The following is a 56122-nucleotide window of genomic DNA, read 5'->3' on the forward strand; positions in this document are numbered from 1 at the left end:
CCCGTTCCTGTGCTGGCGGCGGGCGGGCGCGGACGGCAGGCAGGCAGGGACGGCGGGCGCGGTCGGGGCCGTTGTGCGGTCCGAGCGGATCCGGTCAGGGCAGGGGCACGGTGCCGACCGGGCTGCGGTGGTCGAACGCGATCAGCGGGTCACCGGTGAGCGGGTGGTCGACCACCGCGGCCCGCACGCCGAACACCTCGGCCAGCAGCTCCGGGGTGAGGACGTCACGCGGTCTGCCCGAGGCCACCACCTCACCCCGGTGCAGGACGTGCAGGCGGTCGCAGAGCGAGGCCGCGGCGTTGAGGTCGTGCAGCGAGATCAGGGTGGTCCGGCGCTGGGCGCGCAGCAGGGCGAGCAGTTCGACCTGGTGCTGGACGTCGAGGTGGTTGGTGGGCTCGTCCAGCACCAGGACGTCCGGCTGCTGGGCGAACGCCCTCGCCAGCAGCACCCGTTGGCGCTCGCCACCGGAGAGGGAGGCGAAGCTGCGGCGCTCGTGCCCGGCCAGGCCGACCTGGGCGAGTGCGTCGGCCACCGCCGCCCGGTCCCGGGTGCTCTCCCCGGCGAAGGCCCGCTGGTAGGGCGAGCGCCCCATCGCCACCACCTCGCGGACGGTGAACTCGAAGTCGCTGCCGCGCTCCTGGGGGAGTGCCGCGAGGTGCCGGGCGGCCTCCGCCGGCGCGAGTTCCCGAACGTCCCGGTCTGCCAGCAGGACACGGCCGGACGTCGGCTTCAGATGGCGGTAGACGGTGCGCAGCAGGGTGGACTTCCCGCTGCCGTTGGGACCGATCAACCCGGCGATCTCACCTTCCCCGGCGACCAGGTGGACGCCGGAGAGGATGCTGCGGCCGGAGAGGGTGACGGACACGTCGTCCACGGTGATTCGCATCATCGGTTCAGCGCTCCAGGCGTCGGTCGAGCAGGTAGAGCAGGGCGGGGGCGCCGATCAGCGCGGTGACGACGCCGATCGGGACCTCCTGCGTGTCGAGCGCGGTCCGGGCGACGGTGTCCACCACCACCAGCAGGACCGCTCCGGCCAGGGCGGAGACCGGCAGCAGGCGCCGGTGGTCGCCGCCGACCAGCAGCCGGCAGGCGTGCGGGACGAGCAGGCCGACGAAGCCGATCGCTCCGGAGACCGCGACCAGGACGCCGGTGAGCAGGCTGGTGACGACGAAGAGTTCACGGCGCAGCCGGACCACGTCCACGCCGAGTCCGGCAGCGGTCTCGTCACCCATCAGCAGGGCGTTGAGCGCTCGGGCGCGGGCCTGGAGGACCAGCAGGCCGAGTGCCACCGCTCCGGCCGGGATGGCGAGCTGGCTCCACTGGGCGCCGCTGAGGCTGCCCATCAGCCAGAACAGCACGCCTCTGGTCTGCTGCTCGTCCCCGGCCTGGAGGACCAGGTAGCTGGTGAAGCCGGACAGGAACTGGCCGATCCCCACGCCGGCCAGCACCAGCCGCAACGGGGAGAACCCGCCGCCGCGCCTGGCCATCGTCCACACCAGGGCGAAGGCGGCGAGCGCCCCGGCGAAGGCCGCGCCGGAGGCTCCGAATCCGATCGCGGACCCGGCGCCCGTGCCGAGGACGACGGCGGCGACCGCGCCGAGCGAGGCTCCGGAGGAGATCCCCAGCAGGTAGGGGTCGGCGAGCGGGTTGCGGACCAGGGCCTGGACGGCGGCGCCGACCAGGCCGAGCCCGGCGCCGACCACGGCGGCCAGCAGGGCGCGCGGGGCGCGGAGCTGCCAGACGATGAGGTCGCGCGATCCCGGCTCGGCCGCGCCTCCGGTCAGTCGGCGGCCCACCACGGACCAGACCTCGCCGACCGGGATGTCCACCGAGCCCAGTGAGACGGCTGCGGTCAGCGCGGCGAGCAGGGCCGCACCGAGCAGCGCGGCGACCACCCCGGCCCGTACGGACCGCAGGGCACGCCCGGTCCCTCCCCCGGTCCCTCCCGCCGCTCCGGCTTCGGACTCGGAGCCGGAGCCGAGCTCGGGATCGTCGGGACCGGGATCGTCGGCGTTGCCGCCGGGACCGGGGGCGTCGGGACCGGGGCCGGGATCGTCGCCCGCTCGGGTGGCGGCTGACGCCGCCATCACTTCACCAGGTCGGGGTGGACCGTGCGGGCGATCTGTTGCACGGTGTCGGCGTTGCGGACGCCGGCGATGGTGGTGACCTCGGAACCGATCCGGACGAAGTGGCCCTCCTGGACGGCCTTCAGACCCTTGGTCGCCGGGAAGTCCCGCAGGAACTGGGCGGCCTCGTCGAAGGCCTTGGCGTTCTCTGCCTCGCTCCCCCGGTTGCGGACGCCGAGCTGGATCCAGTCGGGGTTCTTGGCCACCACGTCCTCCCAGGCGACCGGCTTGAAATCGCCGTCGCAGTCGGCGAAGACGTTGCGCGCGCCCGCCAGGGTGATCACGGCGTTGGCCACCTGCTTGCCGCACACCGCCATCGGCTGTTTGGTCCCGGCGTCGAAGTCGAAGAAGAAGTACGTGGGCCGCCGGTCGGCCGGGACCGCCTTGACGGCGGCCTGGACGGCACCGGTCTTCTGCTCCATACCGGCGGCAAGCTCATCGGCCTTGGCGGACGTGCCGGTGACCGCGCCCAGGCGCTTGATGTCGGCCTCGACCTCGGAGAGGTCCTCCTGCGGACCCTTGCGGGTGGCGGCGCAGGCGGTGGAGTGCAGGTAGATGTGCTTGATCCCGGCCGCCGCGAACTCCTGCTCGGTGGGCGCGGAGCCCATCGCCCCGCCCATGCCACCGCCACCCATGCCGTTCATGGCGGCGAAGGTGTCGATGTAGAGGTCGGCGCCCGATCCGAGCAGCTTCTCCTTGGCGATCACCATCTGGCCGAGCACGGGCACCTTCGCCGCCGGGGCGGCGAGGTCGTCCGGCATGGTGCCCTTGCCGGGCGGGAAGCCGGTGCCTATCACCCGGTCCCCGGCGCCGAGCCGGAGCAGCATCTCCAGGCTGGAGGCGTTGCTGGTGACGATCCGTTTCGGAGCGGACGTGAAGGTGGTCTCGGCACCGCCGCAGTCCGCGACCTTCACGGGGTAGGCGCCGGCCCCGCCGGCCCCTCCTGCGGCCGCCGCGGTCGTACCGGTCGCGTCGCCGGACGGCCCGTCCGACGAGCCGCCGCTGCCACAGCCGGTGGCGAGCAGGGCCACGGCGGCGGCCAGGCCGCACAACACGCGAGAACGCATGGAACTCTCCTGGAAATCCGGGTGCACACGGGCCGCCGCTGCGGCCCGGACCAGGTAGTCGTACCGATCCGACGTGGAGTTCCCGTGCCCGGCGAGGATTTTCGCCGCGTGGATGCCCTGCCCCTCTCGATGTCCCTTGAGGTTCCTCGATCTCTCTTGAGGTCCCTTGAGGTCTTTCGATGCCCTCGTCCTTGTGGCGCTGGTTCAAGCCTGGCGCTCAGTCAAGCCTGCCGCTTGTCCGGACCTGGCCCTCACTTGCCCCTGCGCTCACTTGAGCAGGCCGTCCAGGAACGGGTTTCCGAACACCCGGTACGGGTCGTAGCGGTCCAGGGTGGCGACGGCCTCCTCCCAGCCGGGGCCGCCGCCCGCGCGGAGGCTGTCGGGGATGACCCGGCCCAGGACGTCCGGCTCCGCCCAGGCGGCATCGGCGGTGTAGGCCCAGCCCTTGGACCACTCCACCCGCAGACCGGCCCTGGTGCCGTCGAATGTCCGCAGCAGGAAGCCCTCCAGGTCCCGGCAGAAGCGGTGCAGCCCCGGTGTGTTCGGGAAGCTGAGGATGTCCAGCCAGACCGCGGTGTCCCACTCGGACCGGTCCTGGCGGGGCCGCAGTGCCGAGAGCAGCGGCGGACGGGCCCCGGGCACACCCGAGTGCGCCGGGTCGTCGAGGCCGGTCGTCCGGATCTCGACCGCGCCGTTGACCGGGTACTCGCCGCGGGCCTGGTACTCCGCCACCAACTGTTTGTAGTACCGGCTGAACTCGCTGACCACCCACTGCAGGTCGGCCCGCCGCGTGAGCACCGCGTAGCCGTTGGCGGTCACCCGCAGGGTGGTCGGTCGGACGTAGTGGAGCAGGTGGCGGGAGGCTCCCCAGAGGTCCGAGCGCAGGCCGTCGGCCAGCAGATGGGTGAGGACGTCGCCGGTGAGCAGGTCGCGCAGCAGCCCGCCGGAGAGCAGTACGTCGGTGAGGTCCCCGGTGAGGCCGATCGAGGCGACCAGGTACTGGAGTTGCCCGAAGACCGGGGCCAGCGCCCAGGAACCGCCGATCAGTTGGCCCGCCAGCTCGGCGACCGGCTGCGGGATGTTGTCCGAGAACGGGTAGTTGTAGGGCTCGCTGACCGCGCGGGCGGCGAACGGCCGGTTCGGGGTGACGCGCCAGGTCTTCAGCCACGGGTTGGCGGTGTAGGCGAACCAGATCGCCTCGGCCCGCCCGTCGCGGGCGACGAAGTCGGCGAAGGTCCGGCCGCCGGCGGCGGCGGAGCTGCCGGGTGCGGCGAAGAGTTCGGTGGCAGGGACGTCCAGCCGGCTGGTGCAGCGCAGCTGCTGGTCGGCGCCGACGCGCAGTTGCACCTCGGTGACGAAGGCCCGGCCGAGGTTGACCAGGAAGGCCGCACTGTCGGCCTCCGAACGGTCGAAGGTGCGCAGCACGTACCGGTCGGTGGCGGTGTCGTGGACGACGGCGGTGAGTGAGGTGACCTGGTTGCTCAGCGAACCGTATCCGTGCCCGGGTCGGGGTGTCTCGCCGGTGGCCGGGACGGCGGTGCCGTGACCGCCGATGGCGAGCACCCCGCCGACGGTCAGATCCCCCGGTGCGGGGCAGGCCGCCACGCCGAGGCCGCGCTGCCCGAGGAAGGCGAGCAGCTCTTCCATCCCGGCGCCCGCCTGCACCCGGATCGTCGAGGAGTCCACCAGGGACATCCCGGTGAGGTACTGGCTGGTGTCGACCAGCAGCACCCGGGCCGAGGCCGGTGTGCCGTCGGCGACGGTGAGCGGTGCCCAGCCGTGCCGGTGGCCCTGGGCCCGCAGCCGCCAGCCCGCCGACCGCGCCCAGTCGGCGAGTTCGGCCACCTGCTGCGGAGTGCCCGGTGCACACGTCCAGAGCTGGTCGGTGCGGATCTCGCCGGCCCAGTTCTCGAAGACCCGCTGGTAGGGGGTGACTCCGGACGGGAGGCCGGGCGGTGCGCTCCCCACTGCCCGGGCACTGTCCGCCCCCACGGTGCCGCGCAGCAGCCAGCCGACCCCGCCGAGCGCGGCGGAGGCTGCGAGCATCCCTCGTCTCGTCAGCCCTCCGCCGCCACCCGGCACGGCCTTCGACCCGCCCCGCCGGTTGTCCTCGAACACCCCGTCAGTCATGTTCTCCCCCAGTGTCCACGACGCCTTCAGGTACGGCCAGACGCTAGGACAGTGGGCCCACGTACGGCTATCGAACAGATCAACGATCACTCGTTCGAGGGAAAATGTCCCTCATCCGTGGGTAACGCCTACGGGAATTGATCCGAAGAACATACGACCCCTGGACGGCTGACGGTCAGAAGACCACCAGCGACCGCCCGCCACGCCCCTGCGCCATCCGCTCGAAGGCGTCCGGGATCTCCGCCAGGGCGATCCGGTCGGTGATCAGCGCCTCCAGGTCGAGCCGCCCGGCCCGGACGTGTTCCGCGAGCACCGGGATGTCCTTCGCCGGGTCGCTGTTGCCGTAGACGCAGGCCGTGAGGGTGCGTGCGAAGTAGAAGATCTCCAGGGCGGAGAAGGAGACCATCTCCTCCTTGCCCCCGATGCCGATCACCGTGGTCCGGCCGCCGCGCCGGGTCGCCGACCAGGCCGCCCGGATGGTGTCGGCGCGCCCGACGCACTCGAAGGCGTGGTCCGCGCCGTGGCCGCCGGTCAGCTTCCGCACCGCCTTCCCGGTCGTCCGGTCGTCGGCGAGCAGGAAGTCGGTCGCCCCGTGGCGCAGGGCGAGCTCCTCCTTCCCGGGGCTGACGTCGACGGCGATGACCGGACCGGCCCCCGCGATCCTGGCCGCCTGGAGCGTGGCCAGACCGACGCCGCCCAGCCCGTAGACGACCACCGACTCGCCCGCCCTGACCCGGGCGGCGTTGTGCACCGCACCGTAGCCGGTGAGCACGGCGCAGCCGAGCACGGCGGCCGAGTCCAGCGGTACGCCGGCGGGCAGCGGGACCAGCGCGCGTTCGGCGACCACGGTCTCCTCCGCGAACGCCGCCACGCCGAGTCCCGGATGGACGCCGGTGCCGTCGGCGAGCGAACCGTAGGTGGCTGCGGAGGCTTCGGCGGCACGCTCGCACAGCCACGGTTCGCCGAGCCCGCACAGGTGGCACGCCCCGCAGGCGGGCGCCCAGTTGAGCACCACCGCGTCGCCGGGCCGGACGGAGTTCACGCCCTCGCCGACCGCGGTCACGGTGCCCGCGCCCTCGTGGCCGAGGACCGTCGGTGTCGCGGTCCGCAGGGTGCCGTTGGAGAGCGAGAGATCGGAGTGGCAGACCCCGGCGGCGGCCAGCCTGACCCGGACCTGGCCCGGTCCGGGCTCGGGCAGCTCGATCTCGGTGAGCTCCAGCGGGGCTCCGACGGCGGTGAGCAGGACGGCGCGGACCATGGTGCTCCTTCAGGCAGTTGGTCGAACGGGTGGACGGGTGGCACAGCAGGTGGACAGGTGGACGCGGCAGACCGACAGCCGGCCGCACGGACACCCGGTCGGGACCGCGCGAGTACTGCGGCTGCCGCAGCCGACGGCTCAGTACTGCAGCGACTTGGTCTGCAGGAACTCCGCCAGCCCGTGCCGTCCGAGCTCCCGCCCCACCCCGGAGCTCTTGTACCCGCCGAAGGGGGCCAGCGGGTTGAAGCGGCCGCCGTTGATGTCGACCTGCCCGGTGTCCATCCGGCGGGCGAAGGCGGCGGCGGTCTCGTCGTCGGCCGCCCAGACGCCGCCGCCCAGGCCGTACTCGGTGCCGTTGGCGATCTCCAGGGCGTGCTCCTCGTCGCGGTAGGCGAGGATCGAGAGCACCGGCCCGAAGACCTCCTCCTGGGCGACCGTCATCCCGGGGGTGACGTCCGCGAGCACCGTCGGGCGCACGTAGTAGCCCCGGGTGAGCCCCTCGGGCGCCTCCGCGCCGCCCACCACCAGGCGCGCGCCCTCGGTGAGTGCGCCGGTGATGTACCCCCGGACACGCTCACGCTGCTTGGCGCTGACCACCGGACCGAGCCGGGTGGCGGAGTCGGCGGGGTCGCCGGGGACGAACTTCTCGGCGGCCTTGGCGGCGATGGCCACGGCCTCCTCGTACTGGTCCTCGTGCACCAGCAGCCTGGTCCAGGCGCTGCACGTCTGGCCCGAGTTGGCGAAGACGTTGGCCAGGTTGACGTTCACCGCACGGGTCAGATCGGCTCCGGGCAGCACCACGTTGGCGGACTTGCCGCCGAGCTCCAGCGCGACCCGCTTGATGCCGCGTCCCGCCACCTCGGCGATCCGGCGGCCGACGGCCGTCGAACCGGTGAAGGAGACCAGGTCCACCTCGGGGTGCTCGGCCAGGGCGGCTCCGGCGACCGGTCCACGGCCGGTCACCAGGTTGAACACGCCCGCCGGGAAGCCCGCCTCGTCGACCAGCCGCGCGAACAGCCGGGCCACCAGCGGGGTGTCCTCGGCGGGCTTCAGGACCACCGGGCACCCGGCGGCGAGCGCCGGGACCACCTTGGCCACGATCTGGTGCAGCGGGTAGTTCCACGGCGTGATCGCCGCAACGACCCCGACCGGCTCGGCGAACACCCGGGAGCCGCCGACCTGCTCCTCGAACTCGTACCCGGCCAGGATCTCCAGGTACGAACCGGCGACCGCGAGCGGCAACGCTGCCTGCACGGCGGTCGCGAACCCGATCGGCGCCCCCAGCTCGGCGACCACGGTCTCGGCGATCTCCTGCTGCCGGGCCACCAGGCCGTCCCGCAGCCGGGTGAGCGGCGCCAGGCGCTCCTCCCGGCCGGTCGCGCCCCAGGCCCGGGCCGCGGCCCTGGCGGCACGGACGGCGGCGTCGACGTCCTCGGCCCCACCGGCCGGGACGGTCGCGATGACCTGCTCGGTCGCCGGGTTCAGCACGGCGATGGTCTCCGCGGTGAGCGCGGGCCGCCACTCGCCGCCGATGTACTGATCCGAGTACTCCTGCACCGGTCCGCCCTCTCGTCCACCACCGGCCGGCCCGCACCCACGGACCGGCACACCCGATCGGCCACGTTCGGCCGCCGCCGGCCAGGCGGCCGACCGCCTTGACTAGCACCGCTAGTCAAGGCGGTCGAAGGTGCGCCGCGCAAGTGGGCCCGGGCGTGCCGAGCCGAAGTGTGCTGCCTCCGTTGCGGGGAATGGCAGCAGCAACCGTCCTGTCCGTACTGCTCCTTGCTGCTCCTTGCTGCTCCTTGCTGCTCCTTGCTGCTCCTTGCCGCTTCGTCCGGCGGCGCCTGCGGCAACGGGCATGATCGCCCCGCTGCCTGGGAGTTCCCTGGCCTCGCCGCGCCACGCCCGGATCGAACGGCTCCTGCCGGCCGTCGGATGTCCGACAGCCGGCAGGAGCCGTTCGAAGCAGGAGGGCCTGCGTGCGGGTTACTCGACGACGAGCTCGACCGGGATGTTGCCGCGGGTGGCCTTGGAGTAGGGGCAGACCTCGTGGGCCTGCTTGATCAGCAGCTCGCCGGTCTCGTTCTGGAGAGCCTCCGGCAGCTCGACCCGCAGGGTGACGGCGAGGCCGAAGCTGGTCTCGTCCTTGCCGATGGCGACCTCGGCGGTGACCGAGACATCGCTGGTGTCGACCTTCGCCTGGCGGCCCACCAGGCCGAGCGCGCTGGCGAAGCAGGCGGCGTAGCCCGCTGCGAACAGCTGCTCCGGGTTGGTGCCCTCGCCGCTGCCGCCGAGCGCGGTCGGCATCGCGAGCGGCAGGTCCAGCCGGCCGTCCGAGCTCACGGCCCGACCCTCGCGACCGTTGGCGGTGGCAACAGCGGTGTACAGCGCGTCCATGGGACTCGCCCCTCTCCCTCATCCGAGCTCGTCAGAGCCCGTCCGGACTCATCCGATCGGCGGCCCGACTGCCGGGCTGCCCGATGACTCAAGTAGAGCACACAACTAAATTGCGCACAACTAAAACGGGTGCGGTGCGGATATCCTGGGGGCATGAGCGCCGAGCCCACCACCGATCCGATCGCCCTGCCGGATCCGACCACCGACCCGCCGCAGGTGCCCACCGACCCGCCCACCGGTCCGTCGCAGGCACCGGTCGACCTGTCGCAGGTGTCCGCGGACCAGCTGCTCCGCCTGGACAGCCAGATCTGCTTCTCGCTGCACGCCGCCTCGCGCGCCTTCGGCGGCGTCTACCGGGTCGTCCTCAAGGACCTCGGGCTCACGTACCCGCAGTACCTGGTCATGTTGGTGCTCTGGGAGCACGGGGAGCTGCCCGTCAAGCAGATCGGCGAGCACCTGCGGCTGGACTCCGGCACGCTCTCCCCGCTCCTCAAGCGTCTCGAAGCCGGCGGACTGGTCCGCCGCGAGCGCAGCAGCGAGGACGAGCGGTCCGTCACCGTCCATCTCACGGACGCCGGCGCCGACCTGCGCGAGCAGGCCCTGCGCGTCCCGCACCGGATCGTCGCCGCCACCGGACTCCCGCTCGCGGAGATCACCGCCCTTCAAACGCTGCTGCGCCGCGTCACGGCCGCCCTCGACGCCGCCGACCTCGATGCCGTCGGCGTGGGCGCCGCCGAGCCGGCCAGTCAGGACGCCGCCACCCCGTAGCGGTCAGATGCCCATCCGGGCGGCGATGCCGTCGAGGACGCAGTCCAGCCCGACCCCGAACTGCCACTCCCGGTCGTCCTTGCGGGTGGCCTCGCCGGCGTAGCGGCGGTAGGCGGGGTAGCGCCCGGTCTCCAGCAGCCAGGTCATCCGGGACGCCAGTCCGGCCCTCGTCTCGTCACCACTGGACCAGCCCCGGTCCTGCATCAGCCGGAGCAGGCCGATCTCGGCGGTGACGGCCCCGTGCACATACGCGGTGACGGTGCGGAAGACGGCCATCATCGTGTCGGCGTCCAGACCCGGCCCGTCCAGCACGGTCAACGCCCGTTCTGCCACGGCCAGTTGATTCGGAGTCAGCGAAAGCACGCCGCCCCGGCCCATCCAGGGGTGGTCCAGCACCATGACCCGGGTCCGCTCGGCGAGGGCCCGCATGGCGCCCCGCCAGCCGACGGCCGGATCGGGGAGGTCCAGCTCGCCGTAGACGAAGTCGACCATCAGCTCGAGGAGTTCGTCCTTCCCCGACACATGGCGGTAGGTGGCCATGGGAGCGACACCCAGTTCGATGGCCAGGCGTCGCATGGTGACGGCGTCGATGCCCTCGGCGTCGGCGATCGCGACCGCGACCTCGGCGATCCGGTGGACACTCAGGGCCGCCCGGGGGGCGGGCGCCGGGCGCTCGATCCGCTCCCAGAGCGAGACCTGCGACTTCTCCGGCCTCCCCGACTTCCCTCTCTGCTCCTCCTCGGCGGGCATGCGTGCTGACTCCTTCCGACGGTTTCGTGTGTACACCGTATCAAGAGAGTAGACGCCGTACACGTCGTTGTGTACGTTGTATCTCGCAAGATACGCCGTACGCAGCGCCGTACGTACCGAGGGGGATCCCATGGACGCAAGCAACGACAGCCGCCTGAAGGTCGCGGTCATCATCGGCAGCACGCGCGACGGGCGCTTCGGCCCGACCGTGACCAGCTGGCTGCTCGGCCACACCGCCCGGCGCGAGGACATGGACGTCGATCTCGTCGACCTGACCGAGACCCCGCTCCCCACGGTCTTCCCGGCCTTCGGCCAGCCGCCGGCCGAGGGCACCGAGGAACTGCTCGCCGCGGTGTCGCCGAGGCTCGCGGCGGCCGACGCCTTCGTCATCGTCACGCCCGAGTACAACCACAGCTTCCCGGCTCCGCTGAAGAACGCCATCGACTGGCACAACCAGCAGTGGCACGCGAAGCCGATCGGCTTCGTCTCCTACGGCGGACTGTCCGGCGGCCTGCGCGCGGTCGAGCAGCTCCGGGTGGTCATGGCCGAGCTGCACGCCGTCACCATCCGCAACACCGTCAGCTTCCACAACTACGGCGACAAGTTCGACGCGGACGGCAAGGCGGTCGACCCCGCCGCCGACGCCGCGGCCGAGTCCATGCTGAACCAGCTGGCGTGGTGGGCCCATGCCCTGCGCGACGCCCGGAGCATCCGCCCGTACGCCGTCTAGCGCCGGACCCCGCTCCGGGATCGGATCCCGCCGGGGAGCACAGCCGCCCTCCGAAGCCGCCGTACGGTCAGGCCGTTCCGGAGGAGCCTTGTGCCGCAACAGCGCTGCGGCACAAGGCAGGTGCGAACACGGCGGTCTCGCGGGTGGCACCACCGCCCGACTCGGCGCGGACCCCGGGCCGTACGGCCGGACGCTCTCACCGACATCGACGGCCCTCGGGAGCCGTCGAGGGCGAGCCGCCGCGGAAGGTGGACCGACGGACGGTCAGTCCACGTACGCCATGGCCAGGCGGCAGCGCGCGCCCGAGGCCGGGAGCCGCTCCTCCTCGTCGGCCTCCGGGGCAGCCACCGTGAAGCCCAGCGGCAGCAGGTCGAGCCGTCCCCGTGCGGGTACCACCGACGGGCGGTTGACCGCGCGCCCGTTCGGCGATCCGTTGACGACGACGGCGAGTCGATTGCCCTCGATCATGACGCTTCGCTTCCTTCCGGATGTGCCGGCTCTGGTGGGCCTGCCGCCCACCTCTCCAGTGCAGCCCCACTCTGGCCCGTTTGCATCCGACCTTGACACTCGGACTACGCGAATCCGGTCGACCTTGACGACACCTTGACGAGTCGGCCCTGTTCGGCCGAAGCAGGCCCCCGGGCCGGGTGGTGGGGAGTCGGTTGCACAGCGGGCCGTCGGGCTGGCCTAGAGTGAGGGCGATGGACACGCTCACGCCCCGGAACCTGGCGGCCGGCAGCCGCCGGTGGGCCGGAGTTCGGGCGTTGGCCGTGCTGGCGCTGCTGCTCGGGCTGCTCGGGATGCACGCACTGGCTGATCCCGGTGGCGGCGTCATGGCGCATCCGGAAGCACACGCCCGACAGTCCGCGCCGCAACAGTCGGCGTCTCGGCAACCGGCGTCTCAGCAACCGACGCCACCACAGCTCGGGGCGCACCAGGCCGATCGGACGCCGGCGGGCGAGTCCGCGCCGCTGCTCGGGGCCGGTGACGGCCCGTGCGACTGCGACGGCCACCACCAGGCGCACGCCGGGGATATCTGCCAGGCCTCCGGCCTCGGTTCGGCCCCCGTCGTGCCGCCGCTCCGGCCGGTGCTCGACACCTCCTTCAGCGGGCCCGTCCCGTCCATCGCCGACGCACCGGCCCGGCTCACCGCCGGGCGCGGGCCGCCGTCCCTCGCCGCCCTCCAACTCCTGCGCATATAGGCCGGGCCGCTGCACCCTCGCGTGCACGCACGCCCATGTCCTCGTTCCTCCGGAACTTCAGCCACGCAGGAGTACTTCAGCATGTCCGCGTCTTCGCGCACGAACCGCCTGAACCGCACGAACCGCCTGAACCGCACGAGCCGTCTGAACGGCACGAGCCAGCTGAACCGTGCGAGCCGCACCAGCCGCACGGGCCGTACGCACATCCGCCGGGTCGCCCTGATCGGCGCGGCCGGCCTCGCGGCGCTCGCCCTCACCGCCTGCTCCAGCAGCGGCCCCGGCTCGGACCAGGCCGGTTCGTCCGCTGCCCCGGCCGCGTCGGTGGCTGCCTCCGCGTCCGCCTCGAACGCTCCGACGGGTGCGCCGGGTTCGGCGGCCGCCGGTGAGCACAACGCCGCCGACGTCTCCTTCGCACAGGGGATGATCCCGCATCACCGCCAGGCGGTCGCGATGGCCGAACTGGCCGCCGAACGCGCTTCGTCCACCCAGGTCAAGGAGTTGGCCGCGAAGATCAAGGGCGCCCAGGACCCGGAGATCGCCCAGATGAGCGACTGGCTGACCGGCTGGGGTCAGCAGGTGCCCGGTACCGACATGTCCTCGGCGATGCCGGGCATGGACCACTCGACGGGTGGCGCCGGCAGCTCGGCCGGTACGACCGGCTCCGGCCACTCGATGCCCGGGATGACGGGTGACGACGAGATGGCGAAGCTGAAGTCGGCGTCCGGCGCGGACTTCGACAAGGAGTTCCTCACCATGATGGTCGCCCACCACGAGGGCGCCGTGACGATGGCCGCGGACGAGCTCGCCAAGGGCGCCTTCCAGCCCGCCAAGGCGCTGGCCGGCTCGGTCAGCACCTCGCAGACGGCCGAGATCGCCGAGATGAAGAAGCTCCTCGCCGCAGGCTGAGCAGCCACGCCGGCGGTACGGCGGCAGTACTGGCAGGAGCGGCAGTAGCAACACGGTGGGGCACCGGCGTGCCCACAGGTGCCCCACCCACGCCACCCGCGACACCGATGCCACCCGCGCCCCGTGCCACCCGCGAAGCACTGTCCCACGCAAGGCTCACACAAGGGAGTTCCGTCTGCCATGTCCGCCGTAGCTGCGGTGCTGCACGCCCTGTCGATCACCGGGTCGATGACCTGGGAGATCACCTGGGCGCTGATCCTCGGGTTCCTGCTCTCCGCCGTCGTCCAGGCGGTGGTGCGCAAGTCGACCATCTCCGGACTGATGGGCGACGACCGGCCGCGTACGCTCGCGGTCTCCTCGCTGCTCGGCGCGGCCTCCTCGTCCTGCTCGTACGCGGCCGTGGCGCTGGCCCGTTCGCTCTTCCGCAAGGGCGCCGACTTCACCGCGGCGATGGCCTTCGAGATCGCCTCCACCAATCTGGTCATCGAACTCGGCGTGATTCTGGCGCTGTTGATGGGCTGGCAGTTCACGGCGGCGGAGTTCGTCGGCGGGCCCGTCATGATCGTCCTGCTGGCGGTGATGTTCCGGCTGTTCCTCGGCAGCAGACTGCTGGAGCAGGCCAGGGCGCAGGCCGACCGCGGGCTGGCGGGATCGATGGAGGGCCATGCCGCGATGGACATGTCGGCCCCCGGGGAGGGATCGTTCCGGCAACGGCTGCTCTCCCGGGGCGGCGTGACCGCGACCGCCCACGTCTTCGTCATGGAATGGGCGGCGATCTGGAAGGACCTCGTCGGCGGGCTGCTGATCGCCGGTGCCATCGCCGCCTGGGTGCCGGACTCGTTCTGGCAGGCGCTGTTCCTGGACGACCACCCGCTCGCGTCCAAGATCTGGGGACCGCTGATCGGCCCGCTGGTCGCGATCGCTTCCTTCGTCTGCTCGATCGGCAACGTGCCGCTGGCGGTGGTGCTCTGGAAGGGCGGTATCAGCTTCGGCGGGGTCGTCGCGTTCGTCTTCGCCGACCTGCTGATCCTGCCGATCCTGAACATCTACCGGAAGTACTACGGCGTCCGGATGGCGCTCTTCCTCCTCGGCACCTTCTACGCCGCGATGGTGCTGGCGGGCTACACCGTGGAGATCCTCTTCGGCGGGCTGGGCATCATCCCCGACCACTCGACGGCCAGGGTCCCCACGGGCGGGATCCGTTGGAACTACACGACCTGGCTGAACATCGCCTTCCTGCTGCTCGCCGCCCTGCTGGCGGTCCGTTTCGTACGGACCGGCGGAGTCGCGATGCTGCGGATGATGGGCGGTTCGCCGACCGCTGCCCCTGACCGTCAGTGAGCACACATCCCATCAGGTAACGCTTGCATCAAGACATAGTAAATACTAATTTTTCTAGTCGCAGTGGTCGCAGCCAACCGCCGCCGCCCACCGGCGTCTTGACCGCCCCCCCTCGGGCTGCACCCGCTCCGGCCGTACCCGCCGGCTGGACCCGCTCGGGCCGCACCCGCTTCGACCCCACGCACGTGACCGCACGCACTTTGACAGCACACCGAGGAGTGACACCCCGATGGGGAACCACCGCCGTCCCAAACCTGCCGGGCGCACCCGGACGACCATGCTGGTGGCGACCGCCGGAGCCGCCACCATCCTCCCGGCAGCCGCCGCCCATGCCGAGCCCGGAAAGAACATCGACCAGGTCAAGGCCCAGGTGGACAAGCTCTACGAGGACGCCGAGGTCGCCACCGAGCAGTACAACAAGGCCGACGAACAGCAGCAGCAGCTCCAGGGCGAGACGTCGAAGCTCCAGGACCGGCTCGCCGCGCAGCAGGCGAAGATCAACGAGCTGCAGACCACCCTCGGCGCCGTGGCCGCCGACCAGTACCGGTCCGGCGGGGTGGACCCCACGGTCCGGCTGATGTTCGACACCTCCCCCGAGGAGTACCTCCAGCGGGCCGGGCTCCAGGACCAGGCGAACGAACAGCAGGTGGCCGCGCTGCGCCTCGCCCGGCAGCTGCAGATCTCGATCGACCAGACCCGTACCGAGACCGCCGCCAAGCTGGCCGAACTCGAGCGCGCCCGGCAGACCCTGAACGAGAAGAAGGCGGGGGCCAAGTCCAAGCTGGCCGAGGCCCAGTCCATACTCGACGGCCTCCAGGCCGCCGACCGGGCCAAGGTCCTGGCCGACCAGAACGACGAGGCCGCCTCTCGCGGCTCCTCCCGCACCTCGCCCGGCGGCTCGTCGGCCTCCGGCGTCGGCGGCTCGTACACCGGCCCGGCGAGCGGCCGGGCCAAGTCCGCGCTCGACTTCGCGTACGCACAGATCGGCAAGCCGTACGAGATGGGTGCCGAGGGCCCCAACTCGTTCGACTGCTCCGGACTCACCCAGTCCGCCTGGCGCGCGGCCGGGGTGTCCCTGCCCCGGACCACCTGGGACCAGTGGAACGCCGGCCGCCACGTGTCGAAGTCCGACCTCCAACCCGGCGACCTGGTCTTCTACTTCGACGACCTGCACCACGTCGGGATCTACGTGGGCGACGGCAAGGTACTGCACGCTCCGCGCAAGGGGAAGAACGTCCAGATCGTCCCGATGGACGTCATGCCGTACATGGGTGCCATCCGGCCCTGAACCGGCGTCCTGCCGGTGTCTCCCGGACTTCCGTCGCCGCTCATCGGACGTTCGGACAACCGGGTTAAGCTGACCGGACGTTGACATCCCATCGGCCCACACAGAGGGACTTCATGGACATCAAGGGGGGAATCGGATGATCGCATTCAACCGGACAAGGGCACCGAAACGGGCCACCTGGGCCTTGGCGGCCCTGACCGCAGCCGCTGCCCTGACGGGCTCCCAGACTCTGCAGCTGTCCTCCGCGGCAGCCTCCGACACGGGCGCGAACGAGGCTGCGGCAGCCGGCATATCGGGCCACCCGGCCGACGGCGGGGCCCCCAGGCTCCTCCCGCAGCCCCCGGTCCGGCCGGTCGTCCCGCCGGGCGGCACCCTGCCGGGAACCGGCTCGGCGGCGACCGGGGCCGACCTCACCGGCGCCTCGCTGCCCGACACGGTCTTCACCGCCTACCGCAACGCGGAGAGCACCCTGGCCTCCACCACCCCCGGGTGCCACCTCAGGTGGCAACTGCTCGCAGGCATCGGCCAGGTGGAGTCCGGCCAGGCCAACGGCGGCCAGGTGGACGCCAACGGCACCACCTACACGCCGATCCTCGGCCCGGCCCTGGACGGCAACGGCTTCGCCGCCATCCCGGACACCGACGGTGGTGCGCTGGACGGCAGTTCGATCTGGGACCGGGCCGTCGGACCGATGCAGTTCATCCCCTCCACCTGGGCGACCTGGGGCACGGACGGCAACCACGACGGCAAGGCCGACCCCAACAACGTCTTCGACGCCGCACTCACAGCCGGCCGCTACCTGTGCGCGGGCGGACGCGACCTCAGCGACTCGGCACAGCTCGACCGGGCCATCCTCAGCTACAACTACTCGACGGACTACCTCAACACCGTCGAGAACTGGATGCGCCACTTCGAGTCCGGCGCCGCGGTGACGCCCGACCGGCCCGGTGACCCGTGGACGGCGCCGAAGCCGATCCCGCTGCCGACGCCGGCCCGGACGCCCGCCACCCCCGGCGGACCGGCCTCGCCCAGCCCGTCGCCCTCCCCGCGGCCGAGCTCGTCGCCGTCGGCCACCCCGAGCCCGTCGGCCTCGCCGACGAACCCGAGCACAAGTGCCAGTGCAAGTGCCAGTGCGAGCGCGAGCCCGAGTGCGAGTGCAAGTGCCAGTGCGAGCGCGAGCCCCAGTCCGAGCACGAGCGCCAGCCCGAGCCCGTCACCCAGTTCGTCCGCGAGCCCGAGCCCGTCACCCTCGGGCCCCGCCTGCCCGACGCCGACCGCGACCCCGTCGCCCACGCCGACCGGCAGCGCCTCGCCGTCGCCGTCTTCGAGCCCGACCGCGAGTCCGTCGGGCTCCCCGTCCGGCACCCCGTCCCCGAGCCCGAGCCCGTCGGCGGACGCCCTGCACCTGCCGGGCTGCCCGACCCCGACGGCGTCACCCTCCCCGAGCGGCTCCGCGACGCCCTCGGTGACCCCGGCACCGTCCCCGTCACCGAAGCACCACTGAGTCGCGACTCCAGCTGAGCCCCCGGGAACCCGAGCAGTTCCTCCCGGGGGCTCAGTGCCGTCCCGCCCGGTCAGCCGCGCACACCCCGGCCGGCGGACGCCAGGATGTCCGCCCCCGCGGGGTCGGCCGCCAGCGCCCGTTCGAAGTCGTCCTTCGGCAGCACCGTGTTCCCCGCGAGGACGACTCCGGCCGGCGGGCTGTCGTGGCCCTCCGGTTGGTCGTCCCAGAAGTTGCCGAGGAAGGCGACGTTCTCCAGCGGCGGCGTCACCCGGAGCACGATCGGCGTGTCACCTCGGTGGACCACGTTGCCCTGCACGGTCACCCACGCGGCGCCGTAGTCGGTGTAGAGGCCGAAGTTGTACGAGGTGACCGTGTCGCGGATGACGTTGCCCCGTACCAGGGTGCCGCTCGCGTAGGAGGAGCCCTGGCGGCCGTTGAGGTAGATGCCGCCCCCGTCGGCGAGCACCGTCATCGTGTGGTGGATCAGGTTCTCCACGATCTGCACCCGGGCCGCGCGGTCCCCGCCGACGACGATGATGCCGCAGTAGGGCACGTCGTGGATCTCGTTGTGCGCCACGGTCGCCTCCCGGGTGTCGACCACCCAGACGGCGGGCGTGCCGTGGTACTCGCGCCCGATCCGGCGGATCAGGTTGTGCTCCACCCTGGTGCCGGTGCCGGACTCGACGGCCAGCCCGCTGCCGGACACGTCCTCGATGACGTTGCCGAGGACCGCGTTGTCCCGCCCCGGGCCGAGCAGGGCGAGGGCTCCAGCACCGAGCCGGGTGAACGTGTTGCCCTCCAGCGTGATCCGCACCGCCCCCTCGAACCGGACGTTGGCGGGAAGCTGCTCGGGGCTGACCGGCACCGCCAGCCGGGCCATGCCCTCGGCGAGCTCCACCTTCTGGAGCGGTCCGCCGTCGTAGTAGCTGTTGCCGTGGAAGTGCAGGAACCCGCCCGGTCCGCTCGGCTTCGTCCAACCCGCGTCCGCGAAGACCAGACCGCGCAGCGTCACGTCGTGCAGCGGGTGGTCCTCGCTGCCACGGCCCACGACCAGTTCCTCCAGCACCGGTGCCACGATCTCGGCCTGCGCCGGGTCCTCCCCGGGCAGTGGCCGGTAGTGGAGGACGTGGCGGCCGGGGGTGGTCCGGTCGAGGGCGAAAGTGCCGGGCTCGGTCAGGAAGCTCGCGCTGTTCTCCGCCGAGCTCGGCATCCCCATGGTCTGCCAGACCCCCGTGCCGCTCTCCGCAGGCGGGGACTCGCCGACCCACTCGGCGTTGTAGAGCTCGCGGGCCCGGCCGAAGCCGGGCTGGGCCAGGGTGATCGTGCTGGACCGCTCGTCCCCGGTGATCCCGGCGACCTGGCAGCGGGCCTCCGACCAGGGGTAGACGCCCGGGTAGACGAACTCGATGCTCGCCGGGTCCTGCCAGCTCTGCGGGACCGTGCTGTCCGTGACGTAACCTGTCTCCGTTTTCGTCACAGTACCGGGAATTCCGGGGCTGATCGCCGCCCGGGCGGCCCGGCGGCCGTCGACGTAGAGCTGCCGGGTCTCCAGGTCCCCGACCTCGGCCCGCCAGCTGCCGCCCTGGCCACCGCCCCGGCCACCGGGCCGCTCAGTGGGCCGCCAGCCGGTGATCCGGCGGCCGCCGCTGATCACCGCCTCTTCCCGGTCCGCCGTGCCGTGGCCGTAGGCCTGGTAGACCACCCGATACCCGTTCTCCCCCGAGTCCCCCTCGTCCCCGCTCAGCACGAACGGCTCGGTGAGCACGTAGGTACCGGCTCGCAGACTGACCACCAGATCGGCGGAGAGCGACGCGGTGCGAGCACGGACGGCCCGCTGCGCGGCGGGCAGCGTGGCGAACGGCCGCTCGAACGTGCCGGGCCACGAGTCCCGCCCCCAGGGCGCCACGTAGAGCTGGCTCTCAACCATGAATCAACCTTCCCCAAAGGTGTTTATGGCATACACACTGGTGTACACCATAAACGCACCGATAAGCTGGGTGTCAAGCACCGGGAGGGATGGGCATGAGTGGCGAGAACACGCCCGACGGCACCACGGCGGCCGATCCGGCACGCACGATCGAGCTGCTCTGGGGCGCGGAGGAGAGCCGGGACCGGGCCGGGTTGAGCCTGGACCGGATCGTCCGGGCGGCCCTGGAGATCGCCGACGCCGAAGGTCTCGCCGCGCTGTCCATGCGACGGGTGGCCGAGCGGCTGGGCTTCACAACAATGTCGCTCTATCGACATGTTCCGGGCAAGGCGGAGCTGGTCGAGCTCATGCGGGACGCGGTCTTCGCCGAACTGGACATCGCCGCACTGGAACCACCGGACTCACCGGAGTCGGCAAGGCCGGCAGGGTCGGCAGGGTCGGCAGAGCCGGACGACGGCAGCTGGCGGAGCGGCCTGGAGGCCTGGGCGCGGGCACACTGGGCGCTGCAGCTGCGGCACCCCTGGCTCTCCCGCACGGCCGGGAGCCGACGGCTGCCCGGGCCGAACATCATGGCGGACTACGACCGCGCCCTGCGGATCGCCGAGCGGACGGGGCTGCGCGCGGCCGAGGTGGTCGCAGTGGTCTCGCTGGTCGGCGGTTTCGTGAACACCGCCGCCCAGCAGGTGCACGACCACCTCCGGGAGGAACGGGACTCCGGTGTCTCGCACGAGCAGTGGTGGCGCAGCCAGGACGGGCTGATCGAGCACATGCAGTTCTATCCAGCGCTGGGCCGGCTCTGGTTGGCCGGCGGGTTCAACCCTCCCGAGGACCCGTTCGACTTCGGCCTCGCGCGGACCCTGGACGGCGTCGAGCTGCTCATCCGGAGCCGCCGTGACGAAAAGGGTGACGCAACCGAGCCGGCGGCCACCGGCCACTGCGCGGTCTGCGGGAGTCCGCTCGCGGGACCCGTCCGGGGTCGGCCGCGCGACTACTGCTCCCGCGCCTGCCGCCAGCGCGCCTACCGCCTGCGCCACGCCACCCCGTCGGCCTGAACGCGGGACCCGTGGATCCGACCACGCCACCCCGTCGGACCGAACGCACGAGGCGCGAGGGACCGCACGAACCCGCACCTCCGTGGAGGGCAGGTCGCGCAGTTCCTCGCGCCTGTGGAGCTTCTGCCCGGCTACCGCCGGTGGATCCGGCTCAGCCGACCGCGCTCTTGGCCTCGTCCGACTTCACCGGGGCGGCCTCGGAGGCCTCGGACGCCTCGAACGCCTCGGGAGCGGCGGCGAGCTCCTCGCGCACCTGGGCGAGCGACGGGTTCTGCCAGGAGCTGCGGACGCCCCAGTAGTAGAAGGCCAGGCCGAGCGCAGCGACGATCAGCAGGTCCCAGCCCTCGGGCAGGTAGCCGTGACCGCCGAAGTCCGCGCTGCCCGCCCAGGAGACGGCCGACATCACCAGCAGGTAGCCGACCATCCAGCACCCGGCGAGCAGGTGCGGCTTGAGCACGGCCCACGGCTTGCGCAGCTCGTACCAGGCCCAGATCGGCAGACCGACGGCCATCAGCAGGATGACCTTGCCGGTGAGCGGCCACTTGGCCCAGTAGAGCACCAGCGAGCCGAAGACCATGGCGACCGGCGCGATGACCGGCATGGCCCGCAGCTTGACCGGGCGCGGCAGGTCCGGCGCCAGGCGGCGCAGCGACATCACGGCGACCGGGCCGGTGATGTAGGAGATCACGGTGGCCACCGAGACGATCGAGGCGAGCGAGCCCCAGCCGCGGAAGACCGCGAGGAACAGGAAGGCGATCACCAGGTTGAGCAGCAGTGCCGGGCGCGGGATGCCGGTCTTGCGGTCGATCCGACCGAAGATCGACGGCAGGTGGCCGTTCTCCTGGACACCGTGGATCATGCGCGAGGTGGTGGCGGCATAGATCATGCCGGTACCGCTCGGGGAGATGAAGGCGTCCGCGTAGAGCAGCATGGCGAGCCAGTTCAGGCCCCAGGCCAGCGCCAGGTCGGCGAGCGGGGACTTGTAGCTCAGGCTGCCCCAGCCGTTGGCCAGGTCGCCGGACGGGACGGCGAGCAGGAAGGCCAGCTGGAGGGCGATGTAGATCACCAGGGCGATCAGGATCGAGCTGATCACGGCCTTGGGGAGCGACTTGCCCGGGTTGCGGGCCTCACCGGCCAGGTTCAGCGGCGACTGGAAGCCGTTGTAGGCCCAGACGATGCCGGAGGTGGCGACCGCCGTGAACACCGCGCTCCAGCCGTTGGGGGCGAAGCCGCCGTGGTCCTGGAGGTTGTGGGTGTCGAAGTGCGACAGCAGCAGGGCGCCCGCGGTGATGGTGGGCACGACCACCTTGAAGACGGTGATCGCCGTGTTGGTCTTGGCGAACAGCGAGATCGCGAACCAGTTCAGTACGAAGTACCCGATCAGCAGCACGCTGGCCAGGGCGACACCGCTGACGGTGAGCTCCGTGCCGTCGTACAGGCCCTTGGCCCAGCCGAAGTGCCAGGAGCTCATGTACTGCACGGAGGCGGTCGCCTCACCCGGGATGACCGAGACGATGGCGATCCAGTTCGCCCAGGCGGCCAGGTAGCCGGCCAGCGAGCCGTGCGAGTACTGGCCGTAGCGGACCATGCCGCCGGCCTTGGGGAACATCGATCCGAGTTCGCTGTACGTGAGAGCGATCACCAGTGCGACGGCCGCACCGATCACCCAGGCCAGCGTCGCGGCCGGGCCGGCCAGCTTGGCGGCTCTCTCGGCACCGAACAGCCAACCGGAACCGATGATCGAGCCGAGGCCGACCGCGGTGAGGCTGATGGTTCCGAGTGAGCGGCGGTAGTTCTGGTCTGACCGCGTTGTCGGCTCAGGCGCGCTCAATGTGTCGCCCCTTCGGTTTGGTCGCCAGGGCCTCCGGATGAGGCTCCTGTCCTGGTCGGCACCGGCCAGGAAACGACGTCGAACCTCAGCCAGGCAACGCGGAGCAGAATAGGCGACCAACTCGGACTAAATGCTCATATCAAGCTCAAATCATTCGATCGTTGCCATCTTGTGTCCGATTACCGGTTGCCTCGTTCATGGTGTATCTGCCAGGTCGGAAGGGTCCGCCCGACCGGATCGGACGGCCCGCGCACAGGGGGGTCGCCGGGGACGCCCACGGGCGGCGGGGCTCGGCCGCGAGGGCCGGCCGACACCCTGGCGATCAGCCGCGACGCGGTGGTGATCGTGATGACCATGATGGCGACGGTCATCGGGAGCAGTGCGGCGCCGCTCGGGAAGGCGCTCAGGCCGAGGACCTGCTGAAGGTAGAGGTTGAGGAAGAACCGCATCGGCACCCAGGCGGCGGCGAGCAGGAACTGGGCGACGTTGGCGGCGGCCAGGTTGGGCGCCCTGAAGATGTCCAGGCGCATCAGCGGCTCGCGGCGCTTGGACTGGACGACCAGGAAGACGGCGATCAGGACGACGACTGCGGCCAGCACCAGCAGGGTGGACGCGGATCCCCAACCGGCCTCGGGGGCCCGGACGATGGCGTAGACGGCGGCGGCCAGGCCGACGGTGACGGTGAGCGCGCCGAGCAGGTCGATCCGACCGCTGCGGCGGCCGGTGGCGGGCATCAGCCTCGGCGTCGCGACCAGTGCCACGACGGCGACCGGGATGTTGATCCGGAAGACCCAGGGCCAGCTGATGTATTGGGTGATCGCCCCGCCGAGGAACACGCCGGCGGTGCCGCCGGCCGGGGCCGCGGCGCCGTAGAGGGCGAAGGCCTTGGCGAGCTCCTTGGGGTCGTGGCCGAAGAGCATCATCAGCAGGGTGAGCGCGGAGGGGGCGATCAGTGCCGCGCCCGCGCCCTGCACCGCGCGGCTGACCAGCTCGACGGTGACGTTGTCCGCCAGTCCGGCGGCCAGCGAGCCGACAACCAGGACCGCCCAGCCGGTGCCGAACAGCTTGCGTGCGCCGAACAGGTCCGAGAGGCGGCCGCCCAGGAGCAGCAGTCCGCCGAAGGCGACCACGTAGGCGTTGAAGACCCAGGACAGGTTCTCCTGGGTGAAGCCGAGGTCGCCCTGCATCTCGGGCGGCGCGACGCCGATGATCGACGTGTCCATGATGACCATGAACTGGGCCGCCGCGATCAGCCAGAGGGCCTTCCCACGGCTCGAGTCGGGCGAGGTTCCGGGTGCGGACATCGCAGGTACCCAATACCGGCTTGGGGTATATCGACGGGAGGAACATAGCACCGCTCGACCGGGAACGACATGGCTGGGAACGGTGAATGCGTGAGCGGGGGTTGGGCGCGAAACAAACCCCCCAGGGGTACTTGCTCAGTCATACCCTAGGGGGGTACCTTCTACACCGCCAGGACGAACAGACGGGAGGTCACGGCATGGCCGGGTACATCGGATCCAAGAGCGAGTTCACCAAACGCCTGCGCCGCGTCGAGGGCCGGATTCGCGGCCTCCAGCGGATGGTCGAGACCGACACCTACTGCATCGACATCCTGACCCAGGTCTCGGCGACCACCAGGGCACTGCAGGCGGTCGCCCTGGGACTGCTCGACGAGCACATGAACCACTGCCTGGTCGCGGCGGCCGGAGCCGGCGGCGCGGAGGCCGACGCCAAGCTCCAGGAGGCTTCGGCGGCCATCGCGCGACTGCTGCGCTCCTGAACCGACCTCCGCCCGAAGGAGACACCCCTTGAACACCCCGACCAAACTCGCCGGCTTCGCCCTGGGCCTGGCGGTCGCCCTCGGCGGGGCGGCCGGCATCGGCCACGCCGTCGGACCGATCGGCGACCCGGCCCCCGCCCCGATGCACCACGCCGCGACGAGCGGCACGGCACGGCCCGGCTCCGCAGCCGGCCACGGAGACCACGACACGGGCGAGGCCGGACCGACCGCCGCGACCGGAACCGCGACCGAGGAAACCCCTGGAGGACTGATGGTCTCGCAGCACGGCTACACCCTGGAACCCACCGCCCGCAGCCTGACGGCCGGCACCCCGCAGACCCTGTCCTTCGTCGTCCGCGGCCCGGACGGCAAGCCCGTCACCGGGTACACCCCGACCCACGAGATGGACCTGCACCTGATCGTGGTCCGCCGCGACCTGACGGACTTCCAGCACCTGCACCCGACCCGGGACGCCGTCGGCACCTGGAGCATCCCGCTGACCCTGCCGACCGCCGGCGAGTACCGGATGTTCACCGACTTCGCCCCGGCGGGCGGCCAGGGACTCACCCTCGGTGCCGACCTCTCGGCCGCCGGGAACTTCACCCCGCAGCCGCTCCCCGCCCCGGCCGCCACCGTCGAAACCGACGGCTACTCCGTCACCTTGGACGGCACGCTGGAGGCCGGGAGGACCTCGAAACTGACCCTCACCGTCAGCCGGGACGGCAAGCCGGTCACCGACCTCCAGCCCTACCTCGCCGCGTACGGCCACCTGGTGGCCCTGCGCTCCGGCGACCTCGCCTACCTGCACGTGCACCCGGACGGGAGCCCCGGCGACGGCCGCACCGCGCCCGGCCCCGGCATCACCTTCTACGCCACCGTGCCGAGCGCCGGCGACTACCGGCTCTTCCTCGACTTCAAGCACGGGGACACCGTGCACACCGCCGCCTTCACCGCCCACGCCGAGGCCGGCAGCGGCCGGGCCGAGGCGGACGGGACCGGCGACGGCGACCACCAGCACTGACCGCACGCCGACAGGTACCCCCTACCCGTACCCCCGAACGCGCCCGACCGCAGTACCCCCGAGGAGGGGTGATGAGCTCCGCAACCCAAGACAGGACCCGGCCCGCCGGCAGTGAGCAGATCGAACTCGAGATCGGCGGCATGACCTGCGCCTCGTGCGCCGCCCGGATCGAGAAGCGGCTGAACAAGATGGAGGGCGTCACCGCCACCGTCAACTACGCCACCGAGAAGGCCAAGGTCACCTTCCTCGACTCGATCGAGCCGCAGGCCCTGGTCGCCGAGGTGGAGAAGGCCGGCTACACCGCCGCACTGCCCAGGCCGCCGGCCGCCGAGAACGCGGAGAGCACGGAGGAGGCCGGCCCCTCGGCGGCCGACGAGCGGGTCCGGGCACTGCGTCAGCGGCTGCTGATCTCTGCGGTACTGACCGTCCCGGTGATCGCCATGGCGATGATCCCGGCGATCCAGTTCACCTTCTGGCAGTGGCTCTCGCTCACCCTCGCCGCCCCGGTCGTCGCGTACGGCGCCTGGCCGTTCCACCGTGCCGCGTGGACCAACCTCAGGCACGGCGCGGCCACCATGGACACCCTGATCTCGGTCGGCACGCTGGCCGCCATGGGCTGGTCGCTGTACGCGCTCTTCTGGGGCACCGCCGGCACCCCCGGCATGACGCACCCGTTCGAGCTGACCATCGGCCGCAGCGACGGGGCGGGCAACATCTACCTGGAGGCCGCCGCCGGAGTCACCACGTTCCTGCTGGCCGGACGCTACTTCGAGGTCCGTTCCAAGCGGCGGGCCGGATCGGCACTGCGGGCACTGCTGGAGCTCGGCTCCAAGGACGTCGCGGTGATCCGGGACGGCCGCGAGGAGCGCGTCCCGATCGGGCAGTTGGCGGTCGGCGACGTCTTCGTGGTCCGTCCGGGCGAGAAGGTGGCCACCGACGGCGTGATCGTCGAAGGCACCTCGGCGATCGACGCCAGCATGCTGACCGGTGAGTCCGTACCGGTCGAGGTCTCCCCGGGCGACACCGTGGTGGGCGCGACGGTCAACGCGGGCGGCCGGCTGACGGTCCGCGCGGCGAAGGTCGGTGCGGACACCCAACTCGCCCAGATGGCACGGCTGGTGGAGGACGCGCAGAACGGAAAGGCCGAGGTCCAGCGGCTCGCCGACAAGGTCTCCGGGATCTTCGTGCCCGTGGTCATCACCCTGGCCGTCGCCACCCTCGGCTTCTGGCTGGGCACCGGCGCGGGCATCAGCTCGGCGTTCACGGCGGCGGTAGCGGTACTGATCATCGCCTGCCCCTGCGCCCTGGGGCTCGCCACGCCGACCGCGCTGATGGTCGGCACCGGACGCGGCGCGCAGCTCGGCATCCTGATCAAGGGGCCCGAGGTACTGGAGTCCACCACGGGCGTGGACACCGTGGTGCTGGACAAGACCGGCACGGTGACGACCGGTCAGATGACCCTGGTCGAGGTCGTCCCTGCCGACGGCGAGGACCCGGCGCAGATCCTGCGCCTGGCCGGTGCACTGGAGGACGCCTCCGAGCACCCGATCGCCCAGGCGATCGCCAAGGGCGCCACCCAGCGGGTCGGCACCCTGCCGCAGGTCGAGGACTTCGCCAACCTGGAGGGCCTGGGCGTGCAGGGCGTGGTGGCCGGCGACGGCACCAGGCACGCCGTCCTGGTCGGCCGGACCCGCCTGCTCGACGAGTGGAGCCAGCACCTGCCCCCCGCGCTGGAGCGGGCCAAGGCCGAGGCGGAGGCCAAGGGCCGCACCGCCGTCGCGGTCGGCTGGGACGGCAGGGCGCGCGGGATCGTGGTGGTCGCCGACGCGGTGAAGCCCACCTCGGCCGCCGCCATCCGCCAGCTGCGCGCCCTCGGCCTGCGGCCGGTGCTGCTCACCGGTGACAACGCCTCGGCCGCCCGCGCGGTGGCCGACGAGGTCGGCATCGAGGAGGTGATCGCCGAGGTGATGCCCGCCGACAAGGTGGACGTGGTCAAGCGTCTCCAGGCGGAGGGCCGCCGGGTGGCGATGGTCGGCGACGGCGTCAACGACGCGGCGGCGCTCGCCCAGGCGGACCTCGGGCTCGCCATGGGCACCGGCACGGACGCCGCGATCGAGGCGGCCGACCTGACCCTGGTCCGCGGTGACCTGCGCATCGCGGCGGACGCCATCCGCCTCGCCCGGCGCACCCTGGCCACCATCAAGACCAACCTGTTCTGGGCCTTCGCCTACAACGTGGCCGCGCTGCCGCTGGCGGCGGCCGGCCTGCTGAACCCGATGATCGCCGGTGCGGCGATGGCGTTCTCCTCGGTGTTCGTCGTCTCCAACAGCCTGCGGCTGCGCCGCTTCGCCGCCCTGCCCGACAACCGCGCCACCGGACCGACCGCCTGAGGAACAGTCACCGTGAGGCCGCCCGACCACTGGTCCGGCGGCCTCACGGCTTCCGCCACCGGGAAAAGCCCTCCGGCCACTACCACATTCCTTAGTAATTTCGCAGAATCACGGGGCGGCGACATGACGGAGAAACAGTCGGTTCTCTCCCGCCAGAACCCCGCGGAACCCGGCAGAACCGATCCGGCACATCGGCCGAATGGTGAATGCTCCGAACTCGGGACCGGTCTTGATTTCCGCCAACGGAATGACTCGACTGACTCCCGACGACCTACCGGGCAACGACCACCCCTCCCTCGGGGTCGGCAGCCACTGCCGCCGACCCGCTGGGCACGGCGCCGACCAGGGGATGAGAGATGGCTGACAAGCTGGAGCCGAGGGCGGCCGTCGCGGACGAGGCCGCCGAGATCGCCGCCCTTCTCGCCACTTCCTGGCGCGAGAACTACGCGGAACTGCTCGGCGGATACCGCACCGAGCTCCTGGTCGGAGAATACTGCGGAGTGGGCCGCATTTCCGCCGAGACAAGCGCCGCCCGCGCCGGTGACGGCTGGCTCGGCTGGCTCGTCGCCCGTACCGACGGCGAACTCGTCGGCGCCGCCGCCGGCGGAATCACCACCATCGGCTCGGGCGAGATCTACACCCTCTGCATCGCCTCCGCACACAGCGGAAAGGGCATCGCCGGCGCGCTGGTCAGAGCCGCGACCGAGCAGCAGCGGGCCCGCGGCGCCACCGAGCAGTCGGTCGGGGTGTACGGCAGCGGGGACCCGGCCTTCGGTTTCTTCACCCGGCACGGCTTCGCCCCCGTCGGCCCCGGCCACCACCCGGCCGAGGGCGTCGCCCCCTCCGACGGCTCTCCCCCGCTGGTCCGGATCCGCCGCGAGATCTGAACGAACGCCCCGGGATCGGCAGTCAGGCCAGCAGTCCGATCCCGCAGTCCGAGCCGGCAGTCCGACTGCCGCGATCCGGGCCCAGTGGTCAGGGGCCCGCAGTCCGAGTCCCCCACAGTCCGAGTCCCCTCAGCCCGGACGGCGGTGCAGGAGCTCACTTCAGGACGGGTGCGCTCATCCACATGTGCTTGTCGCAGACCACGATCCCGACCCGCTTCCCGTGGGCGTCGGTCATCTTCAGAGCCGGACCGGTCTCGTGCCGCCCGGCGTGCGGCGGCAGCGCCTGACCCTGCGCGAGGTCGTCCGCCGGGAAGTAGCAGACACGGCTGGTGTCCGGGACCTCGCTGTAGTGCAGGTCCACGACCACGGAACGCCCCGGCGCCACCACCAGCCGCACCGGCACCGTCCTGGCGCCGACCGCGACCACCTCGGGCCCCTTGCCCACGTGCACCCGGAACCACGGGTAGCCGTCGAAGGCACACGCCTCGGCTCCGGCGTTCTGCGCGGTCAGCCGTGCCGGAACGGGATCACCGGGCGTCGTCGGCACGTGCTCCAGGTGCACGAGCGTCCAACGCAGCTGTGCGGACGTGCAGTTGGCCGCCGCACCGTCCGGTGTCGGCTGTGCGACGGAACCGGACGGGACCGGCCCGGTCCCCGTCGGCGACACCACGGCCATGGGCGACGCCGAAACCGGCACCGCCGGTACGCCGCTGCCGGAGGGCACGGCCGAACCGGCGGAGGCGCTCGGGCCGACACCCGCCGCACCGGCGGCGGACGGCGCGACGGACCCGGAGGGCCTGACACCGGCGGCGGACGCCCTACCGTCCGGCGAGACCGACGCCGTCCCGGCCGCCCCCGTCGCCGGGCCGTCGCCCTCCGGCCCGCAGGCGCTCACCGACAGGACCAGCCCCACCGCAACCGCTGCTCCGACCACCAGCCGTCTGTTCATCGAAGTTCCCCCGTAGTTGTGCCGGGCCATGGCTTCACCGCCGCCATCGCCGTCCAGGACTCGGCTCGGACTCTTCGAGCCTAGAGGACCCGACGGACCCTACACCCGGGGACATCCGGCACCTGGCGCAGCAGGGCCGATGCACCCACCCCGAACACGACACACCGCGTGCGCCGGACCGGGGGTCACCCGGTACGGCGCACGCGGTGATCGCCTGCTGCTTCCGCTCTACTCCTTCTCCCTCTTGCTCCTTCCGGGTGCAAACCCGTCCGACCCGTCCGACCTGTTCGGCCCGTCCGGAGCCACAGGCCCGGGTCGGGGACAGCTCAGTCCCGGGTGGCCCGGCGGAGTACGAGCAGCATCGCCCCGATCGTCGAGAGCAGGGCGGAGAGCAGCATCAGCGGGGTCTGCGCCGAACCCGTGTGGGCCAACTCCCCGTGGTGATGGTGGTGGTGCTCCTTGCCGGACGAGTGGTGACCGCCGGCCGAACCGTGCTCCTTGCCCGAGAACTCGATCTTGTTCACCGAGCTCGCCGAGCTCGAGTTGTTGTTGTTGTTATTGTTGTTGTTGTTATTGTTGTTGGTCAGTTGGCTGCCATTCACGTTCTGGATTGAAGGCGCATTGTTGCCCGTGACCGTCACGTTCGGGTGGCTGTCGTTCGAGATCGAAACCGTGAAGGTCTGGTTTCCCTGCGTCTGATTGGCCGTCTGGCTGGGGTTGTTGGTCTGGGTGGGGGTGGAGTTCGCACTCTGGGTCGGGTTGGCCGTCTGGTTCGCGCTGCCGCTGGCGTTGGCGCTCTGGGTGGGGTTGGCCGTCTGGTTCGCGCTGCCGCTGGCGTTGGCACTGCCGCTGGCGGCGGCGCTGGAGTCGGAGTCCGAAGTGGGGTTGGCGGTGGCGCTGCCGGTGCCGGTACCGCTGGCGGCGGTGTCCTGAGTGGGGTTGGCCGTGGCGCTGCCGGTGCCGGTGCCGGTGCCGGTACCGGTACCACTGCCGCCGCCGATGGCGCTGGAGTCGGAGTCCTGGGTGGGGTTGGCCGTCTGGCTGGGGTTGGCCGTCTGGCTGGACGACTGGTCAGCGGTCTCGTTGCTCGACTGGTCCTGAGTGGACGTCTGATCCTGGCTCTGCTCCTGGTTCTGGCCTTGGTTCTGACCCTGACCCTGGCCCTGGTGGTTGTTGCCGTGGTCGTGCTCGTTGCCCTGGCCGTGCTCGTGCTCGTGCTTGTTCCCGTGCTCGTGCTCGTTGTCCTGGCCGTGCTCACCGCAGCGCTGGTCGCACTGCTCGTGGTCGCCGTCCAGCCTCGGCTGCTCGGCGGGGCCGGCCGTCTGGTAGCCGTTCTCCCAGTCCGGTGCGCCCTCGAACTGCTGCGGCAGGGCGCCGTCCGTGTTCCTGGCACCCCAAGAGGCCTCCCCCTCTTGGGGTGCCGTTCCGAGGCCGGCCTGGTCGACGAGCGCGGCCACCCAGGGGGATTCGCTCATCCCCGAATCGCTGGTCGCGACCTCCGGGGACCAGTCGGAGTAGGCGTGCGCCGTGCTGCTGCCCAGCACGACCAGGGCGAACGAGGTCAGTCCCGACACGACGAGACCGGCTGCGCGGGTCTTCATGATGCTCCCAATGTGATCGTCAAAGCGGATTCTCTGTCTACAACAAAGCCCGATTAATCTGACGCTTACCACACAGCCCGATCAATACATCGGTGTAGTTATTGACCCGAACGGCCTTGCCCGGAACGGAGTCGGGGAGCCCGGACGGCAGATTTACCGGTTTGTATTACTGCCAATATTCGAGTCCCAGTCGGATTTCGACGGTGGCGGCCACCTGCCACCGCGTGGACCCGCCGCGCCGAACACTGGCTCCGGTGCGATCACACGGGTGAGGATCGGTACCGCCCCGGGTGCTCTCGTGGCACCGGCCGTCCCCGGCGGGGCACCTGAGCACACCCTGGAGGAGCCATGGCCACGCGCAGCCCTTCCGGATCCGCCCCACTCGCGTCCGCCGTCCGCCCTCCCCACGGCGACCGGGGGCCCACCGGCACCCGTTGGGCCCCCGGCCTGGAATCGATGGCGCCTCCGACCCCGCGCACCACCTGGCTGCAGGACTTCCTGCTCAACCCGCATGCCGCCGACATCGTCGGGTACCTGAGATCGGCCCGCAGCGTCGGCGGCCCGGTCCTCGGCCTGGGCTCCGGGGCCGGACGACTGACCGTCCCCTTTGCTCACCACGGCTTCCGGGTCGAGGCGGTGGACCGGCACCCGACGGGCCGTCACCGTCAGCTGTACCGCGTTGGAACTGCTCCGGTTGAACGGCGAGTTCGGCTTCGTGATGCTCGCCGGAGCGATGGTCACCGCGCTCGCACCGGGCTCCCGGGCGGCACTGCTCACCGAGGTGGCCGCCCACCTGCGTCCCGGCGGAACGCTCGCCCTGGACTTCACCGCGCACCGCCGCACCGGACTGGCCGAGGAGCCGTACCGCCACTGGACCTTCCGGGTGCCGCGGTTCGACGGCGTCGAGGAGACGGCATTCGCCGAGCAGAGATTCGATCTTTCCACGATGCGGGAAGAACTGCTCTTCCGCAGCGAGCAGTTCGGCCCCGGGGCGTCTTGTGACCAGGCACTGGCCCTCTACCAGGAGCTGAGAACCCGGGGGTCGTCCAACTACGACGAACTCACGGTCGAGCTCGGCCTCTCCGGCCCCGAGGCCCAGTCCTGTTGGACCGAACTCAGCCAACTGGGCCTGATCACCGAGCCCTCGCGCGACGAGGCCGGCGCCGTGGCGGTGGTCGACCCCGAGGTGGCCCTGCTGCGCATGCTCGCCCAGGAACAGCGCGACATCCGGGACCGCCAGCAGCGCGCCGAGGACCGGTACGCCGCGATCGAGGACCTGGCCGCCCGCTACATGCGCGGCGGGGGCGCCACCCATGCCGAGATCGAGATCGAGGTACTGACCAGCAGGCGGCGGATCCAGCAGACCCTGGAGGGCCTCTCGGAGACCGTCAAGGACGAGATCGCCTCGATGCACCCCGGCGCCCTGCCCACCGGCGAACGGCCGCGCGGCGCAGCGCAAATGGGCGCGTCAGTCCAGCCAGCCGAGCTTCGCGGCCCGGACACCCGCCTCGAAGCGGCTGGTGGTGCCCAGTTCCTGCATCACCTCGGACATCACCCGGCCGAGGGTGCGCAGCGAGACGCCGAGCGAGCGGGCGATCTTCTCGTCCTTCATGCCGGCCGCCAGCATCCTGATCGCCGCGTGCTGCTGCTCGGTCAGCCGTTCGCCGCCGCGGCGCTGCTCGACGTGTCCGAACGTCGAGGACGTGTGCCAGCAGTACTCGTAGGGCGCCAGGTAAGAGCGGACCAGGGCGGAGCCGCGCGCGAGCACGGCGCCGGCCTCGTGGTTGTCCGGATCGATCGGGAGCAGGGCGAACCGGCGGTCGCTCAGGATCATGTTCAGCGGGACCACCGGGGCCAGCCGGACCTCGACGCCCAGCTCGGTCTGGCGGCGGAAGAACTCGGCGAGCGCCGGCACCACCGCGAAGCGCTGCTGGTAGACGGCCCGGACCTGGGCGCCGCTCTCCAGCAGCCGGCGGTCGCGGGCCAGCCCCTGCTCCAGGAACTCGGATGGTTCGGGCCCGGTCCGGCACGGCTTCGACCGGGCTTCAGCCGGGCTCCGATCGGGCAAGAGGTGCGCTTGGTCAAATCTTTGTCCCGACCACATGGCGACCCGATGGCGGCCCTGATGGAACACGACCGGGACGCGGTGGTCCAGCGGCTGCGCGACGTCGGCCTGCGCGTGACGGGTCCCCGGATGGAGGTCCTGCAGATCCTCAGCGCGCAGGCGCACCTGGACGTCGAGTCGATCACCAAGGCGGCCCGGGCCCGGCTCGGTACGCTCACCAGCCAGGCCGTCTACGAGATGCTGCGGCACTTCATGGAGACCGGACTGGTCCGGAAGTTCGAACGCCCCGGCCGTCCGGCCGTCTTCGAGCTCTCCACCGGCGAACACCAGCACGCCCTCTGCACCCGCTGCGGCCGGGTGACCAACGTCGAGGCGGAGGTCCCCGCCCCGCCGCGCAAGGGCCTGCGCGGCTGGCGCATCGAGGAGACCGAACTCGTCTTCCTGGGCGAGTGCCCCGACTGCCGCAAGGCCGGTCCGGCCTGAGCGGGGCGCACCCGCCGTCGGCCGCTCAGCTGCCGGGCAGTCCCACCAGGACGGCCAGACAGCGCAGTTGGTGGTCGAAGGCCGCCGATCGTTCCAGCATCGTGCCCTCGAACTGGCCCGACAGCTCGAAGCCGAGCCAGCCGAAGACCCCGGTCCAGCCGCCCACCGCTCGCAGCACCAGGTCGTCGGGCACCCCGGACATCACCTGGCGGATCCGGGCCGCGTCGTCGGCCAGCAGGGTTCCCGACACTCCGTAGGAGCTTCGTATTTCACGAGCCGAAAAGTCCAGCCGCTCCGCGAGCAGGTCCCAGCCCGTGCCGCCCGGCTCCTCCTCCGGGGTAAGCCCGGCGCAGTCCTCACGCAGTGCCGAGAACAGCCGGCTCAGCCGCTGGTTCCAGCCGGCGTGCAGGTGGTCTCGGGTCCGGTCCAGCCCGTCCAGCCGGAACTCGGCCGGCCGGCCCTCGGGGCGGTCCGAGAGCACATGGCGGCGCAGGGTGTCCGAGCCGGCATCGGTGAGCACGTCCAGCGCCCAGACCGCGTGCCGCCGGGTGGTGGAGCTTCCGGCCGTCCAGCCGGTAGTACTCGTTGACCTGGAAGCCCGTCGGGAGCGGGCTGCCGTGCGCCGCCACCAGGGTCGGCAGGACGGCCAGTTGGACGACGGCGCGGTCGATGCCGGAGAACTGCAGCGGCCCCCGGGCGGTCTCCCCGCCGACCCCCGGAGCGGCCTCCGCGCCGTCTACCCCGATGCCCGCACCCCCTTCGCACATCCGACCCTCTACCGCGAGCAGAACCTGGCCGCCTGGGAGGTCCCGGAGATCTGGCTGATCACCGGGCCGACTCCGAGCCACTTCATCGACGTCACCGACGTCTTCCCCCGCAAGCTCGCCGCACTGCGCCTGCACACCTCGCAGACCGCCCATCTCGCCGAGCTGGCGGAGCTGCTCGTCCGCTGGCAGGGCGAGCACGCCGCCCGGGGCGGGCTGCCGGCCGGGCGGCGGGCGGAGGCGTTCCAGGTCGTCCGGCTGGGGTAGGGCGCTGCGGCGGCGCACCGATCCGCAGCCGACACCGAGCACCGGTCCGACGGATGCCCGACTGTCGAACGGATACCCGGTACGGGCGGTCGAGATGCCTAGTCCGGACGGTTGAGCAGGACGAAGCCGTCCCGGTCGGCCACGGTGCGGTAGCCCTGAGCACGGGCCAGGTCCAGGGACGCCTTCTCCTCCTGGACCGTCAGTGGCCACCGCTTGTACCACGGCGTCCAGGTGTCCACCACGATCCACTGGGGGCGGGGACGGCTCTGTGGCCAGCCGTAGAGGCTGACGCTGGTGCGGTCGGTGAGCTGGGGCACCAGCAGGGTGGACGCCTGGACCGTGGCACCGTCGGGGATGCGGTCCATCAGGCGGTGGGCGACCGCGACGCGGGGATCGGTCCGCCAGGTGTCCGGCTTGACCAGCTGCCACAGCGGATACTGCGGAAGCACCAGAAGCCCGATCGCGGCGGAGCCCGCGAGGTAGCGGTGCAGGCTGGCCCTGCTCGGACGGCGACGGACCAGAGCGTCGGCGAACGCCGCGAAGACAATCGGCATCAGCACCAGCGAGTAGTGGTAACCGGTGCCCCAGTGAACCGAGTTGCCGGAGGAGAAGCGCCACAGCAGTGTCGGCAGTGCGACCCACAGCAGCGGGGAGCGCAGGGCCAGGAACAGGGTCGGGGCCAGTACGAGCAACAGGGTCGAGACCTTGGCCTCGGGGGTGACGAGGCCGACCGTGCCCCGGTACAGCAGCCCCGCCAGTCCGCCGTCGCTGCCCTTCGGGCTGTCCAGCCAGAACCAGTAGGCGAAGGAGCCGTCCGGGTTGAGGGCCGGCAGGACCACCAGCAGCGCCAGCAGCGTTCCGGCCAGACCGGATGCGGCGGTGACGATCCCCAACCTGCGGTCGCCGCTCCGGGCGATGAGAAGACCGATCACGGCCACCGTGAGGCCCAGGTCCTCCTTCACCAGCAGCAGGGGCAGCGCCCAGAACGCCGCGGCGCGCAGCCGGCCACTCCCGAGGGCGGACAGTGAGTACGCGAGCAGCGGAACGGCGAAGGCCACCTCGTGGAAGTCGAATCCGACCGCGCTCGCGACCCCCCAGGAGAGGCCGTAGCCCACGCCGATGACCACAGCGGCTGCCGGGCCCAGTGTCCGGCGCACCCAACCGGCCAGCGGCAGCACGCTTGCCGCGACCAGCGCCGCCTGCACCACGAGCAGGGTCTCTGCCGACGGCCACAGCCGGTAGAACGGCGCCACGAGCGCCAGCACGGGCGAGAAGTGGTCCCCCAGGACGGGGAAGTCCGGCGCCTTCAGCTCGGAGACGGGTAGGTGCCCGTGCGCGTAGGACCGGATGGCCTGTTCGAAGATCCCCAGGTCGTAGCTGTTGGAGAGGATCCGCCGGTGGATCCGCAGGGACAGCGCCGCGTACGCGAGGAACAGCGCCGCGGCCAGCGCCCAGATCCACCACGCGCCGTCGGAGCGGCTCCCGCCGGACGGCTCCGCCGCCACCCGTTCCTGCGGAGCCGACTGCTGCGGAGGGAGCGTACTGCCGTGAGTGGGGGGTGCGTGCATGACCTGGCCTTCCGGGGCTGCGGCTGTGGCCCTCAAGATGGCAGCAACCGCGACGACGTGACGCCGGGAGCTACCGCCGGTCCGCTCAGAATCCTTCGAATGGCCGCACACCCCGTGTGGCATTCGTGCGATGCGCCGGCGCGGTGCCGGGAAGGCCAAATCCGGTTGCGGGCACCGTCCGGCGGCTGACACCGTACGGACTTCCGCAACTCCCGCGAGGCTCGGATGACGATCTACTTCTACGGTGCCGACGAAGTCCCCTACGGCTGCTTCTCCAACTTCTCCGCGCACGGCTTCGACCTCGACGGCCACTGGTGGCCGACCTCGGAGCACTTCTTCCAGGCCCAGAAGTTCGCCGGCACCCGCCGTGCCGAGACGATCCGGCGGGCCCGGACACCGCTGCGGGCCGCCGAGCTGGGCCGAGATCCGTCCGGGCCGCTGCGGCGGGACTGGGACCGGGTCAGGGACGACGTGATGCGCCGCGCGGTGCTGGCCAAGTTCGGTGCGCACGCCGACATCCGTGCCGTCCTGCTGTCCACCGGCGACGAAGAGCTCGTCGAGGACACCGGCACCGACCACTACTGGGGTCGCGGCAGAACCGGGACCGGAAAGAACATGCTCGGCCGGATCCTGATGCGCACACGCGGCCGGCTCCGTGCCTGACCCGTCGGACTCGAACCGGTCCACCGCCGCCGCGGCCGGCGCTCCGCGCCCGGGGACGCGGATCCGCGTCCCCGGGGGCGGCCGCACGGCCTGACGCCCGCCGCCCCCGGTGGGATCAGCCGTAGACGACGAGCTCCCGGTCGGTGGCCCCGCAGAGGCGGTAGCGCGCGGGGTCGGCCGGTCGGCCGCAGTACATCCTGATGACCGTGCCGGGGTCGGCCTCCAGCCGGGCCGGGGCACGGCCCTCGACCACGTTGCCGAAGACCATGCCGCCGATCGGCGTGGTGGCGTGGACACGCGGGGTACTGCGCTACCGGCTCACCGTGGAGAGCAGCGCGAGTGCGTCGTCCATGCCCACGCTCTCGTACGCCCCCGGCCGGCCGAGTGCCTCCCGGACATCACCGGCGTGCACCCACTCGCCCAGCGCGATGACGTCCAACTCCCCTCCGGCGGCGGCGATCACCGGGCCCGCCTCGATCATGCCCCGCTCCAGTTCGTCGAGCACCCGGCCGAGCGACCAGTCCCTTCGCTCCCGGACGTCGGCCGCGTTGTTCTCCGGGGTGAAGCCGGGCAGCCGTCCCTCCACGATCCGCACCAGCGCGGCACCGCAGTGGAGGCAGCGTTGGACGATCAGGTGGTCGCCGGGGCGCAACAGCGCGAGCAGCACCGAGCTGATCGCGCCCATCCCCGAGGCGGTCGCCATCGCGGCGGCGCCGCCCTCCAGGTCGGCGAGGACCGACTCCAGCGCACTGGTGGTCGGATTGCCCCGCCGGGTGTAGACGAAGGCTCCGTCGGGACCGGCCATGGCGTCGGCGATGGCATCCGGGTCGTCGAAGGCGAACCCGAAGGTCTGGTAGAGCGGGACGGCCAACGGACGGCTGCCCGGCGGCTGCGGCGCGGTGACGTGGACGGCGCGGGTCTGCGGGCGGGTACGGCCGGCCGGCGCGGCGCCGGGGGTGCCGGCCGCGCCACTGGTGGTGGCTGTCATGCCGGCCAGGATGCCCGCCGCGGCACCCGGTGCGCAGCGAAGGCGTCCAGGGTTTCCCAAGTCGACTTCCGTGCAACCATCTTGACGTGCGATGCGCCAACTCATCCCATCGGTACCATACCCCCCGATGGTATGAATTCCGGCGGCTCCTCCTCCCCTCGCGGGGCCGGTCTCGTCTAGCATGGGAGCCGAAGAAGGGGCGGCGGTGCGACGAGGAGGGGACGTCAGCGTGCGGCGACTCGGAGACCTGGAGGCGGAGATCATGGACCGCCTGTGGAGCTGGGGGCGGCCCGCCACCGTCCGGGAGATCGTCGACGACCTCAACCGGAAGCGGCCCGTGGCGTACACGACGGTGATGACGGTCGCCGACATCCTCTTCAACAAGGGCCACCTGCGCCGCGAGAAGGAGCGCCGGGCCTGGGTCTACCAGCCCACCCGCAGCCGCGAGGCCTACACGGCGGCCCTGATGCACGACGCCCTGGGCGTCAGCCCGGACCGCTCCACCGCGCTCGCCCGGTTCGTCGAACAGATCTCCCCCGACGAGCAGGAGGCGCTCCGCCAGGCACTCCTGGCCATCGACCGAGCCGGCGAGCAGTGATCGCCGCCGCCGTCCTCGCCGGCTACGCCGCCGTGGTGGGGTGGGCGGCACCCGCCGCCCTCGGCCGGGCCCGCTGGGCCCACCGCGCACCGAGGGCCGCACTGACGCTCTGGCGGGCACTGATGCTCACCTTCGTCGTCTCCGCGGCCCTGGCCGCCTACCACCTCACCCGGTCCGGCCAGCACCTGCACGGACTGCTCGGCGTCATCGACGTCTGGCTCGGCGGAGACGACGCACCCTCGGTCGAGCGCGGCGCGGAGGGGCCGGGACTGCTGCTTCCCGTCGGGATCGCCGCCGCCTGGCCGCTCGGCTGGTTCTCCGCCGCACTGCTCCGCTCGCGCCGCCACCGGCGCCGTCACCTCGCCCTGCTCGACCTGGCCGGACGCCCCGAACCCCGGCTGGGCGCCGTCGTCCTGGAACACGACACCCCCGCCGCGTACTGCCTGCCCGGACGGCGGCCCCGCACCGTCCTGACCAGCGGCGCCCTCGACACCCTGACCCCCGAACAGCTGCACGCCGTCCTCGAACACGAACGCGCCCACCTGCGCGGCCGGCACCACCTCTCGCTCGCCCTCGCCGAGGGCTTCGCCCGCGCCTTCCCCGGCCTCCCGCTCGCCCGCACCGCCCGGAGCCAGACCGCCGACCTGCTGGAGATGGTCGCCGACGACCACGCCCTGCGCAGCTGCACCCCGAAGGCGCTCGCCGCCGCCATGTGCGAGGTCGCCGCGGGCGGCGTACCGCAGACCGCACTCGCGGCCGGCGGGCCCACCGTGCTGCTCCGCCTCAAGCGGCTGCTGCTGCCGCGGACCGGTCTGCGCCCGGTGGCCCGGACCGCCGTGCTGCTGCTCGCCCTCGCCGCACCGCTGCTGCCGTACTTCGTCACCTGCGGGCCGACGCTCGGCTGAGTACGGCGTCGGCCGGCCCCCGGCCCGCCGTGGTGCGGGCCGGGCCTGCCTCGGCTGCACCTGCCCGCCCACTCGGCCGCCCGCACGCCACCGCCACCGCCATGACCGTGGCCGCTGCCGTGGCCCCGCGCCCCGCGCCGGCCGACCGCGGGGGGCCTCCCGTTCCACCGGCCCCCGGACCGCCCGGACCGCGGGCTACCGCAGACCCATGACATTACCCTAGGGGGGTATGGTACGTTCGTCAGGTCGGTGGCCGACAGGCCCGCCGGATCGCCTGACGCGACAGACCCAGCAAGGGAGCATCCGATGCCCGAGAACCTCCTCACCGAAGACGCCACCCAGAACGCAGGCTCCTGCTGCGGCGGCGGCTCGTGCGGCTCCGCCCCGGCCGCCGAACCCGCCACCGGCACCCGGGAGATCTACGTCGTCCAGGGCATGACCTGCGGCCACTGCGTCGGCTCCGTCACCGCCGAGCTGACGAAGCTCCCGGGCGTCACCTCGGTCACCGTCGACCTCGCCACCGGCAACGTCACGGTCGACAGCGAGCAGCCGTTGGAGCGCAGCGCCGTCGCCGAGGCCATCGAGGAGGCCGGCTACGACCTGGTGGGGTCCGCAGCCTGACCCCCGCAGCACCCGGGGCGTGCGCGATGCGGACACCGCCGTGCACGCCCCGGGCCCGTCCCCGACTCCGGGACCCTCCCCCGGACCGGGCGGATCAGCCGTGAAGCGCAGCACGCGAGCACCGGTCTGAGCCACCGACCGACGGTACCCGCGGCTCACTCGGCCTGGCCAAGGAGTCCCATGACGGACCGTCACCCACCCTCCACCGCAGGCAACTCGGCAGGCACCCCGGCAGGCACCCCCGCCGGCAGCCCGGCAGCGAGCCCGCTCGGCCGGCCGGCCGGCCGCACCGCTCCCCCTGCTCCGGGCGCTCCCCCTGCTCTCCTCGGCCGCCCCGGTCTCGTACGCCTCCGCGCTGCTCTTCGGCTCGGCGATCACGGCCGTCACCACCTGCGCCAGGGACAGCCTGCCCGAGCACCACTGGACAACCGCCATCGCCGGACTGACCACCGTCTTCGCCCTCGGCCAGTGCCTGGGACCGCTACTGGCGGGCGCCCTCGCCGGCGGGCCGAGCGGCACCACCGCGGGGCTGGCCATCGGCGCGGTGCTGCTGGCGCTGGCCGCCGCCACCGCGCTGGCGCAGCGGGCCCGTACCGCACCCCCGTCCGCCCCGGCCGTCCCGTCCGTCTCCGTTCCGACGGATACCGTTCCCGGGTAAAGTAAGACCGACCGGCACACGGGAGTGGACGTAGGAGCAGGTCGAGGGACGAATCCGGCGGTGGCGACGAGGGCGTGGCAGCAGAGCTGCGGCGACCGAGGAGAAACCGTCCGGGCGACAGCCGTCGGCACGCGACGCCGCCCCCGTCCGCCGGTCGGTCCGAGCTCGCCGGTGGCGCAGCAGGAGCCCACCGGACGGCCCACCGCGAGTGACGCACGACAGGTCCGGCCGACATCGCCGATGGCCGCCCCGGAGAAGGGTGAGAGCCGCCCCGACAGGGCGAGAGCCGAGCACATGAGGGAACCGGAGTAGGCCCATGGTCGACCACAGTTACAGCAACCACAAGGACGACGTCCTCAAGCGACTGCGCCGTATCGAGGGCCAGATCCGCGGCCTCCAGCGGATGGTCGAGCAGGACACCTACTGCATCGACGTCCTCACCCAGGTCTCCGCGAGCACCCGGGCGCTCCAGTCCTTCGCCCTCCAGATGCTGGAGGAACACCTCGCCCACTGCGTGAGCAACGCCGTGAGCGCGGGCGGCGACGAAGCCGCGCTCAAGCTCAAGGAAGCCAACGCCGCCATCGCCCGCCTGGTCCGCTCCTGACGCCGCCGGCGTCACCGGCGTCACCGGCGTCACCGGCGTCACCGGCGCCCTGACGCCCCCGGCCGTACGCACCCGCGCCCCTGGCCCGGCGGCGACGGACCGGTACCGACAGGCGGGCTCCTGCTGAAGGCCCCTTCGCGCGACGTGCGCTGAAGGGGCCTTCAGCTTGCTTCAGGCTGCCTTCAGCGTCGCGGGGCAATGCTGAGCCGCACCGCCGGACGGAGGTTCCGGCGCCGTGTCCTGCGCGAGGAGCCCCCGATGCCCCAGCCCCACTTCCCGGAGCCGTCCGACCGCGGTGCGGCGAGCGCCGCAGCGATGGGCCGGGGCTACGGCGCGGGCGGGGCGCGGCGGCCCGATCCGGCGGACGCGGACCGGGTCCGCGCCCGGTCGACGGTCGGCGGCGCCCGCAGGCCGGGCCGTACGGAGCGTCGCAGGGCACCCCGCACCCAGCCCCGCCCCCTCACGCTGCTGCCCCGGCCCACCGCCTCCCCGCACACCCCGCCCCGCCGGGTCACGGTCGTGTCCGCGAGCATCGGGGCCGGGCACGACGGCGCGGCGCGAGAACTGGTGCGCCGCCTGCGGGAGTTCGGCCTCGTGGTCGACTGCCACGACTTCCTCGACCTGTTGCCGCCGGGGTGGGGGCGGATCCTCCGCGCGAGTTACGAACTGGAGCTGCGAGTCGCGCCCTGGGCCTGGGGCTGGCTGCTGGAGGGCCTCCAGCGGCACCGCTGGTCCTCGGCGCTGGTCAGCGCGCTCGCCGGCCGCGCCGCCGCCCGGCGGACCCGCGCGCTGATCGGTCCCGACACCGGCGCGGTGGTGTCCACCTATCCGCTGGCCAGCCAGGCCCTGGGCAGGCTCCGCCGGCGCGGCAGGCTCGCGGCACCCGCGGTCACCTTCCTCACCGACATGTCGGTGCACCCGCTCTGGGTGGCCCGCGGAGTCGATCTGCACCTCGCGCTGCACCCGGTGGCCGCCGCCCAGGCCCGCGCCCACCGGGCCGACGGCGTGCTGGTCAGCGGGCCACTGGTGGGGCCGCAGTTCCGTCCGGCGGCGTCGGCGGACGAACGGCGCTGCGAGCGCCTGCGGTTCAGGCTGCCCACCGGCCGGCCGGTGGCGCTGGTGGTGGCCGGCTCCTGGGGCGTGGGCGAGGTGGAACTCGCCGCCCGGGAGATCGCGGCGACCGGCCTGGCCACACCGGTCACGGTGTGCGGCCGGAACTCGGCACTGCGCGAACGGCTGGCTGCGGACGGGGTGGGCGTGGCACTCGGCTGGGTGGACGACATGCCCGCGCTGCTGCGCGCCTCGGACGTGGTGGTGCAGAACGCGGGCGGACTCACCTCCCTGGAGGCGATGGCCAGCGGCGTCCCGGTGGTCAGTTACCGCTGCCTGCCCGGCCACGGCGTGACCAACGCCGAGGCCCTGGACCAGGCCGGACTCGCCCCGTGGATCCGGACTCCCGGGCAACTCGCCGCGCTGCTCGGCGAAGCCCTCGCCGCGGGCACCGCCGACCGCACGGAGGCGGCCGTCCCGGCCGACCAGGTGATCGCGGCCCTGGCCGGTGCCGTCCTCTCCGCACCCGTTGCACCCGCCGCACCCGCCGCGTCCCTTCCGCCCGCCGCACCCGCCGTCCGCACGACGGCCACCACCCGGACGGCCCCCGCCGTGCTGCCCCTGCACCGCCCGGACGCCCGGGAGTTGGCCTCGTGAGCGGACTGATCGGCCCCGTGACCAAGGCCCTGGCCCTGTCCGGCACGCTGGCGGCCGGCTCGCTCGCGGTGGCGCACGCCGCACCCGCGCTCAGCGCGCTCAACGCGGTACGGCCCTGGCTCACCCCCGAGTTGTGCGGGTTCGGCGATCCGGACCACGTCGCACTGACCTTCGACGACGGCCCCGACCCGGCCTCCACGCCCGCCTTCCTGCGGGAGTTGGACCGCGCGGGCGTACGGGCCACGTTCTTCCTGCTCGGCCGGATGCTGGTCCGCGCCCCCGGCCTGGGCCGTGAACTCGTCGCGGCGGGCCACGAGATCGCGGTGCACGGGTACGAGCACCGCTGCCTGCTCGCCCGCACCCCGGGCGCGGTGCGCGACGACATCGCCCGCGCCCGGGACGTGATCGCCGAACTGACCGGCAGCCAACCCTGCTGGTACCGGCCGCCGTACGGGGTGCTCACCGCCGGAGCACTGGCCGCCGCACGGGAGTTGGAGCTGACACCGATGCTGTGGAGCACCTGGGGACGCGACTGGACCGCCACCGCCAGCCCGGACTCGGTCTACCGCACGGTCACCCGCGGACTGGCAGGCGGGGGAACCGTGCTCCTGCACGACACGGACTGCACCGCGGCCCCGGGCTCCTGGCGGTCCGCCCTCGGCGCACTGCCCCGCCTGATCGACGCCTGCCACGCCCGTGGCCTCCGGCTCGGCCCCCTGTGGGAACACCGGACCGCGGCCGCCGTCGCGGCCTGGGCAGGCACCGTCTGACGTCCGGTCGGGCCGGACCCTCGCCGCAGAGCGCCGGGACGGCCCGAAGGGCCCGTGCTCCGGACTCCCGGCCGGCAACTCCGCTGCGCCGGTGGACCGCCGGCCTCCGCCCGACGCCTCCCGCCCGACGCCTCCCGCCCGGCACCGGAGGGCTCTACGCTGGGGCGACCAGTGGGCGTTGTCGGGCGGGGAGGCGGGGCAGTTGCGGCGAGCAGCGGTAGGTGTCGACATCGGCGGGACCAAGGTGCTCATGCTGGCCGAGGGGCCGGACCTCGACGAGCCGGTCGTCCGGCGGCTGGCCACCGGAGGGGCGGTCACCCCGGCGGACCTGGAGGCGGCCGTCCGGGCGTTCCTCGCGGACCACGGCCTGAAGCCGACGGTGCTGGGGATCGCCGTGCCCGGCCTGGTCGAGAGCGGCCGGGTCAGGGTCTCCGACGTGCTGCCCCAGCTCGCGGGCTGGGCGGGAACGGGCGACGGCGACGGCCCCGCGCTGCTGGTCAACGACATCCGGGGCGCCCTCGCCCAGGAGACGGCCGGGCTCTCGCGGGCCGCCACCGCAGCGGTGGTCGTCTGCGGCACCGCCGTGGGATCGGCCTACCTGGCCGACGGGCGGGTCGTCCGGGGCGCACGGGGCTGGGCCGGCGAGATCGGCAGCATGCCCGTCTCCACGCCGCAGGGCGTCCGGCGCCTCGACGACCTTGCGGGCGGCGGCGCCGTCGTGCGGGCGGCCGAGATGCCGCCGGAGCGGATCCATGCCGCACTGGCGGACGGCGACCCCCGGATCCGGGCCGTCGTGCACGCGGCCGGTGAGGCGTTCGGACTGGCCCTCGCGTCACTGGTCAACCTCCTGAACCCGGACGTGATCCGGGTCACGGGCGGCACCCTCGGCTACCCGGGCTACTGGGACACCGCGCTGGCCACCGCCGAGCGCCACGCCCTGCCCGAACTGTGGGACGCCTGCGCCGTCACCCGTATCCGGGCCGGTGAGCTGGTCGTCGCGCGCGGCGCCATCCGGCTGGCCGGCGCGGCCGCCGACGGCCAGGCGTGGGTGCAGCAGTACGTCTGACGGCAGCGGCCGGGCGGAGGTGTCGAGGGCGCGCGGTCGTACCGGGGACCGGAGCGGGCGCCCGGGCTCGACCGCGATCACCTCGCAGGGCTGCTCACCCCGGGGCCCGGGCCTCGGAGCCTCGGGGCCTGCGACACCTCGGCCTGCTCCGCCACCGCGCGGGCTGTGACGGATCGCGGGCCGCGACCGGGCGTGCTCCGACGCTTCCCGGCCGCGGGAGACGCGGCCGCGATCAGCGGTACTCGCGCAGCCGGGGGCGGACGGCGAGGACGGTCAGTGCCAGCGCGACGGCCAGCACCACCGCACCGCCCACGGCGAGACCGGGGCCCAGGTCGCGGTCGGTGGCGGCGACGGCGCCGTCGAAGGAGCGCTGGTTGATCGCGATGACGCCGTCCATCGCGTCGGCGAGCAGGCCGAAGTCCGCGTTCGACTGGCCGGCTCCGGTGCCGGTGTCGTAGGTGACGGCCTCCTTGAGGCGGCCCTGGCCGGACAACTGCCGGATCGTGCGGTCGTCCGACTGGTACTGCCGGTAGTCCGTCAGGACCTGCTCCGCCGCGTCCTTCTCACCGGGGAAGGTGATGTTGCGCAGCTCGTCGCCGAGGAAGCCGCCGAAGACCACCTCGGCCTGCGGGTCGGCCCGGTGGGCCGTGACGGCGGCGGCCAGAGCGGTGTCGTAGTCGGTCAGGCTGCCGCTGCCGCCCAGGCGGACCAGGGACTGGCTCTTGTCCCGGTAGCTCTGCTCGTAGGCGGCGGCGCGGGACGGGTCGGTGAGGTAGCGGCTCTCGTCCGCGTTCATGTCGTAGGCGACGGCGCGGGCGCGGCTCAGGGCGATCACCGAGTCGTACGCGTTGCTCTTGGCGACCACCAGATGCCGGTCGGCGGTGCCCGCGAGGGTGCAGCCGGTGGCGACGGCGACGACGGTGAGCGCGGTGACGGCGAGCAGCGCCGGGTTGAGGACCCGTCGGAACCGGACGGCGAGCGTGCGTTGCAGCAGGACCAGGGCGGCCACGGCCACCAGCCCGGCGGCGAGCAGCCACCCGCGTCCGGCGGCGAGGTCGCCGCGCCGGGCGGTGTAGACCCGGTCGACGGTGGCGGCGTTGCCGGCGGTCACCTGGTCGGCGGCGGGCAGCAGTTGCTGCCGCAGCAGGTCGGTGGCCTGGCGGTAGGCGTCGAGCGCCTCGGGCGAGGGCCGGCCGGCCGGGGCGTGCGCCTGGTCCTCCAGGAGCTGGGCGCGGGCGACCAGGCTCTCGTACTGGCCGAGGTCGTCGATGACGGTGTGGACGGCCTGCTCGCCGCCGGGGTCCCCGACGGCGGCCTCGGTGGCGCGCTGGAGGTCGGAGTCGGCCTGGGCGCGACGCCGCTCGTAGGTCTGCCGGGTCTCGGCGCGCAGCTTGGCGTAGTCGAGGTCGGCCCCGGCGAGCAGCAGGTCGGCCGCCTGGGCGTCCATGTCGGCGAGCGCGAAGTAGAGGTCGGCGGCACGGACGGCCTGCGGGGCCTTGTCGTGGCCGATGGTGTCGGTGCCGGCCCGGGCGCCGCCGAGGACGGTGGCGGCGACGGCGGCCGTGGTGAGCAGTGCGGCGAGGCACAGTGCGGTGAGGACCCGGATCACCCGGGGCGTCCGCCAGGAACGTGCCTTCAGGGCCGCCGATCGGAGCACCGCGAGACGGGGGACGCCGGGGGTACCGGGGATACCGGGGGTGCCTCGCGGGGCCGGTCGCGAAGGTGAGGTGTTCACGGCCGGCCCCGGAGGTGTCCCTCCCCCTGGTGCCGAGGTGGTGCGGGGGACGCGCGGCCCGGGTATCGGGCCGACCGGACCGGTCGGACCACTGTCCGCCGCCCCCGGCGGACGTGTCTTCCCTGCCGGACCGGCCGGTCTGCCCGATGCACCCGCTGTCATGACCGCGCGTCCCCTCCCCCATCACCTGGCCGCCGGTGGTCGGACGGTGAAGGTCTTCACCGGCGGTGGACGCGGCCTGCCTCTCCCCCGAGGAGCAGAGCCGTTTCCGCACCGCTGACGCTACGGCGCCCGGACCTTGGCACCGCGCTCCCTGACGCGCCCTTTGCGCCCCGGCGACCGATCTTGACGCCTCGTTGACGGTCGCCCCGGCGAAGGCCGTGCCCGGGCCGGGCAGCAGCCGTCAGGGTTCGAAGCGGTAGCCGATGCCCGGTTCGGTGATCAGGTGGCGGGGCCGGGCCGGGTCGGGTTCCAGCTTGCGGCGCAGTCCCGCGAGGTAGACCCGGAGGTAGTTCCCGTGTTCCTCGGCCTCGGGGCCCCAGACCTCGCGGAGGATCTGCCGACCGGGGACCAGGCGGCCGGGGGTGGCGAGCAGCAGGGTGAGGATCTTCCATTCGGTGGGGGTGAGCCGGACCGGTCCGTCGGGGCCGGTCACGGTGGTGGCCGGTAAGTCGACGACGTGGTTCCCGACCGTGACCGTGGTCGCGGCCTCCTCGCTGCCGGGGCGGCGCAGCACCGCGCGCAGCCGGGCGAAGAGCTCGTCCATGACGAAGGGTTTGGTGAGGTAGTCGTCGGCGCCCGCGTCGAGCGCGCTGACCTTGTCGACCGTGGTGCTCCGGCCGGACAGCACGATGATCGGCATGGCGCTCCAGGCGCGCAGGCCGCGGATGATGTCCATGCCGTCCAGATCGGGCAGGCCGAGGTCGAGCAGGACGGCGTCCGGGATCAGGCGTCCGGCGGACTCCAGCGCCTCGGCGCCGGTCGCGGCCGTGAGGACGGCGTAGTCGCGGGCGTGCAGGTTGATCCGCAGGGCGCGCAGCAGCTGGGGTTCGTCGTCCACGACCAGGATGTGGTTCATGGGGTGGGTTCTCCCGTTCCGGCGGCGGGCAGGGTGAGCAGCATGGTGGTTCCGCCACCGGGGGTGTCCTCGACCTCCAGGGTGCCGCCCATCGCCTCGGCGAGGCCGCGGGAGAGGGCGAGGCCGAGGCCGACGCCGGTGGTGTTGTCGGTGTCGCCGAGGCGCTGGAACGGGAGGAACACCCGGTCGCGGTCCTCGGGGGCGATACCGGGGCCACGGTCGATGACCCGGATCTCCACCCGGTTCTGGTGGCTGCTGGCGGCGACCAGGACGGGTGCGCCGGGGGCGTTGTGGCGCAGGGCGTTGGTGATGACGTTGGCCAGCACGCGCTCCAGCAGCGGCGGGTCGGCCAGCACGGGCGGTGCGGTGTCGAGGTCGAGCGGCTGGACGGGGGCGTCCGGGTCGGCGAGCGAGTCGAGCGCCCGGGGCAGCACCTCTTCGAGGTGGGTGGGCGCCAGGTGGAGGATGAGGGCCCCCGCCTGGAGGCGGCTCATGTCGAGCAGGTTGTCCACCAGCCGGGTGAGTTTGACCAGCGACTCGTCTGCCATGGTGAGGAGTTCGGCCTCGTCCTCCGGGGAGAACTCGACGTCGGGGCTGCGCAGCGAACCGATCGAGGCGAGGGCGGCGGCGAGCGGGGTGCGCAGGTCGTGGCTGACGGCGGCGAGCAGGGCGGTGCGCATCCGGTCGGCGGCCTTGATCGGTTCGACCTCGGCGGCGACGCTGGCGAGCCGGTCGCGCTCCAGCGCGGCGGCGACGTGGGCGGCGAAGGCGGTGAGCACCCGCTGGTCGGCGGCCGGGAGCCGGCGGCCGGTCAGTATCATCACGGCGTCCGCGCCGACCGCGATCTCGGTGACCGCCTCCCCCGAGGCCCCTTCGGCCCCGGCGTCGCTGCGAGCCAGCACCTCGCCGTTGGAGCGGTCGAGCAGGGCGACGGTGGCCATCGCGAAGGCCGTCCGGGACTTCTCCAGCAGGGCGGGCACCGCGTCGGCGCCGCGCAGCACGCTGCCGGCCAGGGTGGAGAGGGTCTCCGCCTCGGCGGTGGCGCGGGCGGCCCGGCTGGTGAGTCTGGCGGCGTGGTCGACCACGGTGGAGACGGTGAGGGCGACCACGGCGAAGACCAGCAGGGCGATGACGTTGTTGGTCTCGCCGATGGTGAAGGTGTGGGTGGGCGGGATGAAGAAGTAGTTGAGCAGCAGCGAGGCGACCAGCGAGGCCAGCAGGGCGGAGACCGCACCGCCGAGCAACGCCACGGCCACGACGCCGAGTTGGAAGATCAGTGCGTCGGTGGTCAGGTTGACCTGGGTGTGGAACTGGGAGAGCACGGTGGTCAGCAGGGTGGGCACCACCAGGCCGGCGAGGTATCCGGCGATGGTGCGGTTGCGGGAGTGCCGGCGGCCGAGCGAGGGCAGCCGTCCGCGTCCGGTGAACTCGTGGGTGACCATGTGGACGTCGATGTCCTCGGAGGCGTCCACGGTGGTCTCGCCGATGCCGGGACCGGTGAGGAAGCGGGTGATCCGGCCGCGCCTGCTGGTGCCGAGGACCAGCTGGGTGGCGTCGCGGCCGCGGGCGAAGGCCAGCAGCGCGGTGGGGATGTCGTCGCCGACCACCACGTGGTAGCTGCCGCCGAGGGTCTCCACCAGCTGTCTCTGCTGGGCGAGCGCGCCCGGTGAGGCACCGGCCAGGCCGTCGCTCTTGGTCACGTGCACGGCGAGCAGTTCGCCGCCGGCGGTGCGGTCGGCGATCCGGGCGGCGCGGCGGATCAGGGTCTCGCCCTCCGGTCCGCCGGTGAGCGCGACCACCACGCGCTCCCTGGTCTCCCAGACCCGGTCGATGTTGTGGCTGGCCCGGTAGTCGCGCAGGCCCTCGTCGACGCGTCCGGCCACCCAGAGCAGGGCGAGTTCGCGCAGCGCGGTCAGGTTGCCGACCCGGAAGTAGTTGGAGAGCGCGGCGTCCACCTTCTCCGCCTTGTAGACGTTGCCGTGGGCCATCCGGCGGCGCAGGGCCTGCGGGGCCATGTCGACCAGTTCGATCTGGTCGGCCCGGCGGACCACCTCGTCGGGGACGGTCTCCCGCTGCGGGATGCCGGTGATCTTCTGGACCACGTCGTTGAGCGACTCCAGGTGCTGGATGTTGACGGTGGTGATCACGTCGATGCCCGCGTCCAGCAGTTCGTCGATGTCCTGCCAGCGCTTGGCGTTGCGCCCGCCGGGGATGTTGGTGTGCGCGAGCTCGTCCACCAGGACCACGGTCGGCCTGCGGACGAGCACCGCCTCCAGGTCCATCTCCTGGAACTCGGTCTCGCGGTAGGTGCGGGTCAGGCGCGGCACGATGTCCAGGCCCGCCAGCATGTTCTCGGTGTGCCGGCGCCCGTGGCACTCGATGTACCCGACCACCACGTCCGCCCCGCGCTCCTGCCGTCTGCGTGCCTCGTCCAGCATCCGGTACGTCTTGCCGACACCGGGTGCCGAACCGAGGTACACCCTCAACTTCCCGCGGCGGGTGAGGGTGCCGGGGGTGAGGTCACGGGACATGGGCGCTGCTCTTTCCTTGCGGAGGGCGTGCGCGGGGGCCGGCACGCAGGCGGGTACACGGGCGACCGACCCGGGTGCGGGGCGCAGGCCCCCGTACCCGGGTCGGTCGGATCACTGGGTCGTCCGTGACATTGTCACTTCTGCTCGCTCAGCGCCTTGTTCAGCAGGACGACGTTGACGCCGGGCTGGCCCAGGAACCCGATGGAACGGCCGTCGGTGTAGGTGTCGATCAGGTGGTTGAGGGTGTCGGCGGACAGGCTGCGGGCCTTGGCGACCCGGCCGACCTGCTCACGGGCGTAGGCCACCGAGATGTCCGGGTCAAGCCCGGAGCCGGAGGCGGTCAGCGCGTCCACCGGGACGGTGGCCGGGGCGACGCCGTCGAAGGCGGCGACCGCGGCCCGCCGGTCCTCGACCGCCTTCAGCAGGTCGGCGCTGTTGGGGCCGAGGTTGCTGGCGCTCGAACTCTTGGCGTCGTAACCGGTGCCGGCGGCGGAGGGGCGCGGCTGGAACCACTTGGGGTCCGGCTGGGCCTCCTCGTTCGGGTCGTTCGGGTCCTTCTTGGGCAGGTTGTAGCTCTGGCCGAGCAGGCTGGAGCCGATCTCCTTGCCGCCGGAGCTGACGAGCGAACCGTTCGCCTTGCTCGCGAAGGCGACCTGGCTGATCCCGGTGACCAGCAGCGGATAGGCGAGACCGAGGATCACGGTCATCACCAGCAGCATCCGCAGCGCGGTCAGGTGCGTGCGCACGGCGGTGGGCAGTGGCTTGGACATTTCCTGCTTCTCTCAGCTCAGGCCGGGGATGAACTGCACGACGAGGTCGATCAGCTTGATCCCGATGAACGGTACGACCAGACCGCCGAAACCGTAGACTCCGATGTTCCTGCGGAGCAGCGAACTGGCGTCGGACGGGCGGTACTTGACGCCGCGCAGGGCGAGCGGGATCAGACCGATGATGACCAGCGCGTTGAAGATGATCGCCGAGGTGATCGCCGAGGTCGGGCTGTGCAGACCCATGATGTTCAGGTGCTTCAGGCCCGGGTACACGCTGGCGAACATCGCCGGGATGATCGCGAAGTACTTGGCGACGTCGTTGGCGATCGAGAAGGTGGTGAGCGCACCCCGGGTGATCAGCAGCTGCTTGCCGATCTCGACGATCTCGATCAGCTTGGTCGGGTTGGAGTCCAGGTCGACCATGTTGCCGGCCTCCTTGGCCGCCATGGTCCCGGTGTTCATCGCGACGCCGACGTCCGCCTGGGCCAGCGCGGGAGCATCGTTGGTGCCGTCACCGGTCATCGCGACCAGCTTGCCACCCTCCTGCTCCTTCTTGATCAGGGCCATCTTGTCCTCGGGCGTCGCCTCGGCCAGGAAGTCGTCGACCCCGGCCTCCTCGGCGATCGCCTTGGCGGTCAGCGGATTGTCACCCGTGATCATGATGGTCTTGATGCCCATCCGGCGGAGCTCGTCGAAACGCTCCTTCATGCCCTCCTTGACGACGTCCTTGAGGTAGATGACGCCGAGCGCACGGGGGGCCTTGTCGCCGATCCGGGAGGCGACCAGCAGCGGGGTGCCACCGGCGGCGGAGATGCCGTCGACCAGCTGGGTGATGTCGTCGCCGACGCTGCCGCCGTTGTCGGTCACCCACTTGGTGACCGAACCGGCCGCGCCCTTGCGGACCGAGTGCACGCCGTCGGCCTCGTCGAGGTCGACGCCGGACATCCGGGTCTGCGCGGTGAACGGCACCCAGGTGGCGTGCGTCAGCTCGCCCTGGGCGCGGGCCCGCAGGCCGTACTCGGTCTTGGCCAGGACCACGATCGAACGGCCCTCGGGGGTCTCGTCCGCGAGGGAGGAGAGCTGGGCCGCGTCGGCGAGCTCGTCGACGGTCACGCCGCTGGCCGGCTGGAACTCGGCGGCCTGGCGGTTGCCGAGGGTGATGGTGCCGGTCTTGTCCAGCAGCAGGGTGTTGACGTCACCGGCGGCCTCGACCGCGCGGCCGGACATCGCCAGCACGTTGCGCTGCACCAGCCGGTCCATGCCCGCGATGCCGATCGCGGAGAGCAGCGCGCCGATGGTGGTCGGGATCAGCGCCACGATCAGCGCGACCAGCACGATCATCGACTGCGGGGCGCCCGCGAAGGTCGCCATCGGCTGCAGGGTGACCACGGCGATCAGGAAGACGATCGTCAGGGACGCCAGCAGGATGTTCAGCGCGATCTCGTTCGGCGTCTTCTGCCGGGCGGCGCCCTCGACCAGGGCGATCATCCGGTCGATGAAGGTCTTGCCGGGCTCCGAGGAGATCTTGACCACGATCCGGTCGGACAGCACCTTGGTGCCGCCGGTCACCGCGCTGCGGTCACCGCCCGACTCGCGGATCACCGGCGCGGACTCACCGGTGATCGCGGACTCGTCGACGCTGGCCACTCCCTCGACGACGTCACCGTCGCCCGGGATGATCTGTCCCGCCTCGACCACCACGTGGTCGCCGAGCTGGAGCGCGGTCGCCGAGACCTCCTCCTCGTCCTGCTCGGCGGGCCAGTTCGTCAGGCGGCGGGCGGTGGTGTCGGTCTTGGTCCGGCGCAGCGTGTCGGCCTGCGCCTTGCCGCGGCCCTCGGCGACGGCCTCGGCCAGGTTGGCGAAGACCGTGGTCAGCCAGAGCCACACCGTGATCGCCCAGGCGAACACGCTCGGGCTCGCGATCGCCGACACGGTGGTGACCACCGAGCCGACCTCGACCACGAACATGACCGGGTTCTTGACCATCACCCGCGGGTCGAGCTTCTTCACCGCGTCGGGCAGCGAGGAGACGATCAGCTTGGGGTCGAGCAGGCCACCGGAGACTCTGTGCGGAGCGGCGGCCTCGGCCTGCTCTACAGGCGTGGGGGTAAGAGTGGACGACATCAGTGGAGACCTTCCGCGATCGGCCCGAGAGCCAGGGCCGGGAAGTAGGTGAGGCCGACGACGATCAGGACGACGCCCGACAGCAGGCCCACGAACAGCGGCTTGTGGGTGGGCAGGGTGCCCGGGGTGGCGGGAACGGGCTGCTGCTGGGCGAGCGATCCGGCCAGCGCCAGGACGAACACCATCGGCAGGAACCGGCCGAACAGCATGGCCAGGCCCAGCGCGGTGTCGTACCACTCGGTGTTCACCGTCAGACCGCCGAACGCCGAACCGTTGTTGTTGCTGGCCGAGGTGAACGCGTACAGCACCTCGGAGAAGCCGTGCGCACCGGAGTTCAGCATCCCCGCCCGCTCACCGGGCAGCGCCATCGCGACACCGGTGCCGACCAGGACCAGCGTGGGTGTGGTGAGGATGTAGAGGGAGGCGAACTTCATCTCGCGGCCGCCGAGCTTCTTGCCCAGGTACTCGGGCGTGCGGCCGACCATCAGACCCGCCACGAAGACCGCGACGACGGCCAGGATCAGCATGCCGTACAGGCCGGATCCGGTACCGCCGGGGGCGATCTCGCCGAGCATCATGTTGAAGATCGTGAGGCCGCCGCCGAAGGGGGTGAGCGAATCGTGCGCCGCGTCGACCGCACCGGTGGAGGTCAGCGTGGTGGAGACCGCGAAGAGGCTGGAGGCCGCGACGCCGAAGCGCTGCTCCTTGCCCTCCATCGCGCCGCCGGCCGCCTGCAGCGCGGCACCGCCGTGGTGCTGCTCGGCGAGCGTCATCAGCGCGGCGGAGGCGACCCAGAACAGGCCCATCACCGCGACGATCGCGTAGCCCTGGCGGTTGTCGCCGACCATCCTGCCGAAGGTGCGCGGCAGCGCGAAGGCGATCACCAGCAGCAGGAAGATCTCCAGCAGGTTGCTGAAGCCGGTCGGGTTCTCGAAGGGGTGGGCGGAGTTGGCGTTGTAGAAGCCGCCGCCGTTGGTGCCCAGCAGCTTGATGACCTCCTGGGAGGCCACCGGGCCGCCCGGGATCGACTGGGTGTCGCCGCCGAGGGTGGCGATGTCGTGGAAGCCGTGGAAGTTCTGCACCACGCCGGTGGCCACCAGGACCAGGGCGAAGACGATCGAGAACGGCAGCAGCAGGCGCAGCGAGATCCGGGTGAGGTCCACCCAGAAGTTGCCGACGCGGTCGGTCCGGTTGCGGGTGAAGCCCCGGATCAGCGCGGCCACGATGGCGATGCCGACGGCGGCGGAGACGAAGTTCTGCACCGCCAGCCCGGCCATCTGCACCAGGTGGCCCATGGTGGACTCACCGGCGTAGGACTGCCAGTTGGTGTTGGCGACGAAGGAGACGGCGGTGTTCCAGGCCGTGTGCGGCTCGACCCCCTTGTTGCCCAGGCTCAGCGGGAGCACGCTCTGGATCCGCTGGAGCAGGTAGAGGAAGAGCAGCGAGACGGCGGAGAACGCCAGCACCGAGCGCAGGTAGACCGGCCAGCGCTGGTCGGCGTCGCCGTCCACGCCGATCGCGCGGTAGAGACCGCGCTCGACTCTGAGGTGCTTGGTGGTGGTCAGGAGCTTGGCGATGTAGTCGCCAAGCGGGCGGTAGCACAGGGCCAGGGCGCCGACCAGGGCGATGGCCTGCAACCAGCCCGCGAGCGTAGAACTCATGTCAGAACTTCTCCGGGTAGATCAGCGCCACGACGAGGTAGCCGACCAGTGCGACGGCGACGATGAGACCTGCGATGTTCTCGGCAGTCACAGCTTCTCCACCCCCTTCGCGATCAGGGCCAGGACGACGAACACGGCAACCGTGACGCCGACGTAGATGAGATCGGGCATGGGTTCCACCAAAGTGGTTCAGGGTGTGTGGTCGCAGGCGCCCCGGAAGCCCCTCACGACGCCGACGGGAGGCCGGCATGAGGAGCCAACCAGCCGCCGACCGCCGTTTGCGCGACCCTGACGCCCTCCATACGGGTGGATCGAAAACATTGACGCATCCTTGATGACCGCTTCACACACCCGAGACCTGGCCTTGTCCCGACCGTTCCACAACAGCCGAAAGGCCCCGGGAGACCCTCCTCCCACGCTGGTCAGAGCGGGGACGGAGGGCCTCCCGGGGCCCGGGGGGGAACGTCACCCGGCGCCGGTGGCACACGGCGCCGGGTGGGCACGGGGTCGCTCAGGCCGGCTTGCGGCCGTGGTTGGACTTCTTCTTGCGGCGGGCCTTCTTCTTGCGGGCGCGCTTGGACATACGTGGTCTGCTCTCTGACCCGGCGTCTGCGGACGGTCCGGTGTCCGTGGGTGCGGTGGTGTCCGTGGGTTTGGTGATGCCTTCGAGTCCGGTGATGTGTGGTGGTGTGTGACGACGTGCTTGGGTGCGGCTGTGGCTGCCGATGACGCGGCGTCAGGCCGAGGCGACCAACTGGTCGGCGAGCTTGGCCAGGCGGCGGCGGGAACGCTCCTCGTGGACGGCCTGGGCGGTCTGCGCGATCTCGCCGCCGTCGTAGTACGCGCCGTTGACCAGCGCGGTCCCCGGCAGGCAGAGGCGGACCACCGCCGCCGCACCCTCGGCCGGCGGCGCGCCCACCCGTCCGTAGAGGGGCAGCAGCGCGGTGTCGCACAGCCCGGGGTTGAGGCTGACCGCCGTGGTGCCGGTGCCCTCGGGGGCCATGTCGCGGGTGGCCATGGTCAGCGCGAGCTGCGACTGCGCGTACGCGGCGACCCGGGAGTACTTCTTGACCCGGTGCGGGTCGGTCCAGTTCATCGCGGCCGTACGGTGCAGGGAGGAGGACACGTTGACCACCCGGGCGTCCCAGGCCGCCGCCAGCGGGCCCTGCAGGTGCCTGGTCAGCAGGTGCGCGGCAAGGAAGTTGACCTGGAGCGAGACCTCGTTGCCGTCGTCCGTCAGGGTGCAGCGCTCCGGTGCCATCACCGCCGCGTTGTTGACCAGCAGGTCGAGCGCGGGCACCGTGCGGGCGACCGTCGCGGCCAGCACCGACACCGCCGCCAGGCGGGTGAAGTCGGCTGAAAAGGTGAGGAGTTGGGAGCGTTCGGCGCCGGCGGCGACCAGTCGCTCGACCGCCTCCTCCCCCTCGGCGGCGGTGCTCGCGTGCACGATGACGGTGGCGCCGTGCTCGGCGAGCAGGCGGGCACTCTCCCACCCGATGCCGGAGGAGGCGCCGGTGACCAGGGCGGTCCGGTTCGACAGAACACGGTCCGCGGGGGACGGCAGGGACGACAGGACTGCGTCGGGCAT

General features: G+C 72.2%; 50 protein-coding genes and 1 pseudogene. 24 read left to right on the forward strand and 27 right to left on the reverse strand.

What is annotated here, in order from left to right; genetic code table 11:
- Positions 1-94: 94 nt before the first annotated feature.
- The 7 genes from ACFC1R_RS26710 to ACFC1R_RS26740 all read right to left on the reverse strand — a co-directional run bounded on the left by ACFC1R_RS26710 (position 95) and on the right by ACFC1R_RS26740 (position 8978).
- The gene (locus ACFC1R_RS26710) at positions 95-886 is read right to left on the reverse strand and encodes an ABC transporter ATP-binding protein (RefSeq protein ID WP_375942847.1); all 792 of its coding nucleotides are present in this window, start codon (positions 884-886) and stop codon (positions 95-97) included.
- A gap of 7 nt (positions 887-893) precedes the next feature.
- A complete protein-coding gene (locus ACFC1R_RS26715; protein ID WP_375942757.1) occupies positions 894-2087 on the reverse strand; it encodes a FecCD family ABC transporter permease in 1194 nt (397 codons plus the stop codon).
- Entirely contained in the window at positions 2087-3193 is a 1107-nt protein-coding gene (locus tag ACFC1R_RS26720) for an ABC transporter substrate-binding protein (protein ID WP_375942759.1), read from the reverse strand. Before ACFC1R_RS26720 ends, ACFC1R_RS26715 begins: the two co-directional genes overlap by 1 nt.
- 267 nt (positions 3194-3460) lie before the next feature.
- The gene (locus tag ACFC1R_RS26725; RefSeq protein WP_375942849.1) at positions 3461-5239 is read right to left on the reverse strand and encodes a cholesterol oxidase substrate-binding domain-containing protein; all 1779 of its coding nucleotides are present in this window, start codon (positions 5237-5239) and stop codon (positions 3461-3463) included.
- A 259-nt stretch (positions 5240-5498) separates the two neighbouring features.
- Complete coding sequence (locus ACFC1R_RS26730) at positions 5499-6581, reverse strand: Zn-dependent alcohol dehydrogenase (protein WP_375942761.1); 1083 nt, start codon at positions 6579-6581, stop codon at positions 5499-5501.
- A 138-nt stretch (positions 6582-6719) separates the two neighbouring features.
- Complete coding sequence (locus tag ACFC1R_RS26735) at positions 6720-8138, reverse strand: aldehyde dehydrogenase family protein (RefSeq protein WP_375942763.1); 1419 nt, start codon at positions 8136-8138, stop codon at positions 6720-6722.
- A gap of 429 nt (positions 8139-8567) precedes the next feature.
- Complete coding sequence (locus ACFC1R_RS26740; RefSeq protein WP_375942764.1) at positions 8568-8978, reverse strand: organic hydroperoxide resistance protein; 411 nt, start codon at positions 8976-8978, stop codon at positions 8568-8570.
- Between the two features lie 153 nt (positions 8979-9131).
- Between ACFC1R_RS26740 and ACFC1R_RS26745 the strand changes: the two genes are divergently transcribed.
- Positions 9132-9746: a MarR family winged helix-turn-helix transcriptional regulator gene (locus ACFC1R_RS26745; protein ID WP_375942766.1), complete on the forward strand. Its 615-nt coding sequence runs from the start codon at positions 9132-9134 to the stop codon at positions 9744-9746.
- A gap of 3 nt (positions 9747-9749) precedes the next feature.
- Here the strand turns inward: ACFC1R_RS26745 and ACFC1R_RS26750 are convergent, their stop codons facing one another.
- Complete coding sequence (locus tag ACFC1R_RS26750) at positions 9750-10496, reverse strand: TetR/AcrR family transcriptional regulator (protein WP_375942768.1); 747 nt, start codon at positions 10494-10496, stop codon at positions 9750-9752.
- 130 nt (positions 10497-10626) lie between these two features.
- On the opposite strand from ACFC1R_RS26750, the gene ACFC1R_RS26755 reads away from it, so the two are divergent.
- A complete protein-coding gene (locus tag ACFC1R_RS26755; RefSeq protein ID WP_375942770.1) occupies positions 10627-11226 on the forward strand; it encodes an NADPH-dependent FMN reductase in 600 nt (199 codons plus the stop codon).
- Positions 11227-11490: 264 nt separating this feature from the next.
- On the opposite strand, the gene ACFC1R_RS26760 is transcribed toward ACFC1R_RS26755, so the two are convergent.
- The gene (locus tag ACFC1R_RS26760; RefSeq protein ID WP_375942772.1) at positions 11491-11694 is read right to left on the reverse strand and encodes a hypothetical protein; all 204 of its coding nucleotides are present in this window, start codon (positions 11692-11694) and stop codon (positions 11491-11493) included.
- A gap of 233 nt (positions 11695-11927) precedes the next feature.
- On the opposite strand from ACFC1R_RS26760, the gene ACFC1R_RS26765 reads away from it, so the two are divergent.
- The 5 genes from ACFC1R_RS26765 (at position 11928) to ACFC1R_RS26785 (ending at position 17467) form a co-directional block, all read left to right on the forward strand.
- Positions 11928-12428 carry a DUF6153 family protein gene (locus ACFC1R_RS26765; protein WP_375942774.1) on the forward strand — a complete coding sequence of 167 codons (501 nt, stop codon included), beginning with the start codon at positions 11928-11930 and terminating at the stop codon, positions 12426-12428.
- 81 nt (positions 12429-12509) lie between these two features.
- The gene (locus ACFC1R_RS26770) at positions 12510-13334 is read left to right on the forward strand and encodes a DUF305 domain-containing protein (RefSeq protein WP_375942776.1); all 825 of its coding nucleotides are present in this window, start codon (positions 12510-12512) and stop codon (positions 13332-13334) included.
- A gap of 180 nt (positions 13335-13514) precedes the next feature.
- On the forward strand, positions 13515-14675 hold the full coding sequence (locus ACFC1R_RS26775) for a permease (RefSeq protein WP_375942778.1): 1161 nt from the start codon (positions 13515-13517) through the stop codon (positions 14673-14675).
- Positions 14676-14904: 229 nt separating this feature from the next.
- Positions 14905-15963, forward strand: coding sequence for an NlpC/P60 family protein (locus ACFC1R_RS26780; protein WP_375942780.1), 1059 nt, complete (start codon positions 14905-14907; stop codon positions 15961-15963).
- Between the two features lie 136 nt (positions 15964-16099).
- A complete protein-coding gene (locus tag ACFC1R_RS26785) occupies positions 16100-17467 on the forward strand; it encodes a lytic transglycosylase domain-containing protein (RefSeq protein WP_375942782.1) in 1368 nt (455 codons plus the stop codon).
- Between the two features lie 70 nt (positions 17468-17537).
- Here the strand turns inward: ACFC1R_RS26785 and ACFC1R_RS26790 are convergent, their stop codons facing one another.
- Complete coding sequence (locus tag ACFC1R_RS26790; protein ID WP_375942783.1) at positions 17538-19394, reverse strand: right-handed parallel beta-helix repeat-containing protein; 1857 nt, start codon at positions 19392-19394, stop codon at positions 17538-17540.
- Positions 19395-19489: 95 nt separating this feature from the next.
- Between ACFC1R_RS26790 and ACFC1R_RS26795 the strand changes: the two genes are divergently transcribed.
- Complete coding sequence (locus tag ACFC1R_RS26795; RefSeq protein ID WP_375942785.1) at positions 19490-20446, forward strand: TetR/AcrR family transcriptional regulator; 957 nt, start codon at positions 19490-19492, stop codon at positions 20444-20446.
- Between the two features lie 151 nt (positions 20447-20597).
- On the opposite strand, the gene ACFC1R_RS26800 is transcribed toward ACFC1R_RS26795, so the two are convergent.
- Together ACFC1R_RS26800 and ACFC1R_RS26805 are read right to left on the reverse strand one after the other, a co-directional pair.
- Positions 20598-22277: an APC family permease gene (locus tag ACFC1R_RS26800; RefSeq protein WP_375942787.1), complete on the reverse strand. Its 1680-nt coding sequence runs from the start codon at positions 22275-22277 to the stop codon at positions 20598-20600.
- Positions 22278-22576: 299 nt separating this feature from the next.
- Positions 22577-23581, reverse strand: a pseudogene (locus ACFC1R_RS26805) (MFS transporter); the annotation flags it as partial.
- Between the two features lie 197 nt (positions 23582-23778).
- On the opposite strand from ACFC1R_RS26805, the gene ACFC1R_RS26810 reads away from it, so the two are divergent.
- The 4 genes from ACFC1R_RS26810 (at position 23779) to ACFC1R_RS26825 (ending at position 28358) form a co-directional block, all read left to right on the forward strand.
- Positions 23779-24060, forward strand: coding sequence for a metal-sensitive transcriptional regulator (locus ACFC1R_RS26810; RefSeq protein WP_375942789.1), 282 nt, complete (start codon positions 23779-23781; stop codon positions 24058-24060).
- Positions 24061-24088: 28 nt separating this feature from the next.
- A complete protein-coding gene (locus tag ACFC1R_RS26815; RefSeq protein WP_375942791.1) occupies positions 24089-25081 on the forward strand; it encodes a hypothetical protein in 993 nt (330 codons plus the stop codon).
- Positions 25082-25152: 71 nt separating this feature from the next.
- The gene (locus ACFC1R_RS26820; RefSeq protein ID WP_375942793.1) at positions 25153-27471 is read left to right on the forward strand and encodes a heavy metal translocating P-type ATPase; all 2319 of its coding nucleotides are present in this window, start codon (positions 25153-25155) and stop codon (positions 27469-27471) included.
- A gap of 356 nt (positions 27472-27827) precedes the next feature.
- Positions 27828-28358, forward strand: coding sequence for a GNAT family N-acetyltransferase (locus tag ACFC1R_RS26825; RefSeq protein WP_375942795.1), 531 nt, complete (start codon positions 27828-27830; stop codon positions 28356-28358).
- A gap of 154 nt (positions 28359-28512) precedes the next feature.
- Here the strand turns inward: ACFC1R_RS26825 and ACFC1R_RS26830 are convergent, their stop codons facing one another.
- Positions 28513-29034, reverse strand: a complete 522-nt coding sequence (locus ACFC1R_RS26830; protein ID WP_375942797.1) for a DUF4232 domain-containing protein — start codon at positions 29032-29034, stop codon at positions 28513-28515.
- Here ACFC1R_RS26830 and ACFC1R_RS26835 point away from each other — a divergent pair.
- A complete protein-coding gene (locus tag ACFC1R_RS26835) occupies positions 29033-29323 on the forward strand; it encodes a hypothetical protein (RefSeq protein ID WP_375942799.1) in 291 nt (96 codons plus the stop codon). The two genes, ACFC1R_RS26830 and ACFC1R_RS26835, sit on opposite strands and share 2 nt — an antisense overlap.
- Positions 29324-29633: 310 nt before the next feature.
- Here ACFC1R_RS26835 and ACFC1R_RS26840 read toward each other — a convergent pair whose 3' ends face one another.
- Both ACFC1R_RS26840 and ACFC1R_RS26845 read right to left on the reverse strand, forming a co-directional pair.
- Complete coding sequence (locus tag ACFC1R_RS26840) at positions 29634-30908, reverse strand: LPXTG cell wall anchor domain-containing protein (RefSeq protein ID WP_375942801.1); 1275 nt, start codon at positions 30906-30908, stop codon at positions 29634-29636.
- Between the two features lie 1468 nt (positions 30909-32376).
- Positions 32377-33012: a LuxR C-terminal-related transcriptional regulator gene (locus ACFC1R_RS26845; protein WP_375942850.1), complete on the reverse strand. Its 636-nt coding sequence runs from the start codon at positions 33010-33012 to the stop codon at positions 32377-32379.
- A 90-nt stretch (positions 33013-33102) separates the two neighbouring features.
- Here ACFC1R_RS26845 and ACFC1R_RS26850 point away from each other — a divergent pair, with 90 nt between their 5' ends.
- Positions 33103-33456, forward strand: coding sequence for a Fur family transcriptional regulator (locus tag ACFC1R_RS26850; RefSeq protein ID WP_375942852.1), 354 nt, complete (start codon positions 33103-33105; stop codon positions 33454-33456).
- Positions 33457-33481: 25 nt separating this feature from the next.
- Here ACFC1R_RS26850 and ACFC1R_RS26855 read toward each other — a convergent pair whose 3' ends face one another.
- Positions 33482-33976 carry a hypothetical protein gene (locus ACFC1R_RS26855; RefSeq protein WP_375942802.1) on the reverse strand — a complete coding sequence of 165 codons (495 nt, stop codon included), beginning with the start codon at positions 33974-33976 and terminating at the stop codon, positions 33482-33484.
- On the opposite strand from ACFC1R_RS26855, the gene ACFC1R_RS26860 reads away from it, so the two are divergent.
- On the forward strand, positions 33969-34487 hold the full coding sequence (locus ACFC1R_RS26860; RefSeq protein WP_375942804.1) for a hypothetical protein: 519 nt from the start codon (positions 33969-33971) through the stop codon (positions 34485-34487). The two genes, ACFC1R_RS26855 and ACFC1R_RS26860, sit on opposite strands and share 8 nt — an antisense overlap.
- Positions 34488-34585: 98 nt before the next feature.
- Here the strand turns inward: ACFC1R_RS26860 and ACFC1R_RS26865 are convergent, their stop codons facing one another.
- Positions 34586-36055 carry a DUF2079 domain-containing protein gene (locus ACFC1R_RS26865; protein ID WP_375942806.1) on the reverse strand — a complete coding sequence of 490 codons (1470 nt, stop codon included), beginning with the start codon at positions 36053-36055 and terminating at the stop codon, positions 34586-34588.
- 225 nt (positions 36056-36280) lie between these two features.
- Here ACFC1R_RS26865 and ACFC1R_RS26870 point away from each other — a divergent pair, with 225 nt between their 5' ends.
- Positions 36281-36718, forward strand: coding sequence for an NADAR family protein (locus tag ACFC1R_RS26870; RefSeq protein ID WP_375942807.1), 438 nt, complete (start codon positions 36281-36283; stop codon positions 36716-36718).
- Between the two features lie 115 nt (positions 36719-36833).
- Here ACFC1R_RS26870 and ACFC1R_RS26875 read toward each other — a convergent pair whose 3' ends face one another.
- Entirely contained in the window at positions 36834-36986 is a 153-nt protein-coding gene (locus ACFC1R_RS26875; RefSeq protein WP_375942809.1) for a hypothetical protein, read from the reverse strand.
- 42 nt (positions 36987-37028) lie between these two features.
- On the reverse strand, positions 37029-37706 hold the full coding sequence (locus ACFC1R_RS26880) for a PLP-dependent transferase (protein ID WP_375942811.1): 678 nt from the start codon (positions 37704-37706) through the stop codon (positions 37029-37031).
- Between the two features lie 229 nt (positions 37707-37935).
- On the opposite strand from ACFC1R_RS26880, the gene ACFC1R_RS26885 reads away from it, so the two are divergent.
- From ACFC1R_RS26885 to ACFC1R_RS26920, 8 genes are all read left to right on the forward strand, one after another.
- Entirely contained in the window at positions 37936-38304 is a 369-nt protein-coding gene (locus ACFC1R_RS26885) for a BlaI/MecI/CopY family transcriptional regulator (RefSeq protein ID WP_375942813.1), read from the forward strand.
- Positions 38301-39209: a M56 family metallopeptidase gene (locus tag ACFC1R_RS26890; RefSeq protein WP_375942814.1), complete on the forward strand. Its 909-nt coding sequence runs from the start codon at positions 38301-38303 to the stop codon at positions 39207-39209. Before ACFC1R_RS26885 ends, ACFC1R_RS26890 begins: the two co-directional genes overlap by 4 nt.
- Positions 39210-39515: 306 nt before the next feature.
- Positions 39516-39830, forward strand: coding sequence for a cation transporter (locus ACFC1R_RS26895; protein ID WP_375942816.1), 315 nt, complete (start codon positions 39516-39518; stop codon positions 39828-39830).
- Positions 39831-40146: 316 nt separating this feature from the next.
- Positions 40147-40488 (forward strand): YbfB/YjiJ family MFS transporter, encoded by a 342-nt coding sequence (locus ACFC1R_RS26900; RefSeq protein WP_375942854.1) that lies wholly within the window; start codon positions 40147-40149, stop codon positions 40486-40488.
- 316 nt (positions 40489-40804) lie between these two features.
- Positions 40805-41092, forward strand: a complete 288-nt coding sequence (locus ACFC1R_RS26905) for a metal-sensitive transcriptional regulator (RefSeq protein ID WP_045305943.1) — start codon at positions 40805-40807, stop codon at positions 41090-41092.
- Positions 41093-41350: 258 nt separating this feature from the next.
- On the forward strand, positions 41351-42799 hold the full coding sequence (locus ACFC1R_RS26910) for a glycosyltransferase (protein ID WP_375942818.1): 1449 nt from the start codon (positions 41351-41353) through the stop codon (positions 42797-42799).
- Positions 42796-43569: a polysaccharide deacetylase family protein gene (locus tag ACFC1R_RS26915; RefSeq protein WP_375942820.1), complete on the forward strand. Its 774-nt coding sequence runs from the start codon at positions 42796-42798 to the stop codon at positions 43567-43569. Before ACFC1R_RS26910 ends, ACFC1R_RS26915 begins: the two co-directional genes overlap by 4 nt.
- A 202-nt stretch (positions 43570-43771) precedes the next feature.
- The gene (locus tag ACFC1R_RS26920; RefSeq protein WP_375942822.1) at positions 43772-44635 is read left to right on the forward strand and encodes an ROK family protein; all 864 of its coding nucleotides are present in this window, start codon (positions 43772-43774) and stop codon (positions 44633-44635) included.
- Between the two features lie 232 nt (positions 44636-44867).
- On the opposite strand, the gene ACFC1R_RS26925 is transcribed toward ACFC1R_RS26920, so the two are convergent.
- The 8 genes from ACFC1R_RS26925 to ACFC1R_RS26960 form a co-directional block, all read right to left on the reverse strand.
- Positions 44868-46244, reverse strand: coding sequence for a hypothetical protein (locus tag ACFC1R_RS26925; RefSeq protein WP_375942824.1), 1377 nt, complete (start codon positions 46242-46244; stop codon positions 44868-44870).
- 529 nt (positions 46245-46773) lie between these two features.
- On the reverse strand, positions 46774-47448 hold the full coding sequence (locus ACFC1R_RS26930; protein ID WP_375942826.1) for a response regulator: 675 nt from the start codon (positions 47446-47448) through the stop codon (positions 46774-46776).
- On the reverse strand, positions 47445-49979 hold the full coding sequence (locus tag ACFC1R_RS26935; RefSeq protein WP_375942828.1) for an ATP-binding protein: 2535 nt from the start codon (positions 49977-49979) through the stop codon (positions 47445-47447). The genes ACFC1R_RS26930 and ACFC1R_RS26935 overlap by 4 nt, the downstream gene beginning before the upstream one ends.
- 134 nt (positions 49980-50113) lie before the next feature.
- Entirely contained in the window at positions 50114-50749 is a 636-nt protein-coding gene (gene kdpC / locus ACFC1R_RS26940) for a potassium-transporting ATPase subunit KdpC (protein ID WP_375942830.1), read from the reverse strand.
- A gap of 12 nt (positions 50750-50761) precedes the next feature.
- Complete coding sequence (gene kdpB, locus ACFC1R_RS26945) at positions 50762-52873, reverse strand: potassium-transporting ATPase subunit KdpB (protein WP_375942831.1); 2112 nt, start codon at positions 52871-52873, stop codon at positions 50762-50764.
- Positions 52873-54534 carry a potassium-transporting ATPase subunit KdpA gene (gene kdpA / locus ACFC1R_RS26950; RefSeq protein ID WP_375942833.1) on the reverse strand — a complete coding sequence of 554 codons (1662 nt, stop codon included), beginning with the start codon at positions 54532-54534 and terminating at the stop codon, positions 52873-52875. Before kdpA ends, kdpB begins: the two co-directional genes overlap by 1 nt.
- Before the next feature lies 1 nt (position 54535).
- Positions 54536-54625: a K(+)-transporting ATPase subunit F gene (gene kdpF / locus ACFC1R_RS26955; protein ID WP_045305809.1), complete on the reverse strand. Its 90-nt coding sequence runs from the start codon at positions 54623-54625 to the stop codon at positions 54536-54538.
- A gap of 645 nt (positions 54626-55270) precedes the next feature.
- Complete coding sequence (locus tag ACFC1R_RS26960; RefSeq protein ID WP_375942835.1) at positions 55271-56122, reverse strand: SDR family NAD(P)-dependent oxidoreductase; 852 nt, start codon at positions 56120-56122, stop codon at positions 55271-55273.

Source organism: Kitasatospora sp. NPDC056138, assembly GCF_042264695.1.
Classification (GTDB): domain Bacteria; phylum Actinomycetota; class Actinomycetes; order Streptomycetales; family Streptomycetaceae; genus Kitasatospora.

Coding starts and splice junctions, on each gene's coding strand:
- ACFC1R_RS26710 (WP_375942847.1), bottom strand. CDS start 886: ATGCGAATCACCGTGGACGACGTGTCCGTCACCCTCTCCGGCCGCAGC.
- ACFC1R_RS26715 (WP_375942757.1), bottom strand. CDS start 2,087: ATGGCGGCGTCAGCCGCCACCCGAGCGGGCGACGATCCCGGCCCCGGT.
- ACFC1R_RS26720 (WP_375942759.1), bottom strand. CDS start 3,193: ATGCGTTCTCGCGTGTTGTGCGGCCTGGCCGCCGCCGTGGCCCTGCTC.
- ACFC1R_RS26725 (WP_375942849.1), bottom strand. CDS start 5,239: ATGCTCGCAGCCTCCGCCGCGCTCGGCGGGGTCGGCTGGCTGCTGCGC.
- ACFC1R_RS26730 (WP_375942761.1), bottom strand. CDS start 6,581: ATGGTCCGCGCCGTCCTGCTCACCGCCGTCGGAGCCCCGCTGGAGCTC.
- ACFC1R_RS26740 (WP_375942764.1), bottom strand. CDS start 8,978: ATGGACGCGCTGTACACCGCTGTTGCCACCGCCAACGGTCGCGAGGGT.
- ACFC1R_RS26745 (WP_375942766.1), top strand. CDS start 9,132: ATGAGCGCCGAGCCCACCACCGATCCGATCGCCCTGCCGGATCCGACC.
- ACFC1R_RS26750 (WP_375942768.1), bottom strand. CDS start 10,496: ATGCCCGCCGAGGAGGAGCAGAGAGGGAAGTCGGGGAGGCCGGAGAAG.
- ACFC1R_RS26755 (WP_375942770.1), top strand. CDS start 10,627: ATGGACGCAAGCAACGACAGCCGCCTGAAGGTCGCGGTCATCATCGGC.
- ACFC1R_RS26760 (WP_375942772.1), bottom strand. CDS start 11,694: ATGATCGAGGGCAATCGACTCGCCGTCGTCGTCAACGGATCGCCGAAC.
- ACFC1R_RS26765 (WP_375942774.1), top strand. CDS start 11,928: ATGGACACGCTCACGCCCCGGAACCTGGCGGCCGGCAGCCGCCGGTGG.
- ACFC1R_RS26770 (WP_375942776.1), top strand. CDS start 12,510: ATGTCCGCGTCTTCGCGCACGAACCGCCTGAACCGCACGAACCGCCTG.
- ACFC1R_RS26775 (WP_375942778.1), top strand. CDS start 13,515: ATGTCCGCCGTAGCTGCGGTGCTGCACGCCCTGTCGATCACCGGGTCG.
- ACFC1R_RS26780 (WP_375942780.1), top strand. CDS start 14,905: ATGGGGAACCACCGCCGTCCCAAACCTGCCGGGCGCACCCGGACGACC.
- ACFC1R_RS26785 (WP_375942782.1), top strand. CDS start 16,100: ATGATCGCATTCAACCGGACAAGGGCACCGAAACGGGCCACCTGGGCC.
- ACFC1R_RS26790 (WP_375942783.1), bottom strand. CDS start 19,394: ATGGTTGAGAGCCAGCTCTACGTGGCGCCCTGGGGGCGGGACTCGTGG.
- ACFC1R_RS26795 (WP_375942785.1), top strand. CDS start 19,490: ATGAGTGGCGAGAACACGCCCGACGGCACCACGGCGGCCGATCCGGCA.
- ACFC1R_RS26810 (WP_375942789.1), top strand. CDS start 23,779: ATGGCCGGGTACATCGGATCCAAGAGCGAGTTCACCAAACGCCTGCGC.
- ACFC1R_RS26820 (WP_375942793.1), top strand. CDS start 25,153: ATGAGCTCCGCAACCCAAGACAGGACCCGGCCCGCCGGCAGTGAGCAG.
- ACFC1R_RS26825 (WP_375942795.1), top strand. CDS start 27,828: ATGGCTGACAAGCTGGAGCCGAGGGCGGCCGTCGCGGACGAGGCCGCC.
- ACFC1R_RS26835 (WP_375942799.1), top strand. CDS start 29,033: ATGGGCGACGCCGAAACCGGCACCGCCGGTACGCCGCTGCCGGAGGGC.
- ACFC1R_RS26830 (WP_375942797.1), bottom strand. CDS start 29,034: ATGGCCGTGGTGTCGCCGACGGGGACCGGGCCGGTCCCGTCCGGTTCC.
- ACFC1R_RS26840 (WP_375942801.1), bottom strand. CDS start 30,908: ATGAAGACCCGCGCAGCCGGTCTCGTCGTGTCGGGACTGACCTCGTTC.
- ACFC1R_RS26845 (WP_375942850.1), bottom strand. CDS start 33,012: ATGTGGTCGGGACAAAGATTTGACCAAGCGCACCTCTTGCCCGATCGG.
- ACFC1R_RS26850 (WP_375942852.1), top strand. CDS start 33,103: ATGGAGGTCCTGCAGATCCTCAGCGCGCAGGCGCACCTGGACGTCGAG.
- ACFC1R_RS26865 (WP_375942806.1), bottom strand. CDS start 36,055: ATGCACGCACCCCCCACTCACGGCAGTACGCTCCCTCCGCAGCAGTCG.
- ACFC1R_RS26870 (WP_375942807.1), top strand. CDS start 36,281: ATGACGATCTACTTCTACGGTGCCGACGAAGTCCCCTACGGCTGCTTC.
- ACFC1R_RS26875 (WP_375942809.1), bottom strand. CDS start 36,986: ATGGTCTTCGGCAACGTGGTCGAGGGCCGTGCCCCGGCCCGGCTGGAG.
- ACFC1R_RS26880 (WP_375942811.1), bottom strand. CDS start 37,706: ATGACAGCCACCACCAGTGGCGCGGCCGGCACCCCCGGCGCCGCGCCG.
- ACFC1R_RS26895 (WP_375942816.1), top strand. CDS start 39,516: ATGCCCGAGAACCTCCTCACCGAAGACGCCACCCAGAACGCAGGCTCC.
- ACFC1R_RS26905 (WP_045305943.1), top strand. CDS start 40,805: ATGGTCGACCACAGTTACAGCAACCACAAGGACGACGTCCTCAAGCGA.
- ACFC1R_RS26910 (WP_375942818.1), top strand. CDS start 41,351: ATGCCCCAGCCCCACTTCCCGGAGCCGTCCGACCGCGGTGCGGCGAGC.
- ACFC1R_RS26930 (WP_375942826.1), bottom strand. CDS start 47,448: ATGAACCACATCCTGGTCGTGGACGACGAACCCCAGCTGCTGCGCGCC.
- ACFC1R_RS26935 (WP_375942828.1), bottom strand. CDS start 49,979: ATGTCCCGTGACCTCACCCCCGGCACCCTCACCCGCCGCGGGAAGTTG.
- kdpC (WP_375942830.1), bottom strand. CDS start 50,749: ATGTCCAAGCCACTGCCCACCGCCGTGCGCACGCACCTGACCGCGCTG.
- kdpB (WP_375942831.1), bottom strand. CDS start 52,873: ATGTCGTCCACTCTTACCCCCACGCCTGTAGAGCAGGCCGAGGCCGCC.
- kdpA (WP_375942833.1), bottom strand. CDS start 54,534: ATGAGTTCTACGCTCGCGGGCTGGTTGCAGGCCATCGCCCTGGTCGGC.
- ACFC1R_RS26960 (WP_375942835.1), bottom strand. CDS start 56,122: ATGCCCGACGCAGTCCTGTCGTCCCTGCCGTCCCCCGCGGACCGTGTT.